Source organism: Halomonas sp. PR-M31 (assembly GCF_001039575.1).
Taxonomy (GTDB): domain Bacteria; phylum Pseudomonadota; class Gammaproteobacteria; order Pseudomonadales; family Halomonadaceae; genus Modicisalibacter.
This window is the reverse complement of record NZ_JIBT01000036.1, coordinates 1-56,957: the sequence shown is the minus strand read 5'-3', so window position 1 is coordinate 56,957 and position 56,957 is coordinate 1. Positions and strand designations below refer to the sequence as shown.

Annotated in this window: 47 protein-coding genes and 6 pseudogenes; 22 read left to right on the top strand and 31 right to left on the bottom strand. The window is 56.5% G+C overall.

Going from position 1 to position 56,957, the window contains the following annotated elements; translation table 11 throughout:
- Positions 1-939, bottom strand: a 939-nt coding sequence (locus CH74_RS11290; RefSeq protein ID WP_156181495.1) for a glycosyltransferase, incomplete at its 3' end; no start/stop codon positions are given.
- Positions 940-977: 38 nt separating this feature from the next.
- A complete protein-coding gene (locus CH74_RS11285) occupies positions 978-2,687 on the bottom strand; it encodes a potassium/proton antiporter (RefSeq protein WP_048307576.1) in 1,710 nt (569 codons plus the stop codon).
- Positions 2,688-3,094: 407 nt separating this feature from the next.
- On the opposite strand from CH74_RS11285, the gene CH74_RS11280 reads away from it, so the two are divergent.
- Together CH74_RS11280 and CH74_RS11275 are read left to right on the top strand one after the other, a co-directional pair.
- Positions 3,095-4,051, top strand: a complete 957-nt coding sequence (locus tag CH74_RS11280; protein WP_048307575.1) for an ABC transporter substrate-binding protein — start codon at positions 3,095-3,097, stop codon at positions 4,049-4,051.
- Positions 4,052-4,114: 63 nt separating this feature from the next.
- Complete coding sequence (locus CH74_RS11275) at positions 4,115-5,503, top strand: 3'-5' exonuclease family protein (protein WP_048307563.1); 1,389 nt, start codon at positions 4,115-4,117, stop codon at positions 5,501-5,503.
- Between the two features lie 53 nt (positions 5,504-5,556).
- Here CH74_RS11275 and CH74_RS11270 read toward each other — a convergent pair whose 3' ends face one another.
- The 6 genes from CH74_RS11270 to CH74_RS11245 all read right to left on the bottom strand — a co-directional run bounded on the left by CH74_RS11270 (position 5,557) and on the right by CH74_RS11245 (position 12,376).
- Entirely contained in the window at positions 5,557-6,039 is a 483-nt protein-coding gene (locus tag CH74_RS11270) for a universal stress protein (RefSeq protein WP_048307561.1), read from the bottom strand.
- A gap of 69 nt (positions 6,040-6,108) precedes the next feature.
- Positions 6,109-7,671: an AMP-binding protein gene (locus tag CH74_RS18285; protein ID WP_048307560.1), complete on the bottom strand. Its 1,563-nt coding sequence runs from the start codon at positions 7,669-7,671 to the stop codon at positions 6,109-6,111.
- A gap of 32 nt (positions 7,672-7,703) precedes the next feature.
- Positions 7,704-9,149, bottom strand: a complete 1,446-nt coding sequence (locus CH74_RS18280; protein ID WP_048307559.1) for an aldehyde dehydrogenase family protein — start codon at positions 9,147-9,149, stop codon at positions 7,704-7,706.
- A gap of 199 nt (positions 9,150-9,348) precedes the next feature.
- Complete coding sequence (locus tag CH74_RS11255) at positions 9,349-10,356, bottom strand: tripartite tricarboxylate transporter substrate binding protein (protein ID WP_216594753.1); 1,008 nt, start codon at positions 10,354-10,356, stop codon at positions 9,349-9,351.
- A gap of 47 nt (positions 10,357-10,403) precedes the next feature.
- Entirely contained in the window at positions 10,404-10,853 is a 450-nt protein-coding gene (locus tag CH74_RS11250) for a tripartite tricarboxylate transporter TctB family protein (protein ID WP_048307558.1), read from the bottom strand.
- Entirely contained in the window at positions 10,850-12,376 is a 1,527-nt protein-coding gene (locus tag CH74_RS11245; RefSeq protein ID WP_048307557.1) for a tripartite tricarboxylate transporter permease, read from the bottom strand. The genes CH74_RS11250 and CH74_RS11245 overlap by 4 nt, the downstream gene beginning before the upstream one ends.
- A 189-nt stretch (positions 12,377-12,565) precedes the next feature.
- Here CH74_RS11245 and CH74_RS11240 point away from each other — a divergent pair, with 189 nt between their 5' ends.
- Complete coding sequence (locus CH74_RS11240) at positions 12,566-13,336, top strand: GntR family transcriptional regulator (RefSeq protein WP_053070727.1); 771 nt, start codon at positions 12,566-12,568, stop codon at positions 13,334-13,336.
- A 16-nt stretch (positions 13,337-13,352) separates the two neighbouring features.
- On the opposite strand, the gene CH74_RS11235 is transcribed toward CH74_RS11240, so the two are convergent.
- The 3 genes and pseudogenes from CH74_RS11235 to CH74_RS11225 all read right to left on the bottom strand — a co-directional run bounded on the left by CH74_RS11235 (position 13,353) and on the right by CH74_RS11225 (position 17,049).
- Positions 13,353-14,156, bottom strand: coding sequence for an alpha/beta fold hydrolase (locus CH74_RS11235; RefSeq protein ID WP_048307555.1), 804 nt, complete (start codon positions 14,154-14,156; stop codon positions 13,353-13,355).
- Positions 14,157-14,339: 183 nt separating this feature from the next.
- Positions 14,340-15,005, bottom strand: coding sequence for a 7-cyano-7-deazaguanine/7-aminomethyl-7-deazaguanine transporter (locus CH74_RS11230; protein WP_048307554.1), 666 nt, complete (start codon positions 15,003-15,005; stop codon positions 14,340-14,342).
- A gap of 134 nt (positions 15,006-15,139) precedes the next feature.
- A pseudogene (locus CH74_RS11225) lies at positions 15,140-17,049 on the bottom strand (propionyl-CoA synthetase).
- A gap of 387 nt (positions 17,050-17,436) precedes the next feature.
- On the opposite strand from CH74_RS11225, the gene CH74_RS11220 reads away from it, so the two are divergent.
- On the top strand, positions 17,437-17,751 hold the full coding sequence (locus CH74_RS11220) for a helix-turn-helix transcriptional regulator (RefSeq protein ID WP_048307553.1): 315 nt from the start codon (positions 17,437-17,439) through the stop codon (positions 17,749-17,751).
- 37 nt (positions 17,752-17,788) lie between these two features.
- Here CH74_RS11220 and sohB read toward each other — a convergent pair whose 3' ends face one another.
- Complete coding sequence (sohB, locus tag CH74_RS11215) at positions 17,789-18,829, bottom strand: protease SohB (RefSeq protein WP_048307551.1); 1,041 nt, start codon at positions 18,827-18,829, stop codon at positions 17,789-17,791.
- Between the two features lie 162 nt (positions 18,830-18,991).
- Between sohB and CH74_RS11210 the strand changes: the two genes are divergently transcribed.
- The gene (locus tag CH74_RS11210) at positions 18,992-19,309 is read left to right on the top strand and encodes an SCP2 sterol-binding domain-containing protein (RefSeq protein ID WP_048307550.1); all 318 of its coding nucleotides are present in this window, start codon (positions 18,992-18,994) and stop codon (positions 19,307-19,309) included.
- 5 nt (positions 19,310-19,314) lie between these two features.
- On the opposite strand, the pseudogene nudC reads toward CH74_RS11210, so the two are convergent.
- The 4 genes and pseudogenes from nudC to CH74_RS11190 all read right to left on the bottom strand — a co-directional run bounded on the left by nudC (position 19,315) and on the right by CH74_RS11190 (position 22,155).
- Positions 19,315-20,099 (bottom strand): annotated as a pseudogene (gene nudC, locus CH74_RS11205) (NAD(+) diphosphatase).
- Entirely contained in the window at positions 20,099-20,878 is a 780-nt protein-coding gene (gene dnaQ / locus CH74_RS11200) for a DNA polymerase III subunit epsilon (RefSeq protein ID WP_048307549.1), read from the bottom strand. Before dnaQ ends, nudC begins: the two are co-directional and overlap by 1 nt.
- 61 nt (positions 20,879-20,939) lie before the next feature.
- Positions 20,940-21,401: a ribonuclease HI gene (gene rnhA / locus CH74_RS11195; protein ID WP_048307547.1), complete on the bottom strand. Its 462-nt coding sequence runs from the start codon at positions 21,399-21,401 to the stop codon at positions 20,940-20,942.
- Positions 21,394-22,155 (bottom strand): methyltransferase domain-containing protein, encoded by a 762-nt coding sequence (locus tag CH74_RS11190; RefSeq protein ID WP_082140395.1) that lies wholly within the window; start codon positions 22,153-22,155, stop codon positions 21,394-21,396. The genes rnhA and CH74_RS11190 overlap by 8 nt, the downstream gene beginning before the upstream one ends.
- A 126-nt stretch (positions 22,156-22,281) precedes the next feature.
- Here CH74_RS11190 and gloB point away from each other — a divergent pair, with 126 nt between their 5' ends.
- From gloB to CH74_RS11160, 6 genes and pseudogenes are all read left to right on the top strand, one after another.
- Positions 22,282-23,049: a hydroxyacylglutathione hydrolase gene (gene gloB, locus CH74_RS11185; protein ID WP_048307544.1), complete on the top strand. Its 768-nt coding sequence runs from the start codon at positions 22,282-22,284 to the stop codon at positions 23,047-23,049.
- 45 nt (positions 23,050-23,094) lie between these two features.
- Positions 23,095-24,261 carry a transglycosylase SLT domain-containing protein gene (locus tag CH74_RS11180; protein ID WP_048307542.1) on the top strand — a complete coding sequence of 389 codons (1,167 nt, stop codon included), beginning with the start codon at positions 23,095-23,097 and terminating at the stop codon, positions 24,259-24,261.
- Positions 24,262-24,425: 164 nt separating this feature from the next.
- The gene (locus CH74_RS11175; protein ID WP_048307540.1) at positions 24,426-26,264 is read left to right on the top strand and encodes an extracellular solute-binding protein; all 1,839 of its coding nucleotides are present in this window, start codon (positions 24,426-24,428) and stop codon (positions 26,262-26,264) included.
- Positions 26,265-26,295: 31 nt separating this feature from the next.
- Positions 26,296-27,371, top strand: a pseudogene (locus CH74_RS11170) (microcin C ABC transporter permease YejB).
- Positions 27,371-28,477 carry an ABC transporter permease gene (locus tag CH74_RS11165; RefSeq protein ID WP_048307539.1) on the top strand — a complete coding sequence of 369 codons (1,107 nt, stop codon included), beginning with the start codon at positions 27,371-27,373 and terminating at the stop codon, positions 28,475-28,477. Before CH74_RS11170 ends, CH74_RS11165 begins: the two are co-directional and overlap by 1 nt.
- Positions 28,467-30,059: an ABC transporter ATP-binding protein gene (locus CH74_RS11160; protein WP_048307537.1), complete on the top strand. Its 1,593-nt coding sequence runs from the start codon at positions 28,467-28,469 to the stop codon at positions 30,057-30,059. Before CH74_RS11165 ends, CH74_RS11160 begins: the two co-directional genes overlap by 11 nt.
- On the opposite strand, the gene CH74_RS11155 is transcribed toward CH74_RS11160, so the two are convergent.
- The 3 genes from CH74_RS11155 to CH74_RS11145 form a co-directional block, all read right to left on the bottom strand.
- Complete coding sequence (locus tag CH74_RS11155; protein WP_048307536.1) at positions 30,056-30,715, bottom strand: hypothetical protein; 660 nt, start codon at positions 30,713-30,715, stop codon at positions 30,056-30,058. The genes CH74_RS11160 and CH74_RS11155 overlap by 4 nt on opposite strands.
- 118 nt (positions 30,716-30,833) lie before the next feature.
- Positions 30,834-31,535: a 16S rRNA pseudouridine(516) synthase RsuA gene (rsuA, locus tag CH74_RS11150; RefSeq protein ID WP_048307535.1), complete on the bottom strand. Its 702-nt coding sequence runs from the start codon at positions 31,533-31,535 to the stop codon at positions 30,834-30,836.
- Positions 31,535-32,338, bottom strand: a complete 804-nt coding sequence (locus CH74_RS11145; protein WP_048307534.1) for an amidohydrolase — start codon at positions 32,336-32,338, stop codon at positions 31,535-31,537. The genes rsuA and CH74_RS11145 overlap by 1 nt, the downstream gene beginning before the upstream one ends.
- Before the next feature lie 203 nt (positions 32,339-32,541).
- On the opposite strand from CH74_RS11145, the pseudogene rarD reads away from it, so the two are divergent.
- A pseudogene (rarD, locus tag CH74_RS11140) lies at positions 32,542-33,458 on the top strand (EamA family transporter RarD).
- Between the two features lie 25 nt (positions 33,459-33,483).
- Here the strand turns inward: rarD and CH74_RS11135 are convergent.
- From CH74_RS11135 to CH74_RS11115, 5 genes are all read right to left on the bottom strand, one after another.
- Positions 33,484-34,449, bottom strand: coding sequence for a hypothetical protein (locus tag CH74_RS11135; RefSeq protein ID WP_048307533.1), 966 nt, complete (start codon positions 34,447-34,449; stop codon positions 33,484-33,486).
- Positions 34,450-34,694: 245 nt separating this feature from the next.
- Entirely contained in the window at positions 34,695-35,810 is a 1,116-nt protein-coding gene (locus CH74_RS11130; protein ID WP_048307532.1) for a sulfotransferase, read from the bottom strand.
- Positions 35,807-36,553, bottom strand: coding sequence for a hypothetical protein (locus CH74_RS11125; RefSeq protein WP_048307531.1), 747 nt, complete (start codon positions 36,551-36,553; stop codon positions 35,807-35,809). The genes CH74_RS11130 and CH74_RS11125 overlap by 4 nt, the downstream gene beginning before the upstream one ends.
- 118 nt (positions 36,554-36,671) lie before the next feature.
- Positions 36,672-36,995, bottom strand: coding sequence for a hypothetical protein (locus tag CH74_RS11120; RefSeq protein ID WP_082140394.1), 324 nt, complete (start codon positions 36,993-36,995; stop codon positions 36,672-36,674).
- On the bottom strand, positions 36,992-38,338 hold the full coding sequence (locus CH74_RS11115) for an arylsulfotransferase family protein (protein WP_048307530.1): 1,347 nt from the start codon (positions 38,336-38,338) through the stop codon (positions 36,992-36,994). Before CH74_RS11115 ends, CH74_RS11120 begins: the two co-directional genes overlap by 4 nt.
- 235 nt (positions 38,339-38,573) lie before the next feature.
- Here CH74_RS11115 and CH74_RS11110 point away from each other — a divergent pair, with 235 nt between their 5' ends.
- Positions 38,574-40,301: a SulP family inorganic anion transporter gene (locus tag CH74_RS11110; RefSeq protein WP_048307529.1), complete on the top strand. Its 1,728-nt coding sequence runs from the start codon at positions 38,574-38,576 to the stop codon at positions 40,299-40,301.
- Between the two features lie 77 nt (positions 40,302-40,378).
- Positions 40,379-41,743 (top strand): nicotinate phosphoribosyltransferase, encoded by a 1,365-nt coding sequence (locus tag CH74_RS11105; protein WP_048307527.1) that lies wholly within the window; start codon positions 40,379-40,381, stop codon positions 41,741-41,743.
- A gap of 26 nt (positions 41,744-41,769) precedes the next feature.
- On the opposite strand, the gene CH74_RS11100 is transcribed toward CH74_RS11105, so the two are convergent.
- Both CH74_RS11100 and cysQ read right to left on the bottom strand, forming a co-directional pair.
- On the bottom strand, positions 41,770-42,159 hold the full coding sequence (locus tag CH74_RS11100) for a hypothetical protein (protein ID WP_048307526.1): 390 nt from the start codon (positions 42,157-42,159) through the stop codon (positions 41,770-41,772).
- Positions 42,160-42,377: 218 nt separating this feature from the next.
- The gene (cysQ, locus tag CH74_RS11095; RefSeq protein WP_048307525.1) at positions 42,378-43,205 is read right to left on the bottom strand and encodes a 3'(2'),5'-bisphosphate nucleotidase CysQ; all 828 of its coding nucleotides are present in this window, start codon (positions 43,203-43,205) and stop codon (positions 42,378-42,380) included.
- Positions 43,206-43,330: 125 nt separating this feature from the next.
- On the opposite strand from cysQ, the gene CH74_RS11090 reads away from it, so the two are divergent.
- Complete coding sequence (locus tag CH74_RS11090) at positions 43,331-45,313, top strand: ATP-dependent DNA helicase RecQ (RefSeq protein WP_216594752.1); 1,983 nt, start codon at positions 43,331-43,333, stop codon at positions 45,311-45,313.
- 123 nt (positions 45,314-45,436) lie between these two features.
- Here CH74_RS11090 and CH74_RS11085 read toward each other — a convergent pair whose 3' ends face one another.
- The 3 genes from CH74_RS11085 to CH74_RS11075 all read right to left on the bottom strand — a co-directional run bounded on the left by CH74_RS11085 (position 45,437) and on the right by CH74_RS11075 (position 48,128).
- A complete protein-coding gene (locus CH74_RS11085; protein ID WP_048307524.1) occupies positions 45,437-46,663 on the bottom strand; it encodes a cation:proton antiporter in 1,227 nt (408 codons plus the stop codon).
- An 81-nt stretch (positions 46,664-46,744) separates the two neighbouring features.
- Positions 46,745-47,575: an ammonia-dependent NAD(+) synthetase gene (gene nadE, locus CH74_RS11080; RefSeq protein WP_048307523.1), complete on the bottom strand. Its 831-nt coding sequence runs from the start codon at positions 47,573-47,575 to the stop codon at positions 46,745-46,747.
- Positions 47,576-47,621: 46 nt separating this feature from the next.
- On the bottom strand, positions 47,622-48,128 hold the full coding sequence (locus CH74_RS11075; RefSeq protein ID WP_048307522.1) for a CinA family protein: 507 nt from the start codon (positions 48,126-48,128) through the stop codon (positions 47,622-47,624).
- A gap of 348 nt (positions 48,129-48,476) precedes the next feature.
- On the opposite strand from CH74_RS11075, the gene CH74_RS11070 reads away from it, so the two are divergent.
- The 3 genes from CH74_RS11070 to CH74_RS11060 all read left to right on the top strand — a co-directional run bounded on the left by CH74_RS11070 (position 48,477) and on the right by CH74_RS11060 (position 50,887).
- The gene (locus CH74_RS11070) at positions 48,477-49,076 is read left to right on the top strand and encodes a hypothetical protein (protein ID WP_053070726.1); all 600 of its coding nucleotides are present in this window, start codon (positions 48,477-48,479) and stop codon (positions 49,074-49,076) included.
- A 79-nt stretch (positions 49,077-49,155) separates the two neighbouring features.
- Positions 49,156-49,599, top strand: coding sequence for a phage holin family protein (locus tag CH74_RS11065; protein ID WP_048307521.1), 444 nt, complete (start codon positions 49,156-49,158; stop codon positions 49,597-49,599).
- A complete protein-coding gene (locus CH74_RS11060; RefSeq protein ID WP_048307520.1) occupies positions 49,589-50,887 on the top strand; it encodes a DUF3618 domain-containing protein in 1,299 nt (432 codons plus the stop codon). Before CH74_RS11065 ends, CH74_RS11060 begins: the two co-directional genes overlap by 11 nt.
- Before the next feature lie 116 nt (positions 50,888-51,003).
- On the opposite strand, the gene CH74_RS17790 is transcribed toward CH74_RS11060, so the two are convergent.
- Positions 51,004-53,016 (bottom strand): sulfatase-like hydrolase/transferase, encoded by a 2,013-nt coding sequence (locus CH74_RS17790; protein ID WP_053070725.1) that lies wholly within the window; start codon positions 53,014-53,016, stop codon positions 51,004-51,006.
- Between the two features lie 98 nt (positions 53,017-53,114).
- Entirely contained in the window at positions 53,115-53,924 is an 810-nt protein-coding gene (locus CH74_RS11050; protein WP_048307519.1) for an HAD-IIB family hydrolase, read from the bottom strand.
- A gap of 146 nt (positions 53,925-54,070) precedes the next feature.
- Here CH74_RS11050 and phnD point away from each other — a divergent pair, with 146 nt between their 5' ends.
- From phnD to CH74_RS11030, 4 genes and pseudogenes are all read left to right on the top strand, one after another.
- Positions 54,071-55,072 (top strand): phosphate/phosphite/phosphonate ABC transporter substrate-binding protein, encoded by a 1,002-nt coding sequence (phnD, locus tag CH74_RS11045; RefSeq protein ID WP_048307518.1) that lies wholly within the window; start codon positions 54,071-54,073, stop codon positions 55,070-55,072.
- A gap of 9 nt (positions 55,073-55,081) precedes the next feature.
- The gene (gene phnC / locus CH74_RS11040; protein ID WP_048307517.1) at positions 55,082-55,873 is read left to right on the top strand and encodes a phosphonate ABC transporter ATP-binding protein; all 792 of its coding nucleotides are present in this window, start codon (positions 55,082-55,084) and stop codon (positions 55,871-55,873) included.
- Positions 55,870-56,681 (top strand): annotated as a pseudogene (gene phnE, locus CH74_RS11035) (phosphonate ABC transporter, permease protein PhnE). The gene phnC and the pseudogene phnE overlap by 4 nt, the downstream one beginning before the upstream one ends.
- Before the next feature lie 13 nt (positions 56,682-56,694).
- Positions 56,695-56,957, top strand: a pseudogene (locus CH74_RS11030) (phosphonate ABC transporter, permease protein PhnE); the annotation flags it as partial.

Genomic DNA, 56,957 nt, shown 5'->3' with positions numbered 1-56,957 from the left:
GCCAAGCCCTTCAGAACTCGAGCAGAGCACGAACAGACGTGCATGGCACATCCATGAATAAGGATTAGTCTGCTGGCCGACCAGATATACCCGCTCTTCAAGGCCAAGCTCGCTAATCAGTTTTTCGAGATGCTTGCGCATTGGCCCTTCGCCGACGATAACCAGGTCCTCGTCAAGTTCCGCTCGAGCGTAAGCCCGGATCAACATTGATTGTTGTTTGACTCTGGAAAGCCGCGCCACATGCACGATATAGGGGCGCGGATGTGGTACTTCTCCCTGCCAGGCAAGCAAGCGGATCGCTTCGATATCGCAGGGATTGGGAATGTCGGTGATGGCTTCGGGCCGGACATCGATGCCATCGAGCAACTGGACGAGCCGCCTGCGCACGCTAGGTGAAACACAGACGATCTGTTTGCCATCATGCAGGCAGCGAAGGTACAGGCGCTCGAGCCAACCGGGTGCCTGGCCACCTGGCCATGATTCGACGACTTGCCACAGCCTTGGATCTTGCCAGCGCCAGTGCTGCTCGAAGGCGCCCTGCCCGCGGGTCACGATCAGATCGAAAGGACCATGCTCCGCTTCCAGCGCCTTCACCTGACCCTTGAGCAGACGGCTCGTGGCAAGGCCACGCCATAGAAAGCCCGACCCCGGTAGCAGTGGCGCCAGTATTAGCCGCGTCAGCAGATTATAGAGTGCTCCAGGGATCGATTGACGCAGCTGCTTGTCGAGATCCTTTAGATGCAAACTGACGCTGGGTGTCGGCGTTAATTCCAAAGGCGCCTTCAAGCGCAGCAGATGTACCTCATGGCCGCTGTGAGCGAGCGCATTGGCGAGCTCGACACTGACCCTTTCGATACCCCCAACCTTCAGTGATCGACAGATAATCAGGATGCGTCGAACATGAGGAACAGAAGACGATGTAAAGAGGTTGGTAGTCAAGGGCTCCTCTGATGGCTGAGTAATAGACTGCGTGAAAGTTATTGATATAGTCTCAACCCCACTTTAGTCACCTTGTTGCCTTCCATGACACTGACGACCCAATGAATACCATGCCAACCGACATCGTCGCCGACAACGGGATGACCGCCCACTCGCAGTGAAATGAATTCACTCAAGGTCATGTGCTGCTCGCCGGGACTCAAGGTGAGTCCGTAGGCGCTGGCGACATCGCTCATGAGTGCGGCGCCATCAAGAGTAAAGGTACCAAAGAACGCGCGTTCGCGCTTGAGGCGAGCCTCACCATTGAAAAGCCGATTGAGTGCCGGAAGATCTTCGCTACGTCCGATGACGCAGATCACGTCATCGATCTTCAACAGCGTGCTCCCCTTGGGGTGCAGCATGACATGTTGACGGAACAGAGCCGAGATCAGAGCCCCGGAAGGAAATCGCAGCAAGCGGATCGGCACGTCTTCAAGTGCTTCGTTGTTGACCTCGTAAACGAACATCTCGAAATCGTTTTCCGGCAGTATGCCCAGAGGACCACGATGATTGGGCACAACGCTGATCGGCACTTCGACCCGGGTCCAGCGGGCCATGATAGAAAGTGTCGTTCCTTGGGTCAAAAGCGATATCAGCACCACGAAGAAGGCAACATTGAAATAGAGTGCCGAGTTCTCGACGCCACCCACCACCGGGAAGATGGCAAGAACGATTGGCACCGCCCCCCGCAACCCGACCCAGGAGATGAACGAGACCTCGCGCCAGCGAAAGCTGAAAAAGGGCTTGATGACCAGAATGACCGCCAAGGGGCGCGCAATGAAGATGAGCACCAGGGCCAGTAGCGCGCCGGGAACGCCGTACTCGACCATCTCGCTTGGCGTGACCAGCATCCCCAGTACCAGGAACAACCCGATCTGGCTCAGCCAGGCCAGGCCATCGTGTACTGGCAAGATGAAATTGAGATGCCGTCCCGGCTGATTGCCGATCATCAATCCAGTCAGGTAGATCGCCAGAAAGCCGCTGCCGCCAAGGGCGCTGGTAAGGCCAAATACACAAAAACCAAGAGCGAGCGCCAGCAGGGAATAAAGCCCCGGGGCCAGGTCCATGACTCTTAATAAGCGACCGGACAGCCAGCCAACGCCGACGCCAATCGCTAGCCCCAGACCAAACTGCTTGACGAACATCAATAGTGTTTCGAGAAAACCGCCGATATCGCCAACCAGAATCTCGACCAGGGTGATGGTCAGGAATATGGCCATCGGATCGTTAGTGCCGGATTCGATTTCCAGAGTGGCGCTGACCCGTTCGTTGAGACTGACACCCTGTCCGCGCAGCATCGAAAAAACCGCGGCCGCATCCGTGGACCCCACGATTGCCCCCACCAGCAATCCTTCCGTGAGGCTCAGTTCGAAGAACCACATTGAAAAAATCCCGACCACCCCGCTGGTGATGAAAACACCTAACGTTGCAAGGGATAACGCCGGTTTGAGCCCGACACGAAAGGTCTTCATGCGCGTTCGCAGTCCGCCATCGAGCAGTATCATCGCCAGCGCCAGATGGCCGATGATGAACGCCAGAGAGTAGCTGTCGAACTCGATGCCCAGGATGCCGTCTTCGCCCGCGAGCATTCCGACCGCAAGGAAGATAACCAAAAGTGGCAAACCAAATATGGAGGAAAGACGACTAGCCAGCACGCTGAGCGCAATCAGCGAACCGGTGAACAGAAAGAGAGTATTGATACTATCCATGACGGCAACACGAAAAATGGGGGAATAAGTATGCCATATCGGCAAACCGCCGATGCATTGCATACCTCAAACTCAAAATACAAAACGAATTAAGGCGCTGAGCCTAGCATCACCTATGCTGGGCATGCAGTAATCCCAGGGTTAGACTAATAATCGCCGGGCCTGGTCTCGGGAGATATCCACTAGATGAGAACGCGATGTTGCTGAAACTGCGTCACAAATTGGTGATTGCCGTAATACTCGTCCTGATGGCTGCTGTGGTTACCGCCGTACAAGTACATAGCAGCAATACCGTCAAAGCCTCTGCAACGACGACAGATAACCTCATCATATCGCAAACGCCCTCGACCACTGATATTTCAGTGGTTCGCAATCCTGCACATCCTCAGGTGCAAGGGCAGCCATCCGTGACTGACAAGACGCCGGAACCCCTGTCCCCACCCCCTTATCGATCCCTGCGGGTGGTGCTCGATTGGTATCTGACGCCTTATCATGCTCCTTTGATCGTGGCCCGAGAGCGCAATCTTTACGATCAGGAAAATCTGGATGTCACATTGATCACACCGGCAGACCCGAGCGTTGCGGCCAAATTGGTCGCTGCTCAACGGGCCGAGCTGGCATTGACCTCTCAGTTGCAGCTGCATCTATTGGTCAAACAGAATTTGCCGTTGATTCGCGTAGGCGCACTGGTACCGCTGCCTCTTGCCACCTTACTGACTCGTCGAAACGCGGGGATCGAACGGCTATCGCAATTGAAGGGCAAGACGGTTGGCTACGTGCACGAGGGGCCGGCCCGAATATGGCTCGATGCCATGCTCAAGGATCAGTCCATAAGCCTGAGTGACATCACGCTGCAGCATGTGGATTTCGGCCTCATATCGGCGCTGACCAATAAAGAGGTCGATGCGGTCATCGGCACCATGCGCCATGTGGATCGTCGTCAGCTGGCCCAGCAGGGCATCGTCGTCAACGAGTTCATGGTCGATGAAAGCGATCTACCGGCCTATGACGAACTGATCGTTGTCGCCAATCGGAATGTGCTGAGTCGGCACCGACGAGATATCGGACGGTTTTTCAATGCGGTGGAGAAAGCCACTCTGTGGCTTATCAATCATCCCGAGCAAGGCTGGGAGCTGGTGCGCAAGGCAGAACCGGGTATCGATACCCCAGCCAATGCGCAAGCCTGGCCGGACGTGCTGCGCTACCTGGCGTTGCGTCCTATCACGTTACAACGACAGCGTTATCAGCGGCTTGAAACCTATTTACTACGTCGCGGTCTGATCGAAACAGCAACCTCGGCCAGACGCCTTGCGGTCGACATCGATGGAGAACTGTTCCAGGACATTCCTTCTCCGCAAGGATGACATAAGGTTGCTCACGCTCATGAAGGTTATCGCCACACCCGGCAAGGAAACTGCGCCACGTTTATGAATGATCGTCCGCTCGTTTTTATCGATCTGGAAACCACCGGCACCCGCACCACCCGAGATAGAATCACTGAAATTGCCGCCCTGCGCGTCATTGATGGCCAAGTCATCGAGCGCTTTACCACGCTGGTCGATCCGCAGACGGATATCCCGAGGCACATACAGCAGATCACCGGTATCGACGACGCCATGGTGAACGGCGCCCCCACCTTCGAGGCGCTGGCCAACGAGCTGTTCGCTTGGCTCGACGGTGATGCAATAGTGGCCCACAACGCGCGTTTCGATTACGGTTTTCTGCGCAATGAATTCAAACGCGCCGGACTGGATTACAGCGCCAGTGTGATCTGCACTCTCAAGCTATCCCGCCGCCTGGCGCCCCAGCAGCGCCATCACAATCTCGATGCGCTGCTCAAACGCCATGGCCTCGGCGACTTCGACCGCCACCGGGCGGAGGGTGATGCGCGGGCAATGCTGGCACTTTGGCAATACTGGCAGCAACAGCATGAAGAAGCACAGCTCGAGACCCTGATTCGTGCCCAGCTGCGTCAGGCCAGCCTGCCAGCGCATCTCGACCCTGCTCGATTGCAATCCTTGCCGGAACGTCCCGGCGTCTATCTGTTTTACGGTGAAAATCGCGCCATCCTGTACGTGGGCAAGAGCGTCAATCTGCGCAGCCGGGTGCTCAGCCACTTCAACAGCGATCATCGTAACGATCGGGAGATGCGGCTAAGTCAACAGATTCACGATTTGGAGTGGCATGAAACCGCGGGAGATCTGGGGGCACAGCTACTCGAGGCGCGGCTGATCAAGGAATTGATGCCGGTACACAACCGCCAGCTGCGGCGCCAGAGCCGTCTGGTCAGCTGGCATTGGCCGGAAGATGAGCCTGCACCCTGGCTGGTCGACGATGACAGCATCAACTTATCTCACGAACTGACACTCTATGGCCTGTTTCGCACGCGCAAGGATGCGCGCAATGCCTTGAGCCAGATTGCCGAGGAGTATCGTCTGTGCCCTCAGGTACTCGGCTTGACCAGTGGCAAGGGGCGCTGTTTTGCGCAGCAATTGGGCCGCTGCGCCGGCGCCTGCTGCGGCAAGGAATCTCTGCAAGCCCACGCCAGTCGTGCCCAGGCAGCACTCGAGCGTTTAAGAGTTCAGCAATGGGCCTGGCCGGGGCGAGTGGCATTCGGCGAGACCGCCCAGGACGGGAAGCAGGTCTGGCATGTGGTGGACCATTGGTGCTATCTGGGCAGCCTTGAACGGCTCGACGAGTCTGAGCTGGTCTCCCTGAGCACACAAAAAGCGCGTTTCGATGTGGATACTTACAAGATTCTTAATCGCTTTCTGACCCGCCAACCAGAACAGGTCGAGGTTCGGCCGCTGGCCTAAGCCATACCTTTTCGACCATCCCTAGAGTAAATGACGTCGCGTCTGAAGTCTTTTCAGATAGGAAAGAGAAATACCGGTCGCGTTGCCTTGAGCGTCACCTTTCTCGCTACTGATCCGATGATCACATCACTCATGCCCGAGTAGCGACGGGAACCCAGTACGATACAATCGGCATCGATGCGCTCCGCTTCTGCAAGGATCACCCTTCCCGGCCGGCCAGGCATCACATTGATTTCGGAAACATGTGCATAAGACGTCTCCTCGGACTCCAGGGCAGACTGACTGAATTGATGAAGACGTCGTTTTATTTCAACGACGGCTTCCTCGAGCGTGGATTCACGATAACCTCCCAGCACGGAATCCGAGATATATCGCTCTGCAATATTGTTGCGAAGAATAGACGGCTCATCGATGACGTGTAAAACATGGATAGAGGCGCCGTATTTCTCGGCAATACTGATGGCGCAGCGAAACACCTTGGGTCCATGTGGACCCAAATCGGTAGCATAAAGAATGCGTTTGATCATGAACGACATGACTTATCCTCCCAGGGCCTAGCATTCAACTTCCTGAGCCGGCTAACCGTTAAGCGCGGCTCAAACACTTCAGGTGCGGCCGATTGTCTCGCTCTTGTTTATCATCAATTCATCGAGCATATCGGCGATTTTCAACCTTTGTACCTTGCCGGAGGGCCCTCGAGGCAGCCAGTACACGACATGAATGTTCCGTGGAGCTTTGTATTCGCCGAGGTCCTTGCTGCAGAACTCGATAAGCTCTTCCTTGCTTGCATGCTTTCCGCTTTTAAAAATCACGCTCGCCACAATTTCCTGGCCATAGTGCTTGTCCTCGATACCGAATGCCGCTGCCTCCAGTACGGCGGGATGTTTCAACAAGACGTCGTCGATTTCCCGGGGGGCAACATTCTCGCCTCCTTTGATGATGAGCTCCTTGAGTCGTCCGGTGATAAAGAAAAAACCCTCTTCGTCTTGATAACCCAGATCCCCGGTGTGCAACCACCCTTCTGTGTCCAGTGCCCCCTGAGTAGCCTCAGGATTCTTGTAGTATTCCAGCATCACATTGTCGCCACGCACCATCAGTTCGCCACTCTCACCGCGCGGCGCCTCTTCACCATTTTCAGTGACGACCTTCACGGTGTTGCGATAGGCAATGCCCGGAGAGCCATACTGCACCTGAAAGGGCGGTAACGGATTGGAGAGGATCTGAGCAGCCGTCTCGGTCAACCCCATAGTCTCGATCAACGCAATGCCAAACTCCTGTTCGAAGGACTTATGACTGGATGCCGAAAGGGCGGCTGAAGCTGAACGTCCGAAACGGACATGAGAAAAATCAGGATTGCCGCGTACCATGACATTATGGCGTTCACTTTGCTCCAGCAGATACGCAACGATGGTGGGAACTACGCTGAACCAGGTGCACTTGTGATCGCGGATCAGTGGCCAGAATGCCCCTGCGCTGAAACGATGCGGCATTACTACGCTACCACCACTGATCAGCGGCGCGATCAGCGTAACTATCTCGGCATTGATGTGATAAAGCGGCAGTACGCAAAGCGCCCGATCTTCTCTGGACAATGCATGTGCCTCCACGGTATTCATGCCGCCGGCAATCACGTTGCGGTGACTAAGCAGAACCCCCTTCGGCTTGCCTGTGGTCCCCGAGGTGTACATCAACAGCGCCGCAGCTTCAGGGTCGATGTCGGTAAGAGCCGCCTTGGGGTGATCGACGCTCGTTAGCCATTGCGGCCCTTGGTCCGGACAGGCAGTGATGACGCTGATCGAGCGTTCGACTTTTTCGCCAAGCGCGCGAGCTCGTTTTAGGTATAGCGGCGAAGCGAACAGAAAGTTTGCATCGCAATGCGCTAAAACATATTCAAGTTGAGCATCGCCGGCGATCGCGTTGAGCGGTACCACGACACGCCCGCTGGCCATCAGCGCCAAAAACAGCGTAGCTGTCCATTGGCCATTGTCCATGAACAAGGCCACATGCTCCCCTGCTTCGCATCTCATCGCATCAAGATGAGCCGACACCTCGTTGACACGGTCACGAAGCTGCGAGAAGGAGAGGTGCTTACCGCTTTCCGGCGCGATCAAAAAGATTTTGTCGCCAGAATCGGCGGCATGAGTGGCGATTAGTTTTTGTACTGTCATGATATAAGTACTCCCCGTTCGCTGCGATGATGTCAGTGATCGCCAAGGCCATGCTTTTGCAAATAGGCGCCAAAAAGTTCTTCTTCGCTCGTTTCCCGCGGCGGGATCGTGCGGGCGATGCGGGTAATATTGAGATAGTGGCGATAGTTCAGGTTGTCTGAAATGCTGTTCTCTCCCCAGGTTCCACAGCCCATGGAAAGCGAAACTGGCAATCCATTATTGGAGCTGCCACCGTTTGCAAAAGCATGCGCCTGGTTGACGATGACGCGGCACACCGGCATTTCCAGCCCTAGCCGCTGTATATGCGCATCGTCGGCCGTGTGAATACCACAGGAGTGGCCCTTGCCTTGATGTTCGAGCAATTGCCGGGTTTGCTCGAAGGCGTCATCGAAGTCCTTGACATGGTAAATGGCCAACACCGGGGAGAGCTTTTCACCCGAGAACGGGTATGCCTTGCCGACGTGTTGCTCCTCGACCATGAAAAATTTGGCCGATTGCAGCTCGGCTCGCGTGAGCCCGGCGATCTTGGCGATCTCGGGAGCCGATCTGGCGATGACATGCCGGCTAAGATTTCCATCCACCCACATCGCCTCTTCCAATTGCTGCTTTTCATCCGCGTCGAGAAGCACACCGCCACAGCGCCCCAAGGCCTCGATGGCCTGGGTATAGACTGCGTCGAGAATCACCAGGCTGTTTTCGGACGAGCAGCTCGTGGCGTTGTCGAAGGTCTTAGAGGCAGTGATCTTCTGGGCTGCATCCTCGAGATCGGCCGATGCATCGATGATGACCGGCACATTGCCTGCTCCGACCCCGATCGCTGGGGTACCGCTGGAATAGGCGGCTCTGACATTGTTCTGCGAACCGGTGACCAGGACTAGATCCACCTGACGCATCAGCTCATAGGTCGTCGCCTTGCTGATCGGCGCAGGTAGTTGCTGCACGAGATCGCGTGGTGCGCCTACCCGATCGAGCTCGGCATGGATGTACTCAAGCAACAAGGTACAGGTGTCCTGCCCTTTGGGCGAAGGGGCGAGAATGATCGCATTTCGCCCCTTGAGCGCATTGATGGTCTTGTTGGTCGGGGTCGCCGCAGGATTGGTGGAGGGCACGATAGCGCCGACCACACCGACGGGACGAGCGATTTCCACCAGGCCTAATTCCGGCAACTCCTGGATGACACCGACGCTCTTCGCCTGCTGAAGATCTTGTAGCAAGCCTATCGTCTTGCGGCGATTCTTGGCGATCTTGTCGTCGACGTTGCCGAGACCGGTGGTCTTGACTGCCAATTCCGAAATCTGATGATTGCGTTCAGGCTGAACCAGGGCCCAGGCAACGGCGGTTACGACCTCATTAACCTGCTGCTGATCGTATCGAGCGTATTGCGCCTGGGCAGCGCGAGCCCGTTCCAGCAGCGAATCGACGATAGCCTTTGCATCGTCGGCTTCCTGCGTCTGGTTGATGTGCATGCTGCTTACCATGAGTTTGCTCCATGATTTTGGACGACTTGTGCATCTCATGTACACGAGTTGAAATACCATTATTCTGTGATTCAGCTATGTCCTACCGCCAAATGTCGATCAATGACGCTGAACTTCGCAGAAAATTCAAGGTGCAGCGCTCTCGCCACTGCACCCTGAACACGGCCCTGCTCACAGAAACAAGCCGTGTTTCGAATCGCTACTTCGCTTTTTCAAGCTCCTCCTGATCAAGATTGGAAAACAGCTCTTTCAGATAGCTCTGGCGATTCGCCCACATCTCTTTCAGTTCTTCTCGTCCCATCACGCGCATTGGAGAACCACCCTCCTCCATCTTGGTCTGGATTTCTCCATCGTTGAACATCTCGACCATCGCATCGGACAGCATCTTCAAGCGTTCCTCGGGTACACCGGCAGGAGCCATGACGCCTCGGAAGTTCACGCTGGAATCATCGACCTCATAGCCCACCTCTTGGAAGGTGGGTACATCGGGAAGAAACTTATCGCTACGTTGCTGATCTGCGACCCCCAGGATCTTGATACGATCCTGACTACGATACGCATCGGATAGATTGTTGAACCCGGCCATTACCTGCCCCCCTTGCACGAAACGCAGGGCATCGACACCACCGGGAGTAGGTATATATTGAAGATCGATGTCGGCGGCGGCTTCCAGTTGCAACATGGCGATATGGTGGCCGACGAAAAGGCCTGCGCCGGAGACGGTAACCTTGCCCGGATTTTCCTTTGCATAGTCAACCAGATCATCCACCGTCTCGAACTGACTGTTCTGACCGACAATTAACACAGCGGGATCAGCTCCCCAGTTGGCGACCGGCTCAAGATTATCGATGTCGTAATAAGTATCGTATATCAAAGATTGGGCAATGAAGTGCGGGACATTGTAGGCAGCCAGGTCGTAGCCTTCCTTCCCGCCCTTCTGCACCAGATAGTTCCAGCCTACCTGACCACCGGCGCCTGGGCGGTTGACGATCACGACCGGCTGCCCAAGATATTGCTCCGCCTTTGAGGTAGCGATGCGTGCCTGGAAGTCCGTCGCGCCACCGGCCGAGTAAGAGACCGTCATATTCAACGGCTGTGTGGGAAAATCGTCGGCAGCCAGAATGGATGTGCTCGATATTAGCACCGCCGTACTGGCCAGAGTGCCGGCTAGTATCTTGGTTTTCTGGAGCAGGTTTTTTGTATTCACGTCTTTCTCCTTTCCCTTCTCGGGTGTTGTTTTAGTCATGCACATCGTTAGATCAGCAGCCCCTGCGGGGTCTGAACACTGAGCAATGAGACGAATACAAGATAGAGCACCGCCATGAAAATGGCCGCAATCACACCGCTTTTAATGGCCCCGCGCCATCCCAAACGCTGCGGGGAGTAGATCATCACGATCAGGAAGAAGGCGATGAAAGAGGTAACGAAGAATCCCAGTCGTTCCATGATGACCAGAAATCCAACGAGAATCAGCAGTAGCGGCCAGATGCTTCCCCAGGGTATGGATTCCTCATCGACCTTGGTGAGCGGCTTCTTCGGGATCAGTGCCAGCAGAACCATGATCGCGGCGATCGCGACGATCGACAACGCGATCATTTGCGGAAATTTATAGCCCGAGACATCTGGCAAAAAAGAGACAACGGCAAGACCGATGGCAAATAGCAATGTGGCTATGACGGTTAAGAGATGGCGACGATCATTCATGGGTCAATCTCCACAGTACGTCCAGTCGACTGACGCCGACGCGCCCGTGCCTTGAGTTCGGCGATGGCGCTATAACCTATCGACAGCACACACAAACCGATCAACAGCATATTGATGCTCCCAGTGAAGAAATACTGGAACGTGCCATCCATGGCCTGCGCGATCATTTGTCCCTGAAGGAGGTTCGTCTCAGCGATCGGGCCGAGGATGATGCCGAGCACCACTGGGCCGGGACTGAAACCAAAACGCATGGCGAAGTACATGGCGGTGCCCAGAACCATCATGATGATCACATCGGACACGCTGTTCTGTACGCTATAGGTGCCGAAGACCGCTAGAACCGTCACTGCGGCCGCCATGTAGTATTTCGGAACACGAATGACATACTTGCTGAAACGGCTGATGTAGAGGCCGAACACCACCATGAGAATCTGACTGACCAGCAATGCGCCCATGAACGTCCAAGCCACCTCGGCGTGTTGGGTAAACAGGCCGGGGCCGGGAAACAACCCCTGGATCAACAGCCCACCCAGTAATACCGCGGCCGTAGGACTACCAGGAATGCCCAGTGACAGCATGGGCACCAGGGAAGCACCGACCATCGCATTGTTGGCGCTCTCGGAAGCAATGACTCCTTCGGGTTCGCCCTTGCCGAAAGCATCGGGGTCACTGCTGAATTTCTTGTTTTGATCGTAGGCGATCAGGCCGGCGATCTGGCCACCGGCACCGGGGATGAGGCCGACCACCGTCCCGACGATACTACCAATGCTCAAAGCACGAACTTTCGACAGGTTATAAACCAACGAAGTCAGGACAGAGCGCTGTTCCATGCCAAAGGTCTCGCCGCTAAGCCCGCGTTTGGCGTCTTCGATCATCTGGAAAACCTGGGGAATCGCGAACAGGCCAATGAGCGCGGGGATGATGGTCACACCGCCTTGCAGATGCTCTGAAAATACGAAGCGTTCGGTGCCGGCGACCGGATTGAAACCGATCAACGAAATCCAGATACCGACAGCTCCGGCAAGTAGTCCTTTGAGTACCGAGGCACTTCCCAGCGAGCCAATGACGGTGATACCCAGAATGGCGATCCAGAACAACTCCGAGGGGCCAAAGCTAAGGGCGAACCCCACCAGCATCGGCGTGAAGAAGATCAAAACCAGAACACCGATAACACCGCCGATCCCGGAGCTGATGAAGCAGTAGTGCAAGGCTTCATTGGCACGCCCTTTCTTGGCCATCGGATGGCCATCGAGCATCGTCGCGATATTAGCAGGCGCCCCAGGTATATTGACCAGGATGGCGCTTACAGCGCCGCCTGCGACCGTCGAGGTATAAAGCACACCCAGCAGGATGAGACCGGATGTTGCATCCATTTGGAAAGTAAAAGGAATGAGCAGAGCAACAGCCATGGTGGGACTCAAGCCGGGAGTCGCTCCCAGTAAGAGCCCCACCACGGTGCCGACGATAAGGATTACCAGATTCCAGCCGCTCACTACCTGGGGCAAGTACTCTAATAACTCCACGGACCTCTCCTCTTTTAACATCTATGCTGAAGCCAACGCACGGATGTTCGCTTATCGTTGTTGGCACGAGGATCACCACCTGTCCATATCCCAACCAAGTCATGCAACTCATGTACATGAGTCATCTTAAGGATTAGACTAGAGCCGTAGGGGTGTCAAATAAAAATTTTGAAGACGCAAGGAGAGATAGTGGAAACGAGTACTGGCACCGATCGTTTGGAACTGTTTCAGACGACATCCCTGGAAACAGCTAAAGGCAAGCCACTCTATCGAGTGGTTGAGAACCACATTCGATCGCTTATCAGCAGTGGTCGTCTAATACCTGGGGATCTGATTCCCTCTGAAACACAGTTGGCGAAGGCGCTGGGCGTTAGCCCCGGAACCGTCAAGAAGGCGATTACCAATCTAGTCTGGGAAAAACTGCTATTCAGGCATCAGGGCAAGGGAACCTATGTATCTCGAGTCGACTTCGAGAAAAGCCTATTCCGATTCTTTACCTATGGCGATGCGGAAGGACGCTCGGTGCGCATCCACAAGGAAACGACCGCACGCAAACGAATGCCGGGGCCGGTTGATGTCTGCCGACGCCTGGGCGTAGAGAAAGACACTGATCTAATTTATATCGAGCGGGTAGGCTTCGTCGGCGAGCGTGCCATCCTGGTGGAATATTCATGGTGGCCTGCCACTGTAGTGCCCGGCCTCGAAGATGAAAAACTTCACATCCCTGATTATTTATACGCTCTCGTATTCGATCATTATGGGGTGCCCATCGTCCGGGCGCAGGAAACCCTGACCGCGGGAGGCGCTGATCCCAAGACCGCAGAAATGATAGATGTCGCCAAAGATACCCCTGTGGTCGTTCTCAAACGGCTGACCTACACCCAAGGAGATAGAATCGTTGAGGTGCGCACCACCAAGGGAAGGGCTGACCGATTCAGTTACAAAACCGAGATTCGATAGGTATAGATAAACGCTTTTAATCTGGTTGCCCTTCCAGAAAGTCATTCACCGCCTGCCGAAACGCTTTCGGCGCTTCGGCGTGTAGCCAATGCCCGGCGTCCAGCGTCTCGATCTCGGCGCTGGGGAGCACTTTCTTCAGCGGTGGAACGAACTCATCACTGACATAGCCGGAATTGGCGCCGCGCAATACCAGAGTCGGTCCTTCATACACGCCCTCGCCCGCCGGTTCGGCAATGATGTTGTCATAGGCCGCCTCGATTTCATCGAGCCCTACCCGCAGACGCATTACGCCCTCATCATCGCGTACCAGATTGGTGGCCAGGAACATGCGTACCGCTGGTGTTTCGACGACTTCGGCCATCAACGCATCGGCTTCCTTGCGGGAGGTGGGCTCGCCTTCCACGACTCGGCGAAGCGCGGCAAAGACGCTGTCGTGATCATGACCGTAGGCGACAGGCGCAATATCCGCGACGATCAATGAGGACAAACGCTCCGGCGCAAGACGAGCCACGGTGATGGCCACCTTCCCTCCCATGGAGTGACCCAATAGATCACAGCGCTCTATTTCAAGCTTGTCCAGCAAGGCGATCACATCCTGGGCCATTACGGCGTAATCCATCTTTTCGGCATGGGGTGAGCGGCCATGATTGCGCAGGTCCACGCTAATCACCCGGCGCTTTCGCTGCCACTGCTTGACATGGGAGCGCCAGTTATCCGCGCTGCCGAACAAGCCGTGCATTACGATCAACGGCACGCCATCCTGACCATCGCTATCTTGCCTACTGCTGTCTTGATAGTAGAGTTCGACGGAGTCGCTCATGCTGTCTTCCTTTTCAGCCCATATTGACATTCCTAAATATCCTAGAACCTGTTTACGGTCTAGCGAGTTAGAGTCAGACGAGGCAAATTCGGACGAAAAAACGGAGTTTACTGGTGTAAATGAGTATTTTGAAAACGAATTTAACGACGTATGGCCGACACGCAGCTGACCGTAGACAGGTTCTCAAATGCCTTCCTGGGAAGGCCTTGCCCCCCAGCGTAGCAGGCTTCGGCTCAACCACCCCAGCAGCAAGCCATACATGGGCAAGAAAAGCGTCAGCGAGATGATCAATTTGACCGCGTAATCGAGCCAGGCGATTTCCACCCAATGGCTGGCCATGAAGGCATCTGGCCCCTGATGAAAGGCGATGGCGAAAAATGCAAAGGTATCCGCAAGATTACCGAACACCGTTGAAAGTGCTGGAGCCACCCACCAGCGGGCACTGCGGCGCAAGCGATCGAAGACCTGTATATCGAGCAGCTGACCGATCACGTAAGCCATGAAGCTTGCCAGCGCGATGCGTGCGACGAACAGATTGAAGTCGCCAAGCGCCGCGACGCTACGAAACTCCTCTTTTTCGAACATGACCGACAGCACATAGGAAACCACCAGCGCCGGCAGCATGACTCGGGCAATGATCACCCGCGCCGGCCCCTTGCCGAACAGTCTGACGGTAAGATCCGTGGCCAGAAAGATGAACGGGAAGCTGAACGCGCCCCAGGTGGTATGCAAGCCGGCAATCGTGAAAGGCAACTGCACCAGATAATTGCTCGCAGCGATCACGAGGATGTGAAAGGCGACAAGCGCTATCAAGCAGCGACGCTTTTGTGCCTCGGACAACAACAGCATGAAGGATTCCTTTTTATACCGCCGAGGGGTGAGGGAACCCTCGTGCATCGATGGGACAAAATGTGAGCGGTGCATGGTAACCACAAATCAGGCCCGCCGAAAGCGGGCTGATGACAGCGGATCGGAACAGGCGACTAAACCTGTTTTGACTGATGCGCGGCCCCCACTTCTCTATCCACCATGTGTTCGTGCACTTCCTGCAGGCTGGTGGGATCATCGATGGTGGACGGCATGCCGAACTCCTTGCCATCAGCGATGGTGCGCAAAAGCTTTCGCAGTATCTTGCCGGAACGGGTCTTGGGCAGACGCGATACCACCAGCACCTGTTTCAAGGACGCCACCGCGCCGATCTGAGCGCGAACCAGGGCGATCAACTCCTTTTCAAGGGCTTGCGTATCACCATCGAAGCCATCCTTGGGAATCACCAGCCCCAGGGGCACCTGGCCTTTCAGATCGTCGAGAATACCGATCACGGCACACTCCGCCACTGCCGCATGAGACCCCAGCACCTCTTCCATCTCACCGGTGGATAGACGATGGCCCGCCACGTTGATGACATCATCGGTACGCCCCATGATGAACAGATAGCCCTCTTCATCGAAGTAGCCACCATCACCGGTCAGATAACAACCCGGGATCGCCGCCATGTAGGCTGATGAAAGCGTTTTGGGTTACGCCAGATACCCGCAAGGCACCCCGGCGGCAGGGGCTGGCGTATGACGATACTGCCCTGCTCATGAGCTGCCGCGGGTTCTCCCTGACGATTGATCACCTGCACGTCATAGCCCGGCACCGGTACCGTCGCGGAACCGGGCTTGACCGGCATGGGCTCAAGCCCCTGCAGATTGGCGGCAATGGCCCAGCCGGTCTCGGTCTGCCACCAGTGATCGATCACCGGCACGTCAATCAGATCATCGAGCCAGTGAAAGGTCGGCGGATCGAGCCGTTCACCGGCAAGAAACAACGTCTTGAGACAGGAAATATCGTACTTTTCCAGCCATTTGCCGTCCGGGTCTTCTTTCTTGACCGCACGAAAGGCGGTCGGGGCGGTAAAGAATGCCTTGACGCCATACTCGGAAATCAGACGCCAGAACGCCCCGGCGTCTGGCGTTCGGACCGGCTTGCCTTCGTAAACGACGGTGGTGCATCCCAGAATCAAGGGCGCATAGACGATGTAGGAATGCCCCACCACCCAGCCGACGTCCGAGGCTGAAAAGAAGACATCGCCTGGCGCCATTCCATAAATGCGTTCCATGGAGTAATGCAGCGCCACCGCGTAGCCGCCATGATCGCGCACCACCCCCTTTGGCTTTCCGGTCGTGCCGGAGGTGTAAAGGATATAAAGCGGGTCGGTGCCCTTGACCGGTACGCAGTCCGCTGGCGTGGCGTTTTTCATCAGCGCCTGCCAGTCATGATCGATATCGCCCAGATCGGCCTGAGCCTGCTCGCGCTGGAGGATGACACAGGCCGAGGGCTTGTAAGCGCTATCGGCGATGGCTTTGTCGACGATAGGCTTGTAAGGAATGACCGTATCGACTTCGATGCCACAGGACGCGGCCACCACCACCTTGGGCTCTGCGTCTTCGATGCGCATTGCCAGCTCATGAGGGGCAAAGCCGCCGAATACCACAGAGTGAATCGCTCCCAGGCGCGCGCAAGCATACATTGCTATCAGCGCCTCGGGCACCATGGGCATGTAGATGACCACCCGGTCGCCCTTTTCCACGCCCAACCCTGCCAAAGCCCCGGCAAAGGTCGCCACCTGGTCGCGTAGCTCACGATAGCTGTACTGCCGACGCTGCCCGGACACGGGTGAATCCCAGAAGATCGCCGGCTGATCACCCCGCCCCGAGTCAACATGATGATCCAGTGCGACATGACAGATGTTCAACTCGCCATCATCATACCAACGGGCGTGATCCTGTTCGTCGTAACTCAGAATGGTCTGGGGCGATTTGAACCAGGGAATACGTTGAGCCTGTTCTGCCCAAAACGCCTCGGGATGTTGAATCGATTGTTGAAACTCGGACTGGTAGGTACTCATGGAAAGCTCGCCTCATCAAGGAAGAACGTGTCGAAGGATCAACGCCAAGGTTCAAGGTACTATCGATCCCAAACCATCGATTGTTGACACTCTAGGCGATGTCATGGCGCTTTCCACTCATACCATCGGCTAACTACTCCTGTTGAAAAGTAATAAATGAGTCTTTGTGACTAAAACATCTTCTTATTGTCGACAATCAGCTGGTCTACCGAGTGTCCAGCACCGGCGGCATTTGGGTTTTACCGTTAAATATACGTTTGAATAAGTATCATGAAGTTGTTGAAGATTTGCTAAATCAGGAAGAGAGTAATGTGGTTGTTATTCGCCAAACCAGCGTCCAGTCAAGATAGGGCGTCATCACTGCTAGACGTTCCCGGGAGATGCAACATGAGCACTCGTCAGCCTGCGACACAATTGCTCGAAAAAGGCGATGGCAGCGTTGTCGATGCCACCAATCTTCTCAAGGCCATGGCAAACGAAAATCGTCTGCGCATACTGTGCCTACTTGATGAAACGGAGCTATCAGTTTCTGAACTGAATTCACGCCTGGCCTTGAGTCAATCTGCGCTATCCCAGCACCTAGCCATTCTTCGGCGTGAAGGACTGGTCAATACCCGGCGCTCCTCCCAAACGATCTACTATTCATTACAGGGCGATGAGGCACGCACCGTAGTGGATACGCTGGCCAAGCTCTACGCCTAACGGCTGTTCCTCGATGCCGCTAACAGGAAGTGGACGTTCAGCGCCGCTGCCATCCGCCGGCTTCGAGCGCTTCATAGACACGCTGTAGCCCATGCTCAACTCCCATCGAGGCCGCCAACCCCATACGTTCGGCCAGGCCGCGTTTCTTCTCGAGTGCCACGGTCATCACTCGCGCCTGGGTCATCCGCTCGAGTAGATACGCCTCGCTGGTGCCTACTTCATCAATCAGGCCATTTTTTACCGCTTCGCTGCCATACCATATTTCGCCGGTTGCCACGGCTTCGATATCGAGTTGGGGGCGCCGCTCGCCAACATAGTGCTTGAAAAGCTCATGAGTGTTTTCCAGATCGTCCAGGAACTTTTCCCGACCCTCTTCGGTATTCTCTCCCAGCACCGTCAAGGTGCGCTTGTAGCGCCCCGCGGTAAGTAGCTCGACATCGATATCGTTTTTCTTGAGCAGGCGATGAATGTTGGGCAATTGGGCCACCACGCCGATAGAACCAAGCACGGCGAAGGGAGCGGCCCGTATGCGATCGGCACAGCAGGCCATGAGATAGCCGCCGCTTGCCGCCACCTTGTCGACGCACACCGTCGTGGTCACGTTGGCTTCACGCAGACGATCGAGCTGCGCTGCCGCCAAACCATAGGCGTGTACCAGTCCACCTGGGGATTCGAGACGCAAGACGACTTCGTCACTCTCGCTCACCACCCCGAGCAGCGCAGAGATCTCTTCACTGAACTGCGGGGTCGCAGACGCCTTGATATCCCCCTTGAAATCCAGTACCCAGACCGTCTGTTTCTGATGCTCGTCTTCGCTATCTGGGGAGGTGCGAACCTCGTTTTTATCCTCTTTCTTGAAGCGTTTCAGGGCCATCTTGCGATGTTTACGATCCATACCGGACAGGCGCAAACGGCGCTGGCGGCCGCGCAATCGCTTGTTGAGCTCTTCAATTCTCAGGCGACTATGATCCTCGCGCCCCCGAGCCTTGCCAATCAATGCAATCAACACTGCAACGATCAGGGCCAAAGTGACCACCTGCGCCAAAAACATGCCGTATTCCGCTAGCCATTCTTTCACTGAGGCCTTCTCCGTTTTTTAATTTCTTGCATTCAATACCCGAGATGCCATGCATTTGAGCCATGAATAATTGATGGACGCTCACAGGTCATCCCTTGACGTAGACTGACCGTTTGCCACACATTCGCGTTCCCCTTTCAGTTCATGACACGAGAATTTTTGATGACCGATAACAGCGCTACCCTGGATCGCCTGAAAAACCGCTTCAATCCTCAAGCGGCTCAGGGCATGGACGACATATTCCAGTTCAATGTCACCGACGGCGAGGATTATTATCTTCACGTGCAGGACGGCACCTTAGGCGTTCACAACGGTGAACATGACGATCCTTCCGTTACCCTGGCAGCAGACAGCGCCACGCTAAAGGGCATCATGAGCGGTGAGATCGACGGCATGCATGCCTTCATGTCCGGCAAGTTGAAAGCTACCGGCAATCTGATGCTGGCCACCAAGCTCAGCACGCTTTTCCCAAAGGAATAACCTCCTCAGGAATAACGCTTGAGATGTGCCTCGATCAACGCCCGGGAAATCGAATAGGGCGGTGGCAATTGCGGCAATCGACGCGGCGTGTACCATGCCGCGTCGGCAATCTCGACACCATCGATACGAATGCGGCGGGTGGCCGCTTCGGCAAAGAATCCCAGCATCAATGAATGAGGAAACGGCCAGGCCTGGCTGCGATAGTAGCTGAGGTTGCGCACCGTCAACCCTACCTCTTCGTATATTTCACGATGCACCGCATCCTCGGCGGTTTCGCCAGGCTCTATGAACCCTGCAAGAGTCGAGTAACGTCCGGGCGGAAAGCGGGGGCTGCGAGCCAGCAGCAAATCCTCGCCACAGGTCACCAACGTGATGATACAAGGCGAGATACGCGGATAGTTGCGATGCCCACAGTGGGGGCACTGCATGGCAAACTCACCGCCGATGCGCTCGGCGGCGTGGCCGCAGCGTCCACAAAAGCGATGATCCCGCTGCCAGGCCACCACCTCCAGCGCCGTCGAAATCAAGGCAAATTTCGACTCGGACAGCTGGGCCAGCCACTCTCTTGCGGTCGGCCATTGTGTTGCCTCAGGTTCATGAACCACCGCTACAGGCTGATCATCCCAAAAGCCAATGGCTGCGCCGTGGGTGGCCAGATATCGACATCTGCCAGCACATCGTCTTCTTCCGCAGGCCCCGAAACAGCGGCAGGAGCAATGGTACTGCGATCGCCAATGCGAATCAGCAGGCCACCCCGCTGATCATCAGGCGGGAAGTCACGTCGAAACATCAGGATTCCACCGATAAGGAAGGTGCATGATCGGGCTCGGATGCCTCCCAACCCGCCAAGGCATCCCAGGCACACTCACCGGCGCCCTCGCGTATGCGTGACAGCTTGGCATGATGCGCTTTGAGCTCCGCTTCACTCGGTCGTGTCACCGTGAGTCTTGGGCGTTCATCGGATACACGCCGAATGCCGCTGGTACCGCCGCTCGTCGCTCCCGCCTGGGCATCCGCATCCAGCAGCAGCGCCGTCTGCCCCCCGGTCATCGCCAGGTACACATCCGCCAGTATTTCCGCATCGAGCAACGCCCCGTGCAGCACCCGGTGCCCGTTGTCGATTTCATAGCGCTTGCACAGCGCATCCAAGCTGTTGCGCTGCCCCGGATGCTTGTCCCGGGCAAGCTTGAGAGTGTCGAGAATGGCGCAGTGGTCCGCCACCGGCCCCAATCGAGGCTCGCCGCGGCTGACCTGCAGCTTGCCAAACTCATGATCGATGAAGCCAACATCGAAGGCGGCGTTATGAATGATCAACTCCGCCCCTTGAATGAAGGTCCAGAAGTCATCCGCCACCTCGGCGAACCTGGGCTCATCCGCGATGCGCTCGTTAGTGATGCCGTGAATGCCAATGGCTTCCGCTTCGATCTCGCGTTCTGGGTTGATGTACTGGTGATAGGTGTTGCCGGTCAAACGGCGATTGATCATCTCGACGGCACCGATCTCGATGAGTCGATGACCTTCCTTGGGATCGATACCGGTGGTCTCGGTATCCAGAACGATCTGGCGCATTACTCTCTCGCTGAATGTGCTATGAATATTGACGTTTGAAGTGGCAAGAAGCGATATCGTCTCAATTCTGTGGACACATCGCCGCATCGATGGCCGCATTGGCCAGGGCATCGGCGCATTCGTTGCCGGGATCGCCGCTATGTCCCTTCACCCAGTGCCAGCGCACCTCATGGCGCTGACTCTCGGCGAGCAGTTCGCGCCACAGCTCGGCATTCTTGACCGGCTGCTTGGCAGCGGTCTTCCAGCCGCGCTTTTGCCAACCACGTATCCATTCGGTGATGCCCTTGCGCAGATACTGGGAGTCCGTGTGCAACTCCACCTGACAGGGGCGCTTGAGTTCTCGCAATGCCATGATCGCCGCCATCAGCTCCATGCGATTGTTGGTGGTCGTGGCCTCGAAGCCGTTGAGGGTCTTCTCATGGCGCCCTGCCTTGAGCAGCGCCCCCCAGCCACCCGGACCCGGGTTGCCGCGACAGGCACCATCCGTATGAATCTCTACCTTGGCTAATGCTATGTCAGTCAACCTCGCTCACCTGCTTGTGTTCCTGTTCGGTTGTCACCCGGGGTGAATTGCCCAGTAGCGGCCGCCCCATGGCCGGCGTGGCCAGTCGTGGTTTGATGATTTGCGCCTGCTGGGTCTTGGGCCGGGCACGAATCATATAGGCGTCACTGAGCGGTAAATTGTAACGCCGCCCGAAAGATTCGAGCTTGGCGTTGCCCGGCGGTCTGCCCGGCAAACGAAAGCCACAGTAGTCTACTCGTTCGATTTCAAAGTCGACAAATGCAAGCCAATCATTGAGCCGCCCAGGGGTTCGCCATCGTCCGCAGCGTGGCATGCCCGTACGACTGCGCGGCCATATTCGATGCATTCCTTCAAGACCCAACGGAAACCAGCCAAAAATGATCAGGCGCCCATTGTCTGCCATGACACGAGTCGCTTCCTGCAGCAGCCGGTGGGGCTCGGGCGCGACTTCCAGCATGTGATGCAATACCACCAAGGAGAGGCTGTCGTCTGGCAAGGGCAAGCGAATCGGATCACATACCAGGCAGGCCTTGCTCTCCGCCAGCTCCTGGGTCGGCGACCAGGTCAGGGTGTGTCGAATGGGACACATGTCCGTCAAGGGCGGCGCCATCCCCAGGTGCAGACCATGGGCGCCAAACAAACGTTCACACACCGGTCCGATGCAGGCGCGCTCTGCTTGCCAATGGGCACGACCGGCTGCAGACGACCAGTAAAGGCGCCCTCGACGTACCAGTTGAGCTAAGGATATCGTCATATTAGAATTTGACACAGAACGCTTGCGCCCCCATGTTAGGCACATTTTTGTGTAGTCTATCTCCCCGTCAGCCCAGATAGTGGTGCGCCAAGCGGGCGTGGACAACCGGACCGAGGTAAAACCTTCATGCTGAGCGTGATACCGATTCCCGCCTTTAGTGACAACTATATATGGCTATTGCGTCAAGACTCCACCACGGATGTGGCGGTAGTGGATCCTGGAGACGCTCAGCCGGTAATACAGTATCTCGAGCGGGAAAACCTCAACCTTTCCACGATCTTGATCACCCATCATCATCACGATCATACCGGTGGGCTACCCGAACTCACAAAACGCTACTCGCCGCGGGTCATCGGTCCGCACAATCCTCGAATCGAAGAAGTTCAAGAGCGCGTAGGCGACGGTGACGATTTTCGCGTTCTTGGCCGTCGGTTCGATGTCATGACGGTGCCGGGCCACACCCTGGACCACATTGCCTTTCTCGCTCCAGGGACGCCATCCTTGTTGTTTTGCGGCGACACTTTGTTCTGTGGCGGCTGTGGCCGCTTGTTCGAGGGCACGCCTGAGCAAATGCATGCGTCGCTATCCCGGCTCGCAGCCTTATCGGAAGAGACGCTGGTATTTGCAGCACATGAATATACCCTCGCTAATCTTCGCTTTGCTCAGGCCGCAGAACCGGATAATAAGGTTCGGGATCGTTTGATGAAGGAATGTCAGCGTGTGCGAGATCTGGATCGACCGACACTACCCAGCACGATTGGCCGCGAACGTCAGATCAATCCGTTTTTACGGGTCGATAACGAACAGCTGCGTGCCACGGTGGGTGCCCATGGGCCCACCGATTCAATCGAGAGTACGTTCGCGACACTGCGTGCCTGGAAAGACAATTTTTAAAGTAGCTAGGACGCCACTCTGCGCGCCAGCGAGGATCAACGTTAAATGAATCAGTACCCGTCACGCCGCCGGATTCGTCATCTGGCAGGAGGGCTTCTTCTTACGCTAAGCGTTTCAGCGAATGCCCAAACCAGCGCTTTACCCGCGACGGCACCGGTCTCGGCGCCTTTCTGGGATGCATTGATGCTGCAACCCTTTGCTCAAGGCGATATCTGGACTCGCATGCGCGATAACTTCCAATGGGAGATCGACGCCCAGGAACCACGCGTACAAAAATGGATTGACTATTATCGCCGCTACCCCGGCAATATCACCACGATCGCCGAACGAGCGCGGCCCTGGCTGTATTGGGTCGTCAGTGAGCTCGAGCGGCGCGACATGCCGGGTGAAATCGCTCTACTACCCTTTATCGAAAGCGCCTATGATCCAACCGCCCGGCATGCCGGCGGCGCGACCGGCATGTGGCAGTTCATGCCGGGCACGGGTGATGCACTTGGCCTGCGTCGCGACAGAGCCTATGACGGCCGCCTCGATGTCATTGCCTCCACCAAGGCGGCCCTGAACTATATTCAGCAGCAGGCGGATCAATGGTATAGAGGTGATATCGAGCTTTCCCTGGCGGCCTACAATGCCGGCGCCGGTACGGTCAATCGAGCACGGCGTGGCGCGATTGCCGCGGGCAAACCCGGGGATTACTGGAGCCTGAAGCTGCCACGTCAGACCATGAACTATGTTCCCAAGCTTCTGGCCCTTTCCCGCATGATCGCCAATCCCGATCGCTATGACATTGCCTTGCCCAGCATTCCCGATCAGCCGGCTTTCGCCCGGGTACCGATCGCAGGTCGCCTGGATCTGGCTCACGTCGCACAGATGGCCGGTATCAGTCGCACGCGCCTGGAATATCTCAACCCGGCCCTGTTGCAGAAAACCACGCTGCCTTCTCGAGCACCAGAGCTATTGGTTCCACACAGGTTCAAGAATACCCTGGTCGCCATGCTAGCCAAGCGTCAGGAAGCCTTTGCCCAAGGCGATCGCTATCAGGTACGTCGAGGTGATTCGCTATCCGCCTTGGCCGCCCACTACGCTGTTTCAGTCAGTGAACTGCGCCGTTACAACGGTTTGCACAGTGATGTCATCCATGTTGGTCAAGTACTGAACATACCGGCACAAGGTGGCACGAGAGAACATCAGAACACTCTGGTTCGGCGGTAGCCTTGCCGCTTTTGGTTGATCGTTGGAGCCACCGGTCACGACGAATTGCCTAAGCTCTAGGCGCTGAACGCGCAGCGGTATTTACAACTGCGTCCGCGGCTGACACTTTACGCATAGTGACCCGATGCAACGATCCGCGCCGGGTAAATGAGAAAGGAGCATCGATGTTACGCATGGGTAAGGCCATTCTCGCCGCTGCGGTCATGTCATTTTCTGGATTTGCGTTTGCCGTAACCGCCGACAAAGTGCCTACCGTGCAAGGTCTCGCCATGTACGACGAGCCGACGCTTCCAGGTGACTTCACTCATTTCCCCTACGTCAACCCCGATGCTCCTAAAGGGGGCGAGCTCACTCGCGATGCCATCGGCAGTTTCGATTCCACCAACCCCTTCATCGTCACCGGCACGCCTGCAAACGGTCTTGCTCAGATTTATGACACCCTGATGGTGAACAATCCCGACGAACCCTTCAGCATGTACGGGCTTCTCGCCCAGGGGGTGCGCCTGGACCCGGATCGCCGCTGGATGGAGTTCGATCTGAATCCGAAGGCAAGATTTCACGACGGCGAGCCGGTGACCGCGGAAGATGTGGTATTCAGCTTTCGCCTGTTGCGTGATGAAGGGCAGCCTTTCTACGCCGCCTACTATGCGGACGTGACCTCGGCACAACGCCTGGATGACGATACCGTTCGTTTCGAATTCAGCCCGAACAATTCTCGGGAATTGCCGCTGATTCTTGGCCAGCTGCCGATCCTGCCGGAACATTTCTGGAAAGGCCGTGACTTCAATACGCCGACTCTCGATTCTCTGCTGGGATCAGGCCCTTATCGTATTGCCAAGGTGGAGCCGGGACGACGCATCGTTTATGAGCGGGTCGAGGACTACTGGGGCGAGAATCTTCCGGTCAACCGGGGTCGCCATAACATCGATCGACTCATCTTCGATTATTACCGTGACCAAACCGTGGCATTGGAAGCATTCAAGGCAGGCAACCTTGATATGCGGATCGAATCAAGCGCCCGCAATTGGGCCACCGCCTATGACTTCCCTGCCCTGAAGCAAGGTTTCGTCAAGAAGCTGGAAATACCTGACGGGCAGCCCGCGGGCATGCAGGCCTTCGTGATGAATCTGCGCCGGGACAAGTTCAAGGACGTCCGAGTACGTGAGGCATTGAACCTTGCCTTCGATTTCCCCTGGCTGAACGATAACTTGTTTTACGGTGCCTACGAGCGAACTCACAGCTACTTCGAGAACTCGGAGATGGCGGCCAAGGGTGAGCCCAGTGGCGCCGAGCTTGCATTGCTCGAACCTCATCGCGATCAGCTTTCTGAACGTGTCTTCGACGAAGCACTGCCTATGGAGCAGCCCGACGACGTTCGTCCACGCCTGCGCAAGGCCCTGGGCCTGCTGCGGGACGCCGGTTATGAGGTACAAAACGGCCAACTGATCAAGCGAGAGAGCGGGCAGCCCTTCACGCTGGAGATTTTGCTATATGATGCCCAGTTCGAACGTATCGTCCAGCCGCTGATACGCAATTTCGAACGCATCGGTATCAAGAGCAAGATTCGTATCGTCGACGTCAATCAATATCTCAATCGTTTGCGCGGCTTCGACTTCGATATGATCGTGGGCAGCTTTCCCCAGTCCGCCAACCCCGGCAACGAGCAGCGCGAATTCTGGACCAGTGATTTTGCGGATCAGCCTCAAAGCCGCAATCTCATCGGCCTTAAGAACCCAATCATCGACGAACTGGTAGGAAAACTGATTCGCGCAGATTCCCGCGAGGAACTCGACACGGCGGCACAGGCGCTGGATCGCGTACTACGTTGGGGATTCTATGTCATCCCTCAGTATCATCTCGCCGCGACCCGCATTGCTCTTTGGGATAAATACGGCTATCCCGAGCCTTTCCCGGAGTTCAATATCGACCTGGACGCCTGGTGGGTGGATCCCGAGCGTGCTGAGGCGGTCAACCAACGTCAGCACGGTAGTCGCAAGCGCTGAGAGCTAAGACAAGCCCAAGGAATCTGCTCTAGTGGCCGCCTATATTCTGCGTCGCCTATTGCTGATGATCCCCACGCTTCTGGGGATCATGCTGCTCAATTTCGTTATCGTGCAGGCCGCTCCCGGCGGCCCTATCGATCAGATCATTGCTCGTTATCAGGGCCTCGACAGTATCGCCAGCACCCGCCTGTCCTCCGGCGGCGGTGACTCCGCCGCAAGCGGTGGCGAATCCCGGGGTGCCCGCGGAGTCGATGAACGCTTCATCAAGGCACTCGAGGAACAGTTCGGCTTCGACGAACCTGCGCCTGCGCGGTTTTTCAATATGCTTGGCGACTATGCCACCTTCGACTTCGGCACCAGCTTCTTTCGTAATCGACCCGTCATCGACCTGATGATCGAACGCCTTCCCGTATCCGTCTCTCTTGGCCTGTGGACTACCCTGCTGGTCTATCTCATCTCGATTCCGCTGGGAATTCGCAAGGCGCTGCGGCATGGCTCCCGCTTCGATATCTGGACCTCGGGATTGGTCATCGTCGCTATGCCATTCCGGGATTTCTATTCGCCATCCTGCTGATCGTGCTGTTCGCCGGCGGCAGCTATTTCGACCTCTTTCCCCTACGCGGGCTGACGTCCCCCTACTTCGATGAATTGAGTATCTGGGGCAAGATCGGTGACTACTTCTGGCACATCACCCTGCCGGTGGTCGCCGCGGCGATCGGCGGCTTCGCCACCCTGACCATGCTGACCAAGAACAGTTTTCTCGACGAGATTCACAAGCAGTACGTACTGACCGCTCGCGCCAAGGGCGCAAGCGATCGCCAGGTGCTCTACGGCCATGTGTTTCGCAACGCCATGCTGATCATCATTGCCGGTTTGCCCACGGCGCTGATCAGCATCTTCTTTACCGGATCGCTGCTCATCGAGGTGATCTTCTCTCTCGACGGTCTGGGGCTTTTGGGGTTCGAGGCGGTTATGCAGCGCGACTATCCAGTCATTTTCGGCACCCTATATCTTTACACCCTGATCGGGCTGATCCTGAAACTGGTGTCGGATTTGACCTATGTCTGGGTGGACCCCCGCATCGATTTTGAAACGAGGGGGGCCTGATGGCGCGCCTTGCACGCTTCAAGCCCAGCCTATCGCCGATTACCCGTCGTCGGATGACGGTATTTCGCGCCAATGGCCGAGCGCGATTTGCTCTCTGGCTGTTCTCGTTATTGTTCGTCTTGAGCTTGGGCGCCGAGCTGATCGCCAACGACAAACCGCTTCTGATCAAGTATCAAGAACAGTGGTACACGCCCTTGCTGGTGGATTATCCCGAAACCGAGTTCGGCGGCTTTTTGCCTACCAGCACGGACTATCGCGATAGCTTCGTGATCGAAGAAATCGAGACTCAGGGCTGGATGCTATGGCCGCCGATCCCGTTTGCCTACGACACCCTGGATCACGGTCTAAGACAACCCGCCCCCTCGCCCCCGAGCGCGCGTCATTGGCTGGGCACCGACGACCAAGGGCGTGACGTGATGGCCCGAGTGATCTACGGCTTTCGGCTTTCCGTGGTCTTTGCACTAGTGCTGACAATCGGATCGATGGTACTGGGTGTACTCGTTGGCGGCATCCAAGGGTATTTTGGCGGCAAGACGGATCTTATCGGCCAGCGTTTAACGGAAATCTGGTCCGGACTCCCGGTGCTGTTTTTGCTCATCATTCTCGCCAGTCTGGTCGAGCCCAACCTCTGGTGGCTGCTCGGCATCATGCTGCTGTTTTCCTGGCTGGGGCTGGTGGATATCGTGCGCGCCGAGTTCCTGCGGGCGCGCAACCTCGAATATGTGAGGGCCGCTCGTGCCCTGGGCCTTCCCCCTTATCTGATCATGTGGCGCCATGTGCTGCCCAACGCCATGGTCGCCACCCTGACGTTCATTCCATTTCTGTTTACCGGCGCCATCACCACCCTGACCGCGCTTGATTTTCTCGGCTTTGGCCTGCCACCGGGCTCACCGTCTCTAGGTGAGCTGGTCGCTCAAGGCAAGAACAATCTGCAGGCACCCTGGCTTGGTATCACTGCCTTCATCACCCTGAGCGTGATGCTGTCACTGCTGGTATTCATCGGTGAGGGCCTGCGGGATGCCTTCGATCCGCGCCATATCATTGCCGCGCTGACCGCCAAGCCGGAACGGATTTCAACAATGAAGGAGTCCGTGGATGAGCGCTGAAGTGGTGTTCTCGCTGAAGGACTTCACGATAGCCTTCGATGGCTCCCCGGTGGTCGAAGATCTCTCATTGCAGATTCGTCGTGGCGAAACTCTGGCCCTGGTAGGCGAGTCCGGCTCCGGCAAATCCGTCAGTGCCTTCGGCGCCATCAACCTACTTCCCAAAAGCGCCGAGGTACGCGGCGAGCGGTATCTGGAAGAACGCGATCTTTCGCGTCTGAACGAGCGGGACTGGCGTACCGTTCGCGGCAATAAGGTCGGCTTCATCTTCCAGGAGCCGATGACCTCCTTGAATCCGCTGCACACTATCGTCAAGCAGATCGGCGAAACCCTGCGCCTGCATCAGGGGCTCAGCGGCCGAGCCGCCAGAGAGCGAGTTCGCGAACTGCTGGTTCAGGTCAAGCTGCCGCGCCCGGATGAGCTGCTCGACACCTGGCCTCATCAGCTTTCCGGTGGGCAGCGCCAACGGGTGATGATCGCCATGGCCATCGCCAACAATCCTCGATTGCTGATCGCGGATGAGCCTACCACGGCGCTGGATGTCACGGTGCAGCAGGAGATTCTCGCTCTGCTCGATGATCTGCGTAAGCGTCACGGCATGGCCATGCTGCTTATCACCCACGATCTCAATTTAGTGCGGCGCCATGCGAATCGCGTCTGTGTTCTTTATCGCGGTCGCGTTCAAGAAACCGGCCCCGTTGGCGAGGTCTTCAACCAGCCCCGCAGCGACTATACCCGCCTGCTGTTGTCCGCGGAGCCCAAGGGAAGACCCAAGGCGATCGGCAACCAAACGCCCCTTCTGGAAGCCCGACAGCTCAAGGTTGAGTTTTCTCGCCCCAAACGGCTTTTCTCTCGAAGGCCAAGCCCTTTCGTTGCGGTTCAGCCCCTCGATCTCTATCTGCGCAAAGGGGAAACTCTGGGTATCGTCGGCGAATCAGGGTCCGGCAAGACGACCTTGGCCATGGCGCTGCTGCGCCTTACCCCCGCCAGCGGTGAAATAGACGTTGCCGGGAAACGTCTTGACCTGATGAGTGGCAACGCCTTGAGGCGTCAGCGCCGACAGATGCAGGTCGTCTTCCAGGATCCTTACGGCTCCTTGTCCCCGCGACTTCCAGTGGCGGACATCATCAGCGAAGGCCTGCGCTTTCATCATCCGGAGCTTGATCGCGGTGAAATTCAGCGGCGAGTGATGGCATCGCTGCGCGAAGTCGGCCTGGAGGAAGACTGCGCCGCTCGCTACCCCCACGAATTCTCCGGGGGCCAGCGTCAACGCATCGCTGTGGCCCGGGCCATCATCCTCGAACCTGAGTTGCTGGTCCTCGATGAACCCACTTCGGCACTGGATCGCACCGTCCAGAAACAGCTGGTCGAACTACTGCGGGATCTTCAGGCCAGGCGAGGCATGAGCTATCTGTTCATCAGTCACGATCTGGCGGTGGTGCGTGCCATGGCCCACCGGGTGATGGTGCTCAAAGAGGGTCATATAGTGGAGCAAGGCGAATGCGAACAGGTGCTGGGTGCACCCCGAAGTGAATACACGCAGGCATTGGTGGAAGCCGCGGGGTTGGGCAGCAGTAGTGACTAGCTGGCGGCGGCTACTTCAAGCACTCGGTCATGATCTTTCGCCAGCTGAGTGCGCACCAGCGCCGCCACGAGCCTCGCAAAATCATTTGAATCCACGCGTTTCGCGAGGGTTTCTGCATCGTCACCGAGTTTCAGTTTGGCGCTCGATTTCAGTGCCATCTTGTCGGCAAAGGGACGAAATTCGTCCCAGCACAGCTGCGCTTCCCGTAGGAAGATATCCGCGCCAACGCCACCGATGCCCTTGAATTCCTTGAGTAAACGTCGCGCCTTCTTGATGTCGCCATCTGCCTGCTCGCGCAGTTGGCGCAAATCCCCTGCGTAAGCCTCTTGCAGATGGTCGGTCAATGCCTCGAGCTGTCGAGCCGTCTTCTCATCGTAACGCGCATAGCCATTCTCGTTAAGCACCCTGACCCGCTCCTCCCAGGTCGAGCTCGCCATCTTGGTCGGCGTCGTCCAGCCCGCCTTGCCCAGGGCCATGCAGGCCTGCATGGCGGCGTCCGCGCTCAAGGGCGCGCTGGTCAATAAAGAAAGGCACAGTAATCTGAACAAGGGTGCGGGAGTATTGCGCTTGAGCTCGATACCAAGCTCCTGGGCAAAGGTACGACCATGGCATTCGAGCAGCGCGGTGACGATCTGTTTCTTTTTTATTTTGGCCATAGCGCCCTCTTTTTTATGTACTGCAGCGAATCACACGATTGTTCTCAGCATAGAGGGATACACAACAATAATCAGAATTTCCAACAAGGATCCTTATGATCCAATATAACGGTATAAATTAAAACGCAGCGATCTCGTTCGGGCGCAGGAAACGGCACTCTCCCGGCTCGAGATCGGGATCAAGTTGCAATGGGCCGATTGATTCACGATGCAGCGCTTCCACGTGATTGCCAATGGCAGCAAACATGCGGCGCACCTGATGATACTTGCCCTCCGTGATCGTGAGACGCGCCTGCTGTGGCGAAAGCAGCTCAAGTTCTGCCGGCTGAGTCGGTTTGTCCTCACCATCGAGTTGTACGCCCTTGGCAAACGCCTTGATGGCTCGATCACCGGCCTCGCCTTCCAAGGGCTCGGCAAGGGTCGCCAGATAGACCTTGGCACAGCGCTTCTTGGGTGAGGTCACGCGGTGGGACCATTGCCCGTCGTCCGTGAGCAGCACTAGCCCGGTCGTATCCACATCCAGGCGACCGACGGGGTGCAGCCGATCCACATTGGGTAGATCGATCAGCTCCTGCACTATCGGGTAGCGCCCGGGCCGGGTCGTGCATTCGATGCCCAATGGCTTGTGCATCATCAAATAGCGCGGGCCGGTGAGTTCAAGCGACTCTCCTTGCCAGCGCACATCGCTCGAGTCATCAACCTGAGTCGCAGGATTCTTAGTAATCTGCCCATCCACGCTGACTTCTTCCCGATGCAGGGCCTTCTTGGCCAAGCTACGGGAGAGATCCGTGGTCTCGCTGAGAAACTTGTCCAGCCGCATCAAACCTCCAGTGTAAAACGATCCGCATCCATCCAGGCCGGGAATTTATCACGAAACTCGGAAAGCGACTCACGATCGAGAGCGCCTGTGCGAATGAAAGGCTGATCCCGAGGCTCGTCGATCAATGGATCGCCCTTGAAGTCCACGAGCATCGAGTCACCCGTATAGGCTTGTCTCTTGGCGTCCTCCCCCACCCGGTTCACCCCGATGACATAGCATAGATTTTCGATGGCCCGAGCCTGCAGCAGGGTGCGCCAGGGCTGGCGGCGCGGCGCTGGCCAGTTGGCAATGCAGAGCAAGGCGTCGTACTCGAAATGCTCCCCTTGGGCTGGCTGCTGTCGTAGCCAGACCGGAAAACGCAGGTCGTAGCAGACCGTCAACAGAATGCGAAAGCCCTTGAGTTCGACCACCCTGCGGCTATCGCCCATGCCATAGCGTTCATGCTCGCCGGCCATGCGAAACAGATGGCGCTTGTCGTAGTGAATCAACTCCCCGTCCGGGGTCGCCCAGACCAGGCGATTGTAGTATTCGCCATCGGCAGTGACCGCGATACTGCCGGTTACGACACAGCGGCGCTTGACCGCCTGATTCCGCAGCCAGGCCACGCTGCGACTCTGCTCCATGGGTTCCGCCATCTCTCGGGAGTTCATGGTGAACCCGGTAGCGAACATCTCCGGCAATACAATCAGATCCGTATTGTCGTCGCTGAGGTTGCCCAACTGTTCATCAAGCAGACGACAGTTGGCCTCGGGATCCTCCCAGCGCAGATCGGCCTGCACCAGGGTCGTGCGCAATTCGCCCATGTCTGCTCTCCTAGAATACGCGAGGCGTCATCCCGTCAGTGTGTATGATTACAAGACTAACCGAGCAGGCTGACAAGCTGAAGAGCACAGCCCGATTGGACCGGCTTTCTCTGGTGAAAGACATCGCGAAGGACAATCGGGACTACGGGGGGTAGTGACTATGTTAGATTAGCGCGTTAATCAGAAGATAGAGACGATCCATCATGAGCTTGCCGGCACACCCTGACAAGGAAGTCACCCAAGGCGTCCTTCTCGCCCTTTTCGCCTATTTATGGTGGGGTTGCTTCCCGCTGTTCTTTGCGCTGTTCGAGAATGTTCCCGCCTGGGAAATACTCGTGCATCGGGTGCTCTGGTCCTGTCTTTTTCTGGCCCTTCTGGTGACGGCACTGCGCCGCTGGTCACCGGTGCTTGGTGCGCTCAGGCATCCTCAGCGCTTGGGGCGGGTGCTCGCCTGTGCGGTGTTGATTGCGCTGAACTGGGGCATCTATATCTATGCGGTGGAAACACGCCATGTCTTTCAGGCCAGCCTGGCTATTTTCTGACGCCGTTGGTCAATGTGTTGCTGGGGATGCTGATACTCAAGGAGCGCATGCGGGTTCTACAGGGCGTGGCGGTGGGTTTGGCGACGTTGGCCATCGTCATTCAACTGGTGGTGTTGGGCGAACTGCCCTGGATCACATTATGCTTGGCGCTGTCTTTTGGCACCTATGGTCTGTTTCGTAAGCAGGTACCGCTGGACGGCGTGACAGGACTATTCGTCGAGACGTTGCTGCTGCTGCCCGTGGCGCTCATCGCGCTGTTCTGGCTCATCAACGCTGGCTATTCCCACTTCATGATCGGCGATGGACGCGCCAACCTGCTGCTCATGGCCAGCGGGGTGGTGACTGCTCTGCCGTTGATCGCCTTTGCCGGCGCGACCCATCGCCTGCGCCTGTCGACGATAGGCTTTCTGATGTACATCAACCCTACCATTCAGTTCTTCATTGCCCTACTGGTCTTCGAGGAAACGCTGAAACCGATCCAGCTGGCGACCTTCGTGATGATCTGGATCGGCCTGGGGATGTACTCCTACGCTGCCTGGCAGGAGCGTCAGCAAACAAGGCCCGCCATTGCTCGCTGATCCCCCCATACAGTCAGCAGTTTCATCACTGGCTCAAGCGCTCGAGCAGGGTTTCCAGTACACCCAAGGTCGGCACATGGCACTGCCACAAGCTTTCGCCGGAGGACAGCCCCAGTGCTTCACGGTGCATCGAGGCAGCAGGATCGTCGCTTCGATCCTCCAACTGCTCCAGCCCCAGGTCCGCGATGAGTTCCGGGGCAATGGCCGGCAGCAGCAGAACGCAGTTGCGCACGCCTTCGGCATTGAGTGCAAGACGCCTCTCTCCGTCTCGCATACGCCATAGGGAAAGACGCAACCGGCTAATGCAGCGTTCGAACTCCACCGCTTTGCTACGCTTTAGCTCTTCGTTGACGAGGCGCCCGTTGATGCGTCGCTCGAGGGTCGTGGCATTGATATGGGAGTAGAGAAACCCGCTGCGCTGTACCATCCAGTCCAGGACATCGTCGAGGGCCACCCCTTCATTCTTGGCATAGGGCATTTCGCGACGGGAGACGGCATTACGCACGGTCGTCAGCTTGAGACCGCATACAGCGGATATTTCGACGATATTCAGCCCCATCGTCTTGGCTAGTAGCGGCATATTGATGGCCGGCGTCAGCCCGACATGAGCTTCCAGACGAGTACGCACCTGAGCCAAACCAATGAGATGCATCAATCGCTGAGGCTGCGGCGCTACGTGAAAGTCCGCAAGACTCCGAGCCATGGCGACAAGATGAATGAAATCCTCGAGTACCGCGGGATCGATAGTCAACGCGGCATCAGGCTCATTGACCAGCGCCCAGGATCGAAGCGTCATCAGCGGCTCACGCATGCGTTCGAGCATGTTGATGGCATTCGCGTCGATCCGCTCGGGCTCATCCGATGCATCTGTCAATCTGAGCAATGGCGTCGCCAGGGTGCGTCCGGCATTTTCCAGCTCGGCGATCAACGCCTCACGGGTCAATACTTCCGTCGCCGATTTACCCAATAGCGATTCCTGAAGCAAGGCCAACGGCCTTCCATTCGGCATACTTGCAATCCCCTGCGTTGGTGCCGTCTTGCACTTGGTAGCGGCTCCAGCAGGGCGTGACCTTGCCTGTCCGTCTTTATGTCGCCGTGAACCATCCACGGTGAGTGCCGGCTTATAGTGAGTTACCATCTGTTACCGTATCTAACGGCATGCAGAGGAAATCCTTGAGCAGGTTTTATGCAAAAAATAAAGTATCGTTAATCAAATTTCGGGGATGTCGTTAGCGTTCACACGCCATAGCCAAAACGCGCCGCTACCTTGCCGGTTATCTCTTCGATCATCCTCATCTCTTGGTCACTGAAATGTGGCTGGTAGTAGGTGGGAAAATGCAGCCCCGCCGCCGCCTGTTCGAGCACCGATGGCGCCACGTCCAGCTGACAAAGGGTGTAAACATCCGTCAAGGTCTGCATCGGCTTGCCGCATAGATCCTCGTAACGCACGATCAGACAGGCCTTGCGCAAGGTTGCATCGGCTTCGAGGGTTTCTGCCACATGACGATAGAGACCCGCCCAGTAATGCGCCCATCCTTCCACCTCATCCCCATTACGCCAAAGCGCTTCGACTTTGCTGGCAAGGGCGTCATCGCCAACGTTGATGGCGCGTCGATCGAGGCCGAACTCGAAGTGCCCGACTCGGCGCATATGTTCCAGTGCGCGGTGATTCTGAGCTTCTCCGCAGGCGAACAGCGCCTGTTGTTTCATCAGCGAGGCGATATGTCCGACCGGCGAACGAATCGCCAACAGAAAGCGGGCGTCGGGATAAAGACGATGCAGATAGCCCAGCCGGGCCAGGTTGTAGTTGCCCTTGGCGGCGTAGCGCTTTCGCTTGTGTATGGCCAGCAGTTTGCGGATATGATCGTCGTAGAAACGCTCGAAGGCCGGATGCTGCGCGTCGCGCCCAAGAATCGAGCTTTTCGATGGATCGTGAGTATCAGGAAAAAAGCTCATCCAGAGCATTTCCTCAAAGGCCTCGGGGCTCTGGGACGTAACAGCGATGCCGTCCTTGTGGGCACGCTCCCGGGCAACTTCCTCACGCTGAGGCACCAGGGAAAGCCACCGGTTCCACCAGTACGGCGTATGAAGCAGTGGAAAATCTACATATCGATGGGTGCCTATCTCCGGATGCTCCGCCAGACGCTCGAGAAGTACCGTGGTGCCGGAACGTGCAAGTCCAGCAACATATAAAGGGCGATCCACCCCGATGTCCTCGATCATCTCTTGAACCAGTCGCGTTTCCATGTTGCCAAGACGTATCCAGGCGCGTGGATGTCGGTTTACCCAACCACCCAACACGTGCATCCAGGTGGGCACCGAAAAGTCATCGTCATTCTTGTGGCTGCTCATTCTATGCGTGCCCATCGATAGACCAGTAACGAGACAATCAACATCACTGGGAAGAAGATCACCGTCCAGGAACGCATCCAAGATGGCCCGAACGGCAGGTAAGTCTGCTGTGGCAGAGCGATCTCGATACGCTGCACCGGAATATTCTCAGGCAGATAACCCAAGGGGTTGGCGACCAGCCAGTTCCACCACTGGCGCTGAGCAATCACCGGTACTGGTGCGGTCAGCGCCACTTCGGTTATCACACGCTCATCGTCGCGCACCAGAATATGACGCAAGGGGGCTCGCTCACCGTTCTGCAAGGGCGGCTTGCCCTCCCCGATCCAGTCGCTTTGAAAATCCTCCGGCATCGTGGTCAGGGTTGGCGTGTTGCCTGGGGCGGGGTAGGTATAGCCGTAGGCGGTCTCGATCCATACCAGCAGCGCCAGCAAGGGCAAGATCGAAAGCAGCGTGGAAGGCAGTACCAGCCCCAGATGCTTGAAGGCCGCGACGAACTGCTCTTTGATCAGCGGTCCTGCATCGGCGAATTCACCGTCGAAACGATTCAGACGCTGTCTTGCATCCCGGGCCTCACGCTTGGCCTGACCAATTCGGGCCTGAGGCGAAAGCGCCCGATAAAGCAGCAGCGTACAAGTCCCCGCGATCGCGGCCCACAGCGCCAGCCGTAGCGTCGGCGGCAATACCCAGGCCATGCCATCATCCAGTGCCGCAAACACCGGTGCGGGAAGATCGAGCAACCCCATGCAACCTCCTGAACGTCTGGGTATCTATCATCCATGCACCTATAAAGTGCATTCGTGTCGTCCTGCAGACATACAAGCCGGTGGGGCGTGACTTGACGACCCGCCGGCTCGCGATGAATCAGGACGATGGAGGTGAATGAGAATCCGAGGAGCGTCTTGCCTGGCTTTCCTCATGCTGGACTTGCTGAGCCTGGGACTGCGTCGGTGATGTCGGTTCAGATGAGGACGAGCTCAAGCGCTCCTTGCGCCGACGCATCATGCGCCGTATCGGCCACATCAGAACGAAGAACAAGGCGATGCCGATCGCGGCAATGATGCCCCATAGGGCGCTCAATAGACTCAGCCCCGCGCCGGGGCCTACATAGGCCTGAGCGGCGGAAGGTAAGAGGACGCTGGCCGCGAGAATCACGGACGTAGCTACTGCTTTACTGGGACGCATCATGATGAGGTTCTCCTGGTGGTATCGATGACGGCACGAAAATCCGCGCCGAGTTGTTCAGGAGCGATGCGCTGGGCCGATGAGACCACGGGGATGAACTGATCCTTGTCACCCCCTCGCACTGGATTGATGAACTCCCAGACAATGTCGCCTGCGGGCGTGACCTCGAACAACCGTCCGCCATCCGATTCGGTGATCAGGCGGTTGCCGTTGGGCAAGGTTTCGGCCGCCCCGCGCAAGCCACTGTCGAAGGGATGCTCATCGTCTCCAATGTAGTACCTGACAATGGCATTGCTCTGTGGGTTCACTTCCAATACGCGTGATCGATTCCCCTTTTCATAGTTGGCCAGATTGTCGAACAGGGTAAAGTTGCCGTTTTCCAATACCCGAGCGTAGTGCTGGCCCATCCAGGGACCGCGTATCGCCCAGTTCATCCTGCTGGATTCAGGATCGACCAGAGCGATCGCGCCGGGATGGCGAAACGACAAGATGACTTGCCCGGCCTTGCCTTCGGCCGGAGCAAAGGCATCCGCCTGGGCCTGCTCGAGGTACTCGACGCTATTGGTATGCATCGGGTCCGCCACGCCGAAATGCGGTGTGGCGTAAAGTATTCCCGCATAGGAGGAGTCGAAGAACGCATGCAGCAGCGATGTCTTGCTCAGCTCGTCACCGCTTTCCCCATCGAGCTCCACCAGATAATCGTTGAGCCAAGGGGACGGTAGCTGGGGGAATTTTTCGATCTTTTCGTCGGTGAAGTCATGGGTCAAGGTAGCGATGCGCCCATCCTCGGCGATATCCAGATCGTGATGCACATGGGCCTTGTAGCTCCAGAGCAGCTTCGAGTCGCGATCGACCTTGACCATGCCGTACCCCCAGGGGGAGTCGTTGGCGGCAATGTAGATGGCAACCAGATCGCCATTGGGCAGCATGCGTGCCTTGCGCCAGTACATCAGATCGTCCGGGCGCGGCGTCTTGCCACTGGGAGTTTCCTGCCACACCTCGCTGAAGGGCAACTCCCAGCGATGGGCCACGTCGCCTTTCATGTCGACGAGTTGCGCATAGGTGCCATCACCGGAGGTATAGAGGGTGTAGCCTTGATAGGCCTGCTCGGAATCATTGATGGTGACGCCGCGTTCATCGGTACGCGCCCGGCGCCAAAGATCGGTCTCGGTGTAAGGATCATCTATCGAGCGCTGAACGAGAAGCGCCTTGCCTGCCTGGTAGGCGTTGTTGAGATAGTCGTAGGGAAACACTTTGGCCAGCACTATATAAGCGCCACCAATGAAGGCCAGCAGGACAATGGCCATGAAGAACATGGCAAAGCCAAGGCGATCCGAATTGTGCATACTGATTTCCTGAAAAAGCCCTCAAGGCCTTCAGTGACCCACTGCATTTATAAACGCTGTTCTTTTCGAGACAGCATAAACGCTCCACTGGAAAGCGCGAACGTCGATGCGAAGAACATTCAACGCTTTCTTGTTGCGCCGAAGTGCCTGGGCAGCTTCTTGCACCTCCTGGGCCAGCCCCTCATCATGCCTGGAAAAACAGGTGTTTCCTCGCCATCCTCGTTGTGAGAAGTAGATGCTCAAGCGCTATCTGCCCATTGTTACCTGGTTACCGCACTATCAACGCAGTCTGTTCGCTTACGACTTGATCGCGGGCCTGATCGTGATGGTCATGGTCATTCCCCAGTCACTGGCCTACGCGCTGTTGGCGGGTTTGCCCGCGGTGGTAGGTCTATACGCCAGCATCCTGCCGCTGCTGTTTTATGCGGTGTTCGGCTCGAGCCGCACCCTGGCGGTGGGACCGGTGGCGATCCTGGCGCTGATGACCGCGGCGGCGCTTTCCGGTATAGCAGCCCCGGGTTCTGCGGAATATATCGAGGCCGCCCTTGTTCTGGCACTCCTGTCCGGCATCATGTTGAGCGTGATGGGGTTGCTGCGCCTGGGCTTTTTCGCCAATTTCCTGAGCCATCCGGTGATCTCCGGCTTTCTGACTGCTTCGGGGCTCTTGATCGCCGCCAGTCAGATGGCCCATCTGCTCGGCATCGATTCTTCCGGTTTTACCCTGCCCGCACTGATCGGCAGCCTGATCCCGCATCTGAGTGAGATAAACCTGCCAACCGTTGCCATCAGCGTTGCCACGCTTGCGTTCTTGATCCTCTTGCGCCGTCATGGCGCTGCTTTACTTGCCAAGGTGGGAATGCCGAGCAAGCCTGCCACTCTGATCACCCGGGCAGGCCCGGTGTATGCAGTGGCGTTGACGACCCTTGCCTGCTGGGGCTTCGATCTTCCCACCCTGGGAGTAGCCGTAGTGGGCGAGATACCCAGCGGCCTGCCCCCCTTGACGCTACCTGTCTTCGATGCCTCACTCTGGCGCCAACTCTGGGTGCCGGCGCTATTGATCAGCGTGGTGGGATTCGTGGAGTCGGTTTCCATGGGCCAGATGCTGGCGGCCAAGCGCCGAGAACGCATCTCTCCGGATCAGGAGCTGATTGGCCTGGGCGCCTCCAATCTCGCTGCGGCTTTTACCGGGGGCATGCCGGTGACCGGGGGCTTGTCACGCACCGTGATCAACTTCGACGCCGGCGCTCGTACGCCGATCGCCGGGGTTGTTGCAGCACTGGGCATTACCCTTATTACCCTTTTCTTTACACCGCTTATCGCGTTTCTCCCCATTGCCACCCTGGCAGCGGTCATCACCGTATCGATCCTGACCCTGGTGGACATCGACGCCCTGCGTCATACCTGGCGCTATTCCCGCAGCGATTTCGCTGCCCTGCTGGCCACCCTGGCATTGACCCTGCTGGAGGGCGTGGAGATTGGCATTCTCGCCGGTGTCGCCCTGTCGATTGCGCTGTTTCTCTATCGTACCAGCCGCCCCCATAGCGCCCTGGTGGGGCGCGTACCGGGTACCGAGCATTTTCGCAATCTGGCGCGCCACAAGGTTGAAAGCGATGCGCGACTGGCACTTTTACGCATCGATGAAAGCCTTTATTTCGCCAACGCCCGCTATCTGGAAGACACGCTTTACGATCTGATCGCCACCCGCCCGGGGATCGATCATGTGGTATTGATCTGCTCCGCGGTCAATCTCATCGATGCCTCGGCGCTGGAGAGCCTCAAGGCGATCAATTCGCGCCTCAAGGATTCCCGGGTCACCCTGCATCTGGCAGAGGTCAAGGGCCCGGTAATGGATCGCCTGCAATACTCCGATCTCATCGAATCCCTGACCGGACGCGTCTTTCTGAGCACCTATTCGGCCTGGAAAGAATTGACCCAGCATGAGCGCTCGCAGACAACAGGCTAGTATTTCAGACTCATCGCCCATACATGGTTAGACTGGAAAGACGGATGACGCATCTTCAAGCAAGGAGCACCGCCCCGATGCCCCAGGAAACACTGGTTCGGACAGAAGATCTTGGTTTGCTGGTCGATCTCTACGAGCTGACCATGATTCAAGCCTACTGGGCCGAAGAAATGAACGAGTCGGCGACCTTCAGCCTGTTCTTTCGCACCCTGCCACAGGGGCGTAACTACATGCTGGCCTGTGGGCAACAGCATGTGGCCCAGCTGGTCACCCAGCTGCGTTTTGGCCCGGAGCAGATCGATAAGCTTCGCGGTCTGGACCTATTCGACGACGACTTCCTGGAATGGCTGGCGGGCTTTCGCTTTAGCGGTGATATCTACGCGGTACAGGAAGGAACACCGCTGTTCCCCCAAGAACCCTTGCTGGAAATAGAAGCGCCTCTTATCGAGGCGCAGCTGCTGGAAAGCCTGGTCATGAATTACGTGCACCTGGAGACGGTGCTGGCCTCCAAGGCGTCTCGTCTGGTCAACGCCGCCCAGGGGCGTGGGGTGGTGGACTTTGGCATGCGCCGCATGCATGGCATCGATGCGTCGGTTCGCGGTGTTCGCGCTTATCGTATTGCGGGCCTTGCCGGCACCAGCAATGTGCTGGGTTCCGTGACCCACGGCCTGTCCGCTCAAGGCACCATGGCGCATAGCTATATTCAGGCCCATGACGACGAAGAGGAAGCACTGGTTGCCTTTGCCCGCCGCTATCCTGGCACCACGCTGCTGGTGGATACCTATGACACCATCTCAGCGGTCAAGGGCCTGATCGCGCGCATGGCACAGGACCCCGACTTGACTATCGGCGCCATTCGGCTTGATTCCGGGGATCTGGAACAGCTGGCCAAGACCTGCCGACGGTTACTCGATGAGGCGGGGCATCAAGACATCAAAATCATTGTCAGCGGCGGCTTGAACGAACACAGCATTCGCGAACTGGTGGTAAACGGCGCTCCCATCGACGGTTTCGGCGTCGGCACATCGCTAGGCGCCTCCAGCGACGCCCCCTCTTTGGAACTCGCTTACAAGCTGACGGAATATGCTGGAGAGCCGCGTCTAAAATATTCTCCCGGCAAACATTCCCTCCCGGGGCGCAAACAGATCTATCGTGAACAACGTGAAGACGGCAGCTATTGTTGCGACCATTTGACCTTACGGGATGAGCAAGCGCCTGGCACTGCCCTGCTGCAACCTATCGTGCTCAAGGGTGAGTTTCAGGAAGCGAGCCTGGCGTCTCTCGATGCGGCGCGGGAAATGAGCCTCGATGCCATTTCTCGTCTGCCCCCGGAGCTTCGTAGCCTGGTCGAAGCACGTCCATATGGTGTAAGCGTCAGCGACAAGCTCAAAGAGCGCCGGCGCCTGGCACAGTCCCGGCTTGGTCTGCCGAGCGAGAACTGACACCCGGAAGAGGGCTTGGCGCAAGATCAAGACAGCGTGTTTCCACTTTCGATCTTGCGCCGCTCTTCCTCGCTATCGACGAAGCGTACACTGGTCGGATCAATGCCATAGAGCTTTGCGACCTGCAACACCTCGGTCTGATGCTCGGTGAGAGCCGCGCGTCTTAGCTGTCGTCGGCTCGGGGTAATGCACTTCAGTACCACCCAGATAACAAATGCCAAACCTACCAGATGCCATACGTACTCAGAAATGAAGCGCGAAAGCTCGACACCGCTGGCGAACCAACCGGTAAGCGCAATCATCAATGTGAGGATTGCGCTCCAGAATGGGTTAGGCAGACCCAGGAAGCGATTGGCGCTGAGCAGCGTCTTTTCGTAGTATCGCAGGGAATACGCCACGGGGGTTTTGGCGATCATGGGCGGCTCAATAGACGGTTTGCATGAGCCAATCAGTGTGCATCGTTGCAAGCATTGCTGATCTGATGAAATGCGAAGTTTGTATGGGGTAGTTTGCGCCCAGGATTGCGTAAATGCGCCCCTCTTTTACCTGATTACACAATGTCCTGCATTTCTGGACACAAACCCTCTTTATGCAACAAGAATGTAAAGAAGCGGTGACACCTCAACCGACTCAGCTAGGTTGAAGAGCGCGCTTTTTCCAGTGCTTTCACCCAACGTTCATTCCTACCGTTACAGACAATGAAAAAGGGATTGTTCAGGCTCTCTTTTTGATTGTAGCGCAAAGGCCTAAGCGTACTAACATCCAGCACATCACCGCCTGCTGCCAGTACCACGGCGTGAGCGGCAGCAGTATCCCACTCACAGGTGGGCGCAAGACGGGGGTAGAGATCCGCCGCGCCCTCGGCAACCAGACATAGCTTGAGAGAGCTGCCCATGCTGACCCGCTCATGACGGGGCAATCCACGACAAAAGGTCTCGAACGCAGAAGCGCCATGGGAGCGGCTGCCGACGACTTTCCAGGGTGATTGCTCGGGTACGGGCAGCTCTCTTGCCTGGATGGCATGACTTTCACCGTTTGATCCCTTGAACGCCCCTATCCCCGTCTGGCCCCACCAGGTCTGTTCCAACGCCGGCGCCTGCACGATGCCGAAGATAGGCACCCCATTTTCGATCAGTGCCACGTTGATGGTGAATTCGTCGCTGCGCTTGACGAACTCCTTGGTGCCATCGATGGGATCGATCAGCCAGTAGCGCGTCCAGTGGCGGCGAACGTCGTAGCTTGCCAGCTTCGACTCCTCAGACAGTACGGGAGTATCCGGCAAAACTTTCTGCAAAAGCGTCGTCAACAGTCGATTGGCGAGCAGATCGGCTTCGGTCAAAGGGCTATTATCTGCCTTGGTCTCGACGTCGAAATCCCGGCGATAGACGACCATCACCTGTTGCCCGATTTTATCGACACCTTCCAGCAGTCGCTGGCGTTGCTGTTCATCAAGTGTTTTCATCGATTCATCCTGTTGTCTGAATTCAACGTTCGGATATGCGCCAGTCTAGGTGACAAGTCGCGCACTATCCCGGGCGTGTTATGGTTGTCGCGCTCCTACCAAGCGTAAACGTGACGACCTCGAACATGATCGATCAAGCCATTTACACGACCTTGCAGCAGACTTTTGGCTATCGCGACTTTCGTCCGGGCCAGGAAGCGGTGATCTCCGCCGTGGTGGCGGGTCGATCCGCCGCCGCCATTTTCCCGACCGGCTCCGGCAAGTCTCTTTGCTATCAGGTACCGGCGCAGCATCTTGCGCATTTGACCCTGGTGGTCTCGCCGCTACTGGCTCTGATGCAGGATCAGCTGGCCTTTCTTGAACGCCATGGTATCGCCGCCGCTAGCATCGATTCGGCTCAGACGCGAGAGGAAGCAAGTGCGGTGATGGCCGGGGTAAAACGAGGCGACATCAAGATCCTGATGATCTCCGTAGAACGCCTGAAGAACGAGCGTTTCCGACGCTTCATCGCTCAGGTGCCGATCTCGCTATTGGTCGTCGACGAGGCCCACTGCATTTCCGAGTGGGGGCACAACTTTCGCCCGGACTATCTCAAGCTGCCGGATTATCAGCGTCAGTTCGGCATCCCCCAGGCTCTGCTGCTGACCGCTACCGCGACGCCTAAAGTCATCGCGGACATGCGCGAGCGCTTCGCCATTGCCCGGGAGCATGTCGTCACCACCGGTTTCTATCGATCCAATCTTAATCTGCTGGTCGAGCCCGTAACCAGCAGTGACAAGCTCCCACGCCTTGCCGAATGGCTGGCACCCCGGCTTGGAAACACTTCGCCGCAGCCCACCATCGTCTACGTCACCCTGCAGAAAACCGCGCAGAAGGTGGCGTCGTATCTACAACGGCAAGGTCTTGACGCCCAGGCCTATCACGCCGGCCTGCCCCATGAGCAGCGCGATCAACTTCAACGGCGCTTCATGGCCGGCGAAATCTCCTGCATTGTTGCGACTATTGCCTTTGGCATGGGCATCGACAAGAGCAACATTCGCAACGTAGTGCATTTCGACCTGCCCAAATCCATCGAGAACTACAGTCAAGAAATCGGTCGCGCCGGCCGGGACGGCCACGCCTCGGACTGTCTGGTGCTGGCCAACCGGGACAGCCTCAACGTGCTGGAGAACTTCGTCTATGGCGATACGCCGGAACATGAGGGCATTATCGCGGTATTCGACGAGATCACCGCGGTGACCTGTCGCGGCGAATCGCAGTGGGAGCTGATGCTCAGCACCCTGTCCCGGCAGAGCAACATTCGACCGTTGCCGCTCAAGACGCTGCTGGTACAGCTCGAGATGCGCGATCTCATTGCGCCCCGCTACTCTTATTATGCGGAATATCGTTTCAAGTACCTGATTGAACCGGAGGCTCTGGCAGCGCGCTTCGAGGGCGAGCGTCGACGATTCGTCGAGGCAATCCTGCACAGCGCGCCTCGAGCCAAGACCTGGTGCACCCTGGATTTTGAGGCGCTATACCGGTACGGCGTCGATCAGGACCTGGATACCCGGCGCGAGCGGGTCATTACGGCACTGGAATACTTTCAAGACAAAGGCTGGATCGCGCTCGAGAGCAAGCAGATGACGGACGTGTATGAGGTGCGAGACGCTCAGATCGACGTGACGACCTTGAGTGCCGAGTTGCACGCTCATTTCAAGGAGCAGGAACACAGCGAAATCCAGCGCATTAATGCCATGCTTGATCTGTTTGAAAGCGATACCTGCCTGAGCCATCGCCTGGCCGTCTATTTCGGCGACGAGCAAGCGCCAATGCGATGCGGCCACTGCTCTGTGTGTCTAGGCCAGGTAACTGCACTTCCCAGACCACCATCATTGCCTGGCTTGGAAGACGAGGACTTCACCGCCCTATGCGGCGAATTCATCGAACGTCATCAATCGCTGTGCGAGGGCCAGCTACCCAACGCGGAACGCCTGACGCGCTTCCTGTGTGGCCTAAGCATGCCGATCTTTACCCCGATGAAAGCGAGAAGTCTTGACGGTTTTGCCCAGCTAGAAGCCTATCCCTATGCCGACGTGCGCCGCTGGGTGATGGTCAACATGGTTTGACCCCAAGGTTCTGGAAATAGGCGCCGTCACGATTACTCTTTAAAAATGACAAGCAGGACAATCCCATTCTGGGCTTATCGTGAATGATAGTGCCCACGTCTGGAAACAACTCGCTGATTCAACTTAGCCTAAGTCCTGTTTACGTGCATATAACCTAGCAAAGGGTGCTGCGGTTATTCCATGTGCAACGACCGAGGCAAAAACACACAGGCTGACCACGATCCATACTTGATCGTTTCCCGTCCGGCTCGATGCCAGTACACCATAGAACAGTGCTGAGACGCCGATAGGGCCAAACCAGCCCATGACCAGCGCAATATTGCGCTCCCGTACCGGCGGCAGCCATCTGCGTAGTCCCCATATAATTGGCAGACGACGTAGCAGCAATATGAGCACCACCAGTAACAGACCGCTCCAGCCCAGTGCCAGCCAATCGCCCCAGGGCGCCATCAAACCGAACAAGGCAAACACCGGCATGGTAAAGAAGAGATTGACCATCTCTTGAACGTTGTCTTCTTCACTCCGCTCCTTGCCGTTCACCAGTTGATCATAGGCAATGCCCGCGGCGAACACCGCTAGAATACTATCCGTTCCCAGTAATTTACCGACGCCAAGCACGAGTAGCGTCAGCGCCAAGGTAACTGCCAAAAAGGAAGGCTGGTCGAAAAATCCTTTGCGCTCGGACCAATTTAGTAATCTACCAAAGCACCAGCCTAGTATGGCACCTATCAGTACGCTGCCAGCGACCTCCCAGAGCCAGACCTGAAAAAACCACTCCATCCAGGCGGTTCCCGTTGGTTTGGTCAGCAGCAAAATGGCCAGGAATACGAAAGGATATGCCAGACCATCGTTGGCGCCGGACTCGGCAGAGAGAAGATGACGAAACCCAGCGGGAAGATTGTCCTTGGCGACGCCACCGGTCACGATTGATGAGGCGATGACCGGATCCGTAGGACAGATGCTGGCACCAATCAACAGGGCTATCAATAATGAGATGCCAAGCGTCCATTGGGTCAGTAGCGCGCTGATCAGGAACATGAGCGGCATGCCAATTCCCAATAGAATCAGCAGAGATCGCCAATGCACAAAAGGGAATCGCGCGGGTAGCCGTAGCGCAATACCCATGAGACTGATACCCAACGTCAGCCGAGTCGTCTCTTCGAGTACGTGATGGCTATTGCCCCATGCCTCAGGGTCGAGCAGATTCAAGCCATAAGGGCTGAGCACAACTCCTATACAAAAAGCGACCAATGGAGGCGATAACCAAGAACGGTCGATGGGACGCGATAGCAGTCCCAACAGCAATACCAGACCTCCGGCGGTGGCCAGTATGATGTTGATGTCTTTCATGTTTAGCCGGCTCCTTGGCTTTGATGATCGACCAGGCGACTGATAAAGCGCCGGAACACCGGCGCTCAAATAAAGCTTGTTTCAGGGGGTGGCAGGAAGCTCTCTCTTATGTGCGGTGCGTTGATAGGCCTCAATGATGGTTTGGTAAGCTTCCTCGCTTACGGTTTGCCCCTGCAGGAAGCGATCGATCTCTTCGTAACTCACGCCGAGGGCATCTTCGTCCGTTAGCTGGGGTTTAAGTGACTCAAGATCCGCCGTAGGGACTTTTTCGATAAGATCCGCCGGTGCTTTCAGGGTTCGCCCCAATTCGCGCACCTGCTCTTTGGTCAAGCCGGTCAATGGCGCCAGATCGCAGGCACCATCACCGTATTTGGTGAAAAACCCCATCATCCCTTCGGCCGCCTGATCGGTACCCACCACCAGCGCGCCCTTGGCACCTGCCACGGCGTACTGAGCGATCATGCGTTGTCGCGCCTTGATATTGCCCAGCACGAAATCACGATGATGCTCATCCTTGAAGGTGAGGCCGCCTTTTTCAAGCTCGTCGATCATGGCATCGCTGGCCGACTTGATGTTCGTCGTCAGCACCTCGTCAGGGACGATGAAATCAATGGCAGCCTGGGCCTCATCCTCGTCATGCTGTTCGCCATAAGGAAGGCGCTGGGCATAAAACCGCGCTTCAACACCTTTCTCCCGGGCCTTTTCCACAGCCAGTTGGGCCAGGCGACCTGCCACCGTCGAATCGACACCGCCACTGATTCCCAGCACCAGGCCATGCTGTCCAGTCGCCATCATGCGCTCACACAAGAACTCACAGCGGCGCTCGACTTCTTGCTGAGGATCAATAGATGCTTGCGCCGCAAGATCATCAATGATGCGCCTTTGCATCGCGTCTTTATCGTGCTCACTCATGAATGCCTCCTTTATGCACTATCGTAGTGTCCAAGATGGATCATGTTCACAAGGGCGGCGCCTTTCCTTCAAGCACTGCCTGATGGTATTGAGGAATTCGCTGAAGCGCATGATGTGCTGCAGCGAGACGCACTTCATTTCGATCTCCAGTGAAGCGACGGGTCTCGGTATACAGGTATTTCTTGTCATCATGACGAAAAGCCCAAGCAAAACACACCGTTCCTACCGGGATATCCCCCTGAGGTTGTGGACCCGCAATGCCTGTGTTGGCGACGGCGAGATCGGCGTGATTGTTGTCGAGCGCCCCCAACGCCATTTCTTTCGACGTTTCTTCGCTGGTGAGCCCGAAGTTCTCGATAGTGGCATAGCGTACGCCGAGGTAACGATTCTTGGCCTCTGGGGAGTAAACCCCCAGTCCGCAATCGATCGACTGTCCGCTGCCCGGCACTCTGGCAAGCTCCGATACGATCAAACCCGCCGTGCAGGATTCTGCCGTGGCAAGTTTCAACTCATGGTTGATGAGATATTGGGTAATGTCTTCCAGAAGCGTCATCAGCTCTCCTCCTTGAAATTGAATGACTTCGAAATTTTAAAAGGTAAAATTGACAGCTTCCAATAACACATGATGAAAAAACATATGGCTGCTAGCTATTTTGTTTTTACCGTTTATTGGCAAATTACAACAACTATAATCTTCGATGTTGTCCTCGCGTTTAAAACCGGTAATTCCTTAGTATCAGCCACTCTCATAAATATTAAAAAAAACATTACTCAATTGATGGTTGACACCACTCGCCGATCCACTACATTTAATCTGGCGAACCGAAAGCAATGAATAGGCAGCTGGAAGCTCCTTGTTTTCTTCGTAACATTAATCTGGGTTAAATAGGGAGATATGCGCATGATCGATCCGGAAAATTCCAATACTTCGAACTCACCTTCCAGGGGCGCTACGACCTCTCAATCCACGTCAAGTGATTTGAGTTCCTCCTCAAACACGGCAGGAAATTCTCGCCACACTGAAGAAGCCAAGAACAAGGCTCGTCAGAGTGCGGGTGAAGTCAAGGATGCCGCTCGCAAACAAGCGGAAGGCATGTTCGACCAGCAAAAAGAGAATGCTGCCAATCAAGCTGAAGGACTGTCATCGGCTTTTCGTAAGATGGCGAAAGAGTTCGATGAACAGGATCAGCGCTCATTTTCTGGCTATGCCAACAACATTGCCAGAGCCACGGATAGCATCTCTCAGCGATTGCGTGAACAGAATCTAGATGGCCTGTTACATCAGGTACAGGATTACAGCCGTCGCCAACCCGCCGTATTCCTGGGGGGCGCCATCGCAGCCGGCTTCTTTCTGGCGCGGTTCTTGAATAGCTCCCAGCAGAATGGCTCGTCCGGCTCCTCAACCTACTCCAGCTCCAACACCTCATCCCCGCGTGGTTCCACCGGTATGGGCTCAGGTATGGGCAATTCGAGCGATACGTTAGGTCCAGGGCCCTATTGAGGCTTACCACTGGTGCCTTTGATTCGCAGGTTGGCCAAGTCAGAATAATTCAACGCGACTAGCCAGGGAGGCTAATAGCATGGATACAGACAATAGAAACACGACGAGAGACAGTTCTTCCTCTTTTGGCACCTTGATTTCAAGCTTGACCAATGAAGTGACATCATTGGTGCGTAACGAAGTCGATCTTGCCAAGGCCGAGATGGGACAAAAGGTTTCTCAAATAGGCACCGGCGTCGGTTCAATTGCAGCAGCGGGCGCGGTGCTCATGTGCGGCTTTTTGGTACTGCTTGCCGCCGCGGTGTTTGGCCTGGATACGGTACTTCATACCCCTTGGCTTTCAGCACTGATCGTGGGTGTAATCGTCGTCGTCATCGGATTCATCATGTTGCAGACCGGCAAGAAAAAGCTAAAGGCCACGAATCTGATGCCGCAACGCACTATTTCCAGCGTTCAGAAGGACGCAGACATGGCGCAACATCACAAAGTCGAGGCTAAGGAGCAGCTGAAAAATGAGCGATAATAACCAGGACAATCAGGATACTCGCAAGCCTGAAGAGATCGAATCGGATATTGAAGAGAATCGCGAACGATTGGATCGCACTCTGCACGAACTTGAAGAAAAGATCTCACCTCGCCGATTGATAGACACGACGATGGACTATGTGCGTAGCGGGGGTGCCAATGAATTTGCCTCCAATCTGAGCGATACCATCAAGAACAATCCGGTGCCTTTTGTACTCACAGGCGTTGGCTTGGGCTGGCTGATAATGGCTCAGCGTAATCCCGACAAGTATTCACGTCGTAATAGGTACAACGACGACGTCGATACCTATGGCTACGAGGACAGCCGGCACTATCCGATGACGACTCGTCCGGCACCAACCGGTGCGTCATCAGGTTCCACGGCAGGCCTACCGAGCGACTCCACTAGAGTACCGCCCACGACTTCCGTACCGTCTTCCACCAGCGTTCCACCGACTAGTGGTACGACTGCTGGCGGCACGACCGTGGGATCCACTACGACAACCAGCCGTGTGCCGCCCGCTGCGTATACAACGGGTACTCTAGGAGATAACGACTACGACGACCGGCAAGGCAAAGGTCGGATGAGCGGTGCCAAGGAAAAGGCGCAGAACATGTCCAGCAGCGTAAAAGATGGTGCTCGGAACATGTCCAATAGCGTAAAAGGACGTGCTCAAAGCATGTCCAGCAGCATGCGCGATGGCACATCACGGATGAAAAGCGGTTCACGTTCCGCCATGCGCGGCGCCTCTCAAAGCGCTCAGAATGCTGGGCAGCAGACAACTCAGTTCATCCAGGAACATCCCCTGGTGACTGCCGCGTTGGGCGTTGCCATTGGTGCCGCGATTGGAAGCCTGTTACCGTCTACACGCTTTGAAGATGAGCAGTTTGGCGACACTCGGGACAAGCTTGTCGATCGCGCAGCTGAGGAAGGTCAAAAGCAAGCTGATAACGTTCAGTCCAAAGTGGAAGAAAAAGCTCAAAAAGCGAAGCAGGATGCACCCAATGCACCTGATTCCGGGGGCACGACTGCAGGCTCGTCAAGCTCGTCGGGCAGTCATAGCGCTTCGTCTGCTTCAGGCTCATCTTCGACGACCAGCACGGGCACTACTGGCACTTCATCACGGACTTCGTCGACGTCAGGAGCTCCTGGAACTTCGGGTACTTCGGGTACTGGAACTTCTGGTAGTTCGTCTACGCCGTCGACGAGTTCAGGCAGGCCAACGGAGCAGGATATCTCGAAGACCGATATCGACTCAGGCAACCCGCCGAATCGTGGCGTCTGACAGCTTTTCCTGGAAAACGGCGCTATCGTCAAAGTTGTATTTGATATAGCGTCATTGAAACGAGGACCGGTCCAGCCGGTCCTCGTTTTTTATTACTTAACTCGATATTGGTTTGTTCACAAAATATCGGTCGCTAGAATGCCATTGACCAATTCCGACGAGGAAAATACGCGCTCTCCTGCGCCTTTCAGTCCCGATACAAGACAGACGCCAACATCGGCACTACGGGTCTCTTCGCATTCAAGAGCATATAGATAACGAGCCCCCTCCTTTAGACTGTCGATGTGCTCGGCAAAGTTCTGAAAATAGAGTTCCACGACCTTGTTTTGCTCATCGAGGACCGAGAAGAAAGGTGCTTCGAGCCGATTGTCACCCACTAGAACGCCCTGACCGTTACTTCTGATCTCACCCTTGACCGTTGGCATACCCCATAATCCGCGGGCGAAACTCAAGTACTGCGTGACGTCGCCGCTGGTGTAGTAATCTCTGGTGTAAGCCGGCGCGTTGATTGAGTCCGTCTCGAATAGCGAACGTCCAAATCCGAGTGCCGTCTTGTCCGCTCCCATCAAGCTCATGAGTGTGGCACCCACATCCAGCATGGTGCCCTGCACCTGACGTTCCCCTGGCGCTACGTCACTGTCGAATACCATCAGCAGGTTTTCTCGTTTGTCCGCCTTTTCTATCAACGTCTGAGCATCGTTGATCATGGCTAAATGATCGGATAACACGACCAACCGCGTGTTCTGGTAATAAGGTGAACTGCGCACTCGATCGATAAAACGCGATACTAGCTGGTCCGCACAGCGCAGGGCGTTGAGCGTATTTATCTCACCATCCCGGTAGCGAACTTCCTTGCAGCTGGGCGATATATGGCCATGGGGGTGATGGGTATCCATGGTTAGCGCGAAGAGTGCAAAAGGGGTTTCTTTTTTCGAGAGTTCGACAAATTCCGCGTAGGTGCTTTCCAGCACTTCGTCATCATAAGCGCCCCATACCGCAAACTTGCCCTTGCTTTGCTGCCACTCTTTGAAATAGTGCTTGTCTCGCACGGTATTGAAACCGTGCTGTTCCAGGAAACGTCCTTTGCCGGCGAACTCTGAGGAAGAGCCGCCCATATAAACCGTGTCGAAACCGTTTTCGCCAAGATACTCCGCGAAGCACTTCGCCTTGGGTAGAAAATGAGCCACGTTGCCCATCTCATTAGGTTCGGCACCCGGCGTCACCAGAGGCAGTCCACACTGGGTATTGACGAGCCCGGCAATCGTCCAACCCGCACCAGGGGTTTGCTCGATACCGGAAAAGTAAGCGGACTCACTGCGTTGGGCTCGCAGCTGGGGCAAAAGATCCGGGAATAGCGTTTCATCAAAGTAAGTCGACTCGACGCTTTCCAAATAAAGTACGACAAGATTCTTGTCACGGCTAAGAGAGCGTCTGTCGGTATTGTATAGCGCCTCGAGCCGACGTTCCTGATCGCTATCAAGCGTTGAATAAGTCTGGGTCAAGGCGAGGATATTTTGATGCCATGGCGATGCCAGCCAGCCGGCGCCTACCAGCAAACACCCCAGGGCCAAGGATATCGTCGAGCCGTATTTCAGGTCATGGTACGTGTCGTGTCGGGAAGACGATCCATGATCGAGTCGCTGAGACCGCCGCCGTTGCCAGACCATGACCCAGGGCAGCAGAAGAAACAGAAGCGCTAAGCTTACATAGGCCGTGAATACAATGATCTCCCGCAAAAACTGGGTGTAATCTGCGCCTTCGGTGCCGCTGAAAAAGTGAAAGATGACAGATTGATTGATGCCTACCCCGGTCATCATGTCCGCCACTCGCCATACACCCCAGAAAAGAGTGTAGATAAAGCCAAGCACTCCCAATGCAATGGCCCAGGCGGAGCGAATCGAGACGATCAGTATCAATAGCCCCAGCACGATCACCACGCCCAGGGCATGCCAAGCAACCATCGCTTCGAGGATGGCTTCACTCGTTGAAGCGAAAAGGCTGGAAAGACGATCAGGCGCAAGCTTCGGCCAGTAACGCAGAACCACAATACCGGCAATGATGAGAACTAGCGCAGCGATCGGCAGGTACCAACCCAGCCGATGCTTGAGTAAGGATAATTGTTTTTTCATTCGTGCAGGCCTATGACCCTTGACCAGATTTATTCATCTGGTCACCAATCTGTCACCGTTGTGACTTGTTTCATAGAATGACACATTCCACGCAAGCATCACTCATTAAAAGGTCGTAATCGCGCTGCCAGCAGGCGGTTTGCCATCTCCACGAAGCCTTCACCGTGACTGGCATCGCACACCCAACGTGGGGCCCAATTCAGCTTGTCGAGATGTGGAAGAATATTGGCGACTCCAACGCTCAAGGAAATCTCTCGAAATAGCGGTTCATCGTTGGGCGCATCGCCAATGAACAGTACACGTCGAGCTCGATCCCTGGCATCAAGCCCCAGATCTTTCACAAGAAGATGTTGTGCCATGGCCGCTTTATCGTGATCGCCAAACCAGGCATTGACATGAATCGAGCTGGCTCGAGCACTCGCGCCAGCCTCGTCGAACAGTGCGATCAAGATAGCGACCTGTTCGCTGTTCAAGGGACCTACATCCTGAGCATGATCTATCGCCACATCGACAAGGCGATAAGGTTGATCCGCAGCGAGCCGCGCCCCGGGTACTTGCTGCAGTGCCCGCTCTGCAATCATCAGCAACTGCCGCTGCTCTGCCTGTAATTCTTCTAGCGGCCGGATAAAATGCCGTTCGAGCCGGCCGTGCTCGTTCAAACGAAAACGAAACGCCCCACTCTCGCCGATGACGGCACTGACCGGCCAGGCCCGTACGATATGATCGCACCAGCCGGCACAGCCTCCCGTGACGGGAATGACCCGAACTCCCGCTGCCATCAGATCACTCATGGCCTTCAGGGTCGCTGGCGCCAGCTTGCCGTGACGGGTCAGCGTGTCGTCCACGTCCGTGAGCAGGACATCGACTTGTGCCAATAGCTCGAGATCAGCGTCAACAAAACGTGCCATGTTTTCTTCACTCTCGATTGATATCCGGTAACGGCTATACGCCCTTGTGCTAATTGAAGTCCACGAGATTGCTACCTAATCTCATAAAATATGTCGCAATAGCCCGGTCCGATAATAACCCCAAAAAGGGATAAGGAGCTTTCACCATGCCATTTCGCACTCAATTACAGCATGCGCGTCGATTGACCTTGGGAACCGCCCTCGCCGCGTTGCTGGTGCCCGCCGCCAATGTCATGGCCGCCGAGGAAGACTGCCCCAGCCGCGGCGATCTGGCGCCCATGTATTGTGATGCCAATAACGATCTGGTCGCGGATACACCCAGCGACTCATCCAAACTGCTCGATCCGGATACGCTGATCTTCGCCTATACCCCGGTCGAAGATCCGGCAATTTACGCCGACATCTGGGAGCCGTTCATCGAGCATCTATCCGAGGAGACCGGTAAGGACGTGCGCTTCTTCGCGGTACAGTCCAACTCCGCCGAAATCGAAGCCATGCGCAGCAATCGTATCCATATCGCGGGCTTCTCTACCGGCCCAACCCCTTTCGCCGTCAACCTGGCGGGGGCGGTGCCCTTTGCGATCATGGGCTCCGAGGATGGCAATTTCGGCTATACCCTGCAGGTCTATACCCGCAAGGATAGCGGTATCGATGAACTGAAGGATCTCGAGGGCAAGCGCGTCGCCCACACTTCCCCCACCTCCAACTCCGGCAACCAGGCGCCCCGGGCGCTATTCCCCAAGGAGGGCATCGTGCCCGGCGAGGACTACGAAGTGGTCTATTCCGGCTCCCACGATCAGTCCATGCTCGGTGTGGTGGCCGGCGATTACGATGCGGCTCCGGTGGCCTCGGAAGTGGTCGATCGCATGGCGGATCGCGGGCTCTATGACCCGGAAGAGGTCAAGATCGTATTCGAGTCCAAGCGTTTTCCGACTACCTCCTATACCTACGCTCATAATCTCAAGCCGGAACTTGCGCAAAAGATCAAGGACGCCTTCATGAGCTTCGACATGCAAGGAACGGCACTAGGCGAGGAGTTCACCGGCGTTACCCAGTTCGTGCCCATCAGCTACAAGGAGGACTGGGAGGTTATCCGAGATATTCAGGAAGCGAATGGGATTAGCTACACCCGCGAGAACATCGAATAGGGCCTTCCAATGCTTCGCATTTCTCGCTTGGTCAAGCGCTATGGCAACGGCGAACCGGTGCTCAAGGATCTCGATCTGGAGGTGCCGGGGGAGTCAGTCGTCTCGATCATCGGTGCCTCCGGCGCCGGCAAGAGCACGTTGCTGCGCTGTATCAATCGTCTGGTCGAGCCGACCTCCGGCAGCATCCTGCTCAATGATCTGGAACTCACCACCCTAAAGCGAGAAAACTTGCGCAAGGCCCGGCGACGTATCGGCATGATCTTTCAAGGCTTCAATCTGGTTGATCGGCTCACGGTAATGGAAAACGTGCAGTGCGGTCGCCTGGGCTACATCCCTTACTGGCGTGCCGCTCTGCGCCGTTATCCCGCGAAGGACATCGAGCGCGCCTTCCAGCTCATGGAGCGAGTAGGCATCGCCCATTACGCCAACAAGCGCGCCGATGAGCTTTCCGGGGGCGAGCGTCAGCGGGTCGGCGTAGTACGTGCCTTGATGCAGGACCCGGACATATTGCTGGCGGATGAACCCACTGCCTCCCTGGACCCGGTCACTTCCCGTCAGATCATGGAATTGCTGCAGCGTCTCGCAAATGAGCTGCACCTGCCGGTGCTGATCAACATTCACAACGTCAGCGAGGCCAAGGAGTTCACTCAGCGCATCGTCGGCATGCGCTTCGGACGCATCATCTTCGATGGCAAGCCCGGTGATCTGGATCAGGACGCGATGGATTCGGTGTATAGCGGCACATCGGAAGACAAGGAAGCGTCTGCCTCTGCCTCGCAGGCCGACAAGGTCGCAACATGAGCAGCAACACGACGATGGCAACAACGCCGCGACAGTGGCGTAAGGCGCCCTTCATCGCCAACCCCTGGTTGCGCTGGGGCTTGTTGATCGGTTTCGCTATCTACGCCGTCTGGGCGATCACTACCCTGCCCTTTGATTGGCCGCGCGTCAGTGAAGGTATGGAACGCGCCGCACGCATCTTCGGCGGCGCCTTTCCGCCCAACTTCGATCGCGGCGGTCTGCTGCTGAAAGGATTTCTCGAAAGTTTACAGATTGCCATTCTCTCGACTCTGCTCGGACTGGCGTTGAGTGTGCCGATTGCCTTTATGGCAGCCCGCAATATCGCGCCCCTACCCATTTATCTGCTCGGGCGTATCTTGATCATCGTTGCCCGCAGTTTCCATCCGGTCATCGTCGCCATCTTGTTCGTCAAGGCCGTGGGCTTTGGCCCGGTGGCGGGGATCCTGACCTTGACCATTTATTCCATCGGCTTCGTTGCAAGATGCTCGCGGAGCGCATCGAGGAGATCGACTGGGGCCAGGTGGAGGCCCTGCGCAGTACCGGTACAGGCACGTTCACCGTGCTGCAATTCGGTGTGCTGCCGCAGATCATGCCGCGCCAGATTGGCCTGTCTATCTATCAACTGGACAGCAACCTGCGTGCTTCGGCGGTGGTGGGCATCGTCGGTGCCGGCGGCATCGGCTCGACCCTGATGAACGCCTTCGGCCGCTATGACTATGACTTCGCGTTGGCGATCACCCTGGTGATCATCGCCGTCATCCTGGTCAGCGAAGCGATCAGTGGGCGCATTCGGAAGAATATCTGGTGAAAAGGAGCATCTGGTGAAGCAATCCGTTGCTGATCGCGCCTGGTCGCGCCATACCGGGCGTCAACGCTGGGTCCGGTTTGCCAGTCTGCTCGCCGTGGCGGTCGCCGCGGGCTGGTCCTTGACCAGCATCGATATCATTTGGCCCTGGGTATGGGATGCACCCGCTCAGATCGGCGATCTCTTCAAGCGCATGGTGCCACCGGATGTCTCTGCCATTAAGGCCATCACCTGGGCGCTGATCGAGACACTCAATATCGCCACCATTGCCACCTTTTT

What these genes read in the sequence shown, in the direction of transcription:
- CH74_RS11160 (WP_048307537.1), top strand. Translation starts at nt 28,467, where the DNA reads ATGAGCGCTGAAGTGGTGTTCTCGCTGAAGGACTTCACGATAGCCTTC.
- phnD (WP_048307518.1), top strand. Translation starts at nt 54,071, where the DNA reads ATGCCATTTCGCACTCAATTACAGCATGCGCGTCGATTGACCTTGGGA.
- CH74_RS11250 (WP_048307558.1), bottom strand. Translation starts at nt 10,853, where the DNA reads ATGAATGATCGTCGCCATCTCTTAACCGTCATAGCCACATTGCTATTT.
- CH74_RS11085 (WP_048307524.1), bottom strand. Translation starts at nt 46,663, where the DNA reads ATGAAAGACATCAACATCATACTGGCCACCGCCGGAGGTCTGGTATTG.
- CH74_RS11070 (WP_053070726.1), top strand. Translation starts at nt 48,477, where the DNA reads ATGATCGATCCGGAAAATTCCAATACTTCGAACTCACCTTCCAGGGGC.
- CH74_RS11155 (WP_048307536.1), bottom strand. Translation starts at nt 30,715, where the DNA reads ATGGCCAAAATAAAAAAGAAACAGATCGTCACCGCGCTGCTCGAATGC.
- CH74_RS11115 (WP_048307530.1), bottom strand. Translation starts at nt 38,338, where the DNA reads ATGCACAATTCGGATCGCCTTGGCTTTGCCATGTTCTTCATGGCCATT.
- CH74_RS11190 (WP_082140395.1), bottom strand. Translation starts at nt 22,155, where the DNA reads ATGACGATATCCTTAGCTCAACTGGTACGTCGAGGGCGCCTTTACTGG.
- CH74_RS11220 (WP_048307553.1), top strand. Translation starts at nt 17,437, where the DNA reads ATGAGCACTCGTCAGCCTGCGACACAATTGCTCGAAAAAGGCGATGGC.
- CH74_RS11090 (WP_216594752.1), top strand. Translation starts at nt 43,331, where the DNA reads ATGATCGATCAAGCCATTTACACGACCTTGCAGCAGACTTTTGGCTAT.
- CH74_RS17790 (WP_053070725.1), bottom strand. Translation starts at nt 53,016, where the DNA reads ATGAAAAAACAATTATCCTTACTCAAGCATCGGCTGGGTTGGTACCTG.
- CH74_RS11105 (WP_048307527.1), top strand. Translation starts at nt 40,379, where the DNA reads ATGCCCCAGGAAACACTGGTTCGGACAGAAGATCTTGGTTTGCTGGTC.
- CH74_RS11075 (WP_048307522.1), bottom strand. Translation starts at nt 48,128, where the DNA reads ATGACGCTTCTGGAAGACATTACCCAATATCTCATCAACCATGAGTTG.
- cysQ (WP_048307525.1), bottom strand. Translation starts at nt 43,205, where the DNA reads ATGAAAACACTTGATGAACAGCAACGCCAGCGACTGCTGGAAGGTGTC.
- gloB (WP_048307544.1), top strand. Translation starts at nt 22,282, where the DNA reads ATGCTGAGCGTGATACCGATTCCCGCCTTTAGTGACAACTATATATGG.
- CH74_RS11235 (WP_048307555.1), bottom strand. Translation starts at nt 14,156, where the DNA reads ATGAGCGACTCCGTCGAACTCTACTATCAAGACAGCAGTAGGCAAGAT.
- CH74_RS11065 (WP_048307521.1), top strand. Translation starts at nt 49,156, where the DNA reads ATGGATACAGACAATAGAAACACGACGAGAGACAGTTCTTCCTCTTTT.
- CH74_RS11120 (WP_082140394.1), bottom strand. Translation starts at nt 36,995, where the DNA reads ATGATGCGTCCCAGTAAAGCAGTAGCTACGTCCGTGATTCTCGCGGCC.
- CH74_RS11060 (WP_048307520.1), top strand. Translation starts at nt 49,589, where the DNA reads ATGAGCGATAATAACCAGGACAATCAGGATACTCGCAAGCCTGAAGAG.
- phnC (WP_048307517.1), top strand. Translation starts at nt 55,082, where the DNA reads ATGCTTCGCATTTCTCGCTTGGTCAAGCGCTATGGCAACGGCGAACCG.
- CH74_RS11180 (WP_048307542.1), top strand. Translation starts at nt 23,095, where the DNA reads ATGAATCAGTACCCGTCACGCCGCCGGATTCGTCATCTGGCAGGAGGG.
- CH74_RS11145 (WP_048307534.1), bottom strand. Translation starts at nt 32,338, where the DNA reads ATGGGCGAATTGCGCACGACCCTGGTGCAGGCCGATCTGCGCTGGGAG.
- CH74_RS11100 (WP_048307526.1), bottom strand. Translation starts at nt 42,159, where the DNA reads ATGATCGCCAAAACCCCCGTGGCGTATTCCCTGCGATACTACGAAAAG.
- CH74_RS18280 (WP_048307559.1), bottom strand. Translation starts at nt 9,149, where the DNA reads ATGGTAAGCAGCATGCACATCAACCAGACGCAGGAAGCCGACGATGCA.
- CH74_RS11270 (WP_048307561.1), bottom strand. Translation starts at nt 6,039, where the DNA reads ATGTCGTTCATGATCAAACGCATTCTTTATGCTACCGATTTGGGTCCA.
- CH74_RS11110 (WP_048307529.1), top strand. Translation starts at nt 38,574, where the DNA reads ATGCTCAAGCGCTATCTGCCCATTGTTACCTGGTTACCGCACTATCAA.
- CH74_RS11210 (WP_048307550.1), top strand. Translation starts at nt 18,992, where the DNA reads ATGACCGATAACAGCGCTACCCTGGATCGCCTGAAAAACCGCTTCAAT.
- CH74_RS11285 (WP_048307576.1), bottom strand. Translation starts at nt 2,687, where the DNA reads ATGGATAGTATCAATACTCTCTTTCTGTTCACCGGTTCGCTGATTGCG.
- CH74_RS11130 (WP_048307532.1), bottom strand. Translation starts at nt 35,810, where the DNA reads ATGAGCAGCCACAAGAATGACGATGACTTTTCGGTGCCCACCTGGATG.
- CH74_RS18285 (WP_048307560.1), bottom strand. Translation starts at nt 7,671, where the DNA reads ATGACAGTACAAAAACTAATCGCCACTCATGCCGCCGATTCTGGCGAC.
- nadE (WP_048307523.1), bottom strand. Translation starts at nt 47,575, where the DNA reads ATGAGTGAGCACGATAAAGACGCGATGCAAAGGCGCATCATTGATGAT.
- CH74_RS11165 (WP_048307539.1), top strand. Translation starts at nt 27,371, where the DNA reads ATGGCGCGCCTTGCACGCTTCAAGCCCAGCCTATCGCCGATTACCCGT.
- CH74_RS11125 (WP_048307531.1), bottom strand. Translation starts at nt 36,553, where the DNA reads ATGGGGTTGCTCGATCTTCCCGCACCGGTGTTTGCGGCACTGGATGAT.
- CH74_RS11275 (WP_048307563.1), top strand. Translation starts at nt 4,115, where the DNA reads ATGAATGATCGTCCGCTCGTTTTTATCGATCTGGAAACCACCGGCACC.
- dnaQ (WP_048307549.1), bottom strand. Translation starts at nt 20,878, where the DNA reads ATGCGCCAGATCGTTCTGGATACCGAGACCACCGGTATCGATCCCAAG.
- CH74_RS11175 (WP_048307540.1), top strand. Translation starts at nt 24,426, where the DNA reads ATGTTACGCATGGGTAAGGCCATTCTCGCCGCTGCGGTCATGTCATTT.
- rsuA (WP_048307535.1), bottom strand. Translation starts at nt 31,535, where the DNA reads ATGCGGCTGGACAAGTTTCTCAGCGAGACCACGGATCTCTCCCGTAGC.
- CH74_RS11050 (WP_048307519.1), bottom strand. Translation starts at nt 53,924, where the DNA reads ATGGCACGTTTTGTTGACGCTGATCTCGAGCTATTGGCACAAGTCGAT.
- CH74_RS11230 (WP_048307554.1), bottom strand. Translation starts at nt 15,005, where the DNA reads ATGCTGTTGTTGTCCGAGGCACAAAAGCGTCGCTGCTTGATAGCGCTT.